We start from the raw sequence: 42,698 nt of genomic DNA, 5'->3' as shown, positions 1-42,698 counted from the left end.
CAACCGACTGTGGTCCGTGTAGGAGTTGTCGGCTTCACGCCCGCCCTAAAGTGCGGGATTCTCGCCTTGAAAAGATAGAAGAGCGAACGTTTCGACGTACGGAACTGGACGGTACAGCTACGTCCGACCCAGTATCGGGTCTTTCAGCGCGACGACTTCGTCCATAATGCTCTCGACGTCGTCGTCGCCGACACCGTTTTCGCGCAAGGCACGTTCGAGATGGACGCCGACGGCGTCGAAGTCCGCCTCGGTGATGTCGAGGTGGGCGTGTGCTTCACGCATGTTCTCACCGCTGTACTCGACTGGGCCACCGGCGACGGAACTGACGAACTGGACTTGGTGGGCACGGAGCTGTTCCATCTCCATTCCCTCGAAGTACCCGACGAGTCGCTCGTCCGCAAGAACGCGGTCGTAGAAGTCGTTTACGACGGTTTCGACAGCATCTCTCCCACCGATTCTTCGATAGATGGTTTCGGACATCGAACGGTCGTCTTTTCGAGTACTGAGCCGATATCTGTTCTCGCTAAGACACTCGGGTTTTTATCACTGCTAGTCAGAAAATCACACGCTCCAGAGTGGTTGTCACTTTTTTGTCAGTACTTGGTCGAGAAGCTTCTCCTGCGCGACAGCGAGATGCTCGCTGAACGTCGCCACCGAGATACCCAACTCCGCTGCGACCGCCGCCGAGTCGGCTCGTTTCGGGCGGGCGAAGTACCCCATCTCGTGGGCCGTCTGCAGGACCTCGTACTGTCGGTCGGTGAACGCCTCGCGGTTTACGAACAGGAGGCGTTGGGACTCTGGCGTCGACTGCGTCAAGCGCTGTACACGGACTGCTCCACAGCAGGACCGAAGGTCGGTGACGATAGACCGAAGCGTCTGGACGTCAGAGGCGATAAACGACAGCAAGAGCGACCCGGAATCGGCGCGAACCGTACGAACGGGACAGCCGTGGTCGGGAACGCGACCACAGGGGCAGTCACCGGTTCGGTTCACGAACCGATACACGGAGCGGGTGTCGTCGTCGAACACCCGTTGGACGCCCTCGGGAGCCTCCATCTCGGTGTCAGCGTGGTCGACGGTGACTTCACCGACGACGGTACCGTCCCGGGACCCCGTTTGGCGGTCGAGGACGACAGATTCGATTTCGACATCCTCGCTCAGGGATGCAGCAGGACAGCCTTCGACGCCGCTCACCTGTATCTGTGCGTGGATTCCGGCGTCCATACCTCGATAGCAGACCTGCTCGGTATAAATCGGGCGTGAAACGTCTCTCTCATCTTCCGGTAGGGGACGTACCGACCGGATTCGGACTTCTTCGTTAAGTGTCCCACCGTTGTTGAGACGGTATACCGGTCGCGACGAGTCCGGCGACGTCGACACGCTCTTCGACAGGTGAGAGACGATGGACTGGCACACCACGTCCCTGAACGAACTGTTCGGCCGCGTCGAGAGCGACCGCGACGGACTCACAGACGCACAGGTCGCCCGCCGTCTCGACGACCACGGTCCGAACGAACTCACAACCGAGACGAGACGGAGTGCCGTCTCGCTGTTCGTCTCGCAGTTCACGAGTCCGCTCATCGTCGTACTCGTCGCGGCGGCAGTGCTATCGGTCGCCGTCGGCCACGCCGTCGACGCGGTGCTCATCTCGGGTATCGTCCTCGTCAACGGCGTGTTCGGCTTTCTACAGGAGTACCGAGCCGAGGCGAGTCTCGACGCGCTGCGTGAACTGGCTACGCCATCCGTCGTCGTCCGACGCTCCGGACGGGAGACTACAGTTCCTGCGACGGAACTCGTTCCCGGCGATGTCGTCCTCGTCGAACAGGGAACCGTCGTCCCGGCCGACGCTCGTCTTCTCGATGCACACGCGCTGGAAGTCGACGAAGCGCCCCTCACGGGCGAAAGCGTACCGGTGGCGAAACACGCAGGGACGCTTCCAGCCGAGACACCGCTGGCCGAGCGCTCGAACGTGGTGTTCAGCGGAACCAGCGTCACTCGTGGGCGAGGCGAAGCCCTCGTCGTCGCAACAGGGATGGGGACGCAGATGGGTGAGATTGCGACCGAACTGGTCGAATCGGTCGACCCCGAGACGCCGCTACAGCGAGACCTCGCCCGCCTCGGTCGACGACTCGGAGTGGCCGTCGTCGTGCTGGCCGCCGTCGTCGCGCCACTGCTGATACTCCGGGGAACCGACGCCGTTCAGGCGGCGCTTGCGGCTATCTCGCTCGGCGTCGCCGCGATACCGGAGGGACTTCCCGCGGTAGTGACACTGACTCTCGCGCTCGGGGTCAGACGGATGACCCGCGAGAATGCGCTCGTTCGGGCGCTTCCAGCCGTCGAAGCGCTCGGCGCTATCGACGTCATCTGTACGGACAAAACAGGCACCCTGACCGAGGGACGGATGCGCGTCCAAACGGCGTGGGTGTACGACGAGGAACACGGATTCGGCGCGGGCTCCGAAGAAGAGACTGCAGAGAAGGTCGGAGTGGTCGACGCTCGCCTCCGGACGGTACTCGAAATCGGAGCCGTCTGCAACGATGCGCCCGTCGATGCCGAGCGTGGCGACCCCACGGAGCGCGCCCTCGTCGATGTCGCGGTCGAACAGGGTCTCGATGTGGCGAGCCTTCGAGCGAACAAGCCCCGACAGGACGAGATACCGTTCACCGCCGACCGACGCCGGATGGCGACGATACACGACGGCGTTGTCTACGTCAAAGGCGCACCGAACGTCGTTCTGGAACGCTCGACACACGTTCTCACCTCCGACGGCGTCGAACCGCTGACCGGCGAGATGCGTGCCAGCATCGACGCGAAGACCGACGCGTTCGCTGACCGCGCACTTCGCGTACTCGGGTTCGCCTACGGCGACCGAACGGGGCCGGACCCCGAGGAGAATCTGGTGTTCGTCGGCCTTCAGGGACTCCTCGACCCGCCACGCGAGGAGGTCAGAGCGGCCATCGAAGACACCAGACGCGCCGGCATCGACGTGAAGATGATTACCGGCGACAACCGGACGACGGCGGCCGCGGTCGGACGACGAGTCGGTATCGACTCCGCCGTCGTGACGGGGGCGGAACTCGATGCGATGGACGACGAAGAACTCGCAGCGAGAGTCGAACACACCGACGTGTTTGCGCGGACCGTTCCACGACAGAAAGTCCGACTGCTCCGCGCGCTACAGTCGAACGGCCATCGGGTGGCGATGACCGGCGATGGGGTCAACGACGCGCCGGCGCTGAAGAGCGCGGACGTCGGCATCGCCATGGGAATCCGGGGGACCGATGTCGCCAAAGAGGCGAGCGATATCGTTCTGCTGGACGACAACTACGCGACGGTCAGAAGCGCCGTCCGTCGTGGCCGGACGGTGTACGACAACATCTGGAAGTTCGTCGCGTACCTACTCAGCGCGAACGTCGCGGAGGTACTGCTGGTGTTCATCGCCTCGCTGTTCGGCTATCTCGTTCTCCCAGCGGTCCAGTTGCTCTGGATAAATCTGCTGACCGACGGTCTTCCGGCACTCGCGTTGGGCATCGACCCCACCGGAGACGACGTGATGGACCGCCCCCCGCGACGAACCCGCGGCATCGTCGACAGAGAGATGCTGGCTCTCATCGGCGGTCTGGGCCTCGTCACGACGGGAGCGATGCTCACGCTCACGTACGTGACCCTCGACGGCGCACCGTCGGTGACGCCGTACGCGATGACGATGGTGTTCACTGGATTCGTCGTCTTCGAGTTCGCCAAACTCTACGTCGTCAGGTCGGTGAAAGCAACGGGCATCTGGACGAATCGATGGCTCGGCGTCGCCGTTGCGGTGTCGCTGCTTCTCCAGTTGGCCGTGTTGTACACGCCAGTCCGTCGGTACTTCGGCACAGTCGCACTCTCACTCACAGACTGGGCGACGCTCGGTCTCGCGTTGGTGGTCTGTCTTCCGTTATTCTTCCTTCTTGCGTGGTTCAGCAGACGACACACGTTCGCGGACGAGCGTGCTGTAGAGACGCGACACAAAAGCAATCCGCCGAGTGAGTCGGAAGCCTGATTCGCTCAGGCGAACCCGCTCAAGAGCGTCCCGACGACGTACGCAACCGTGGCCGCAGCCATCCCAACGAGGAACATCTCCGCTCCGTTGATGTACCAGCGACGGTCGGTGACGAAACTCCGACTCGCACCGACGACGAAAAACGCGATACCGGTGACGGCTATCGAGAACGGGAACAGTGGGTCGATGCCGAACAGATACGGCAACAGTGGCGTCCATCCGGCGACGACGAACGCGAGAAACGTGACGAACGCCGTACTCGCAGGGGATTTACCGCCGTCCGAGTCGATGCGTGCGCCGTCGTTCACGGCTGCCTGATAATCCATCTCCGAGCGCCGACTCAGATAGTTGCTCATCCCCATCGAGAATCCGTCAGCGAGGAGGTTGGCGACGCCGAGAATGACCACGATAGAAGGGTTCAGTGCTGCGCCTGCGACGCCGGCGACGACGGCGAACGTCGTGACGATGCCGTCGTTCGCGCCGTAGATTATCTCGGCGAGATACCGACCGGAACTCCGCACGTCGTCACCGAGGAGTTTCTCTATCATTCCCAGCGGAGTGTTCGGGCCGTAACGATACAAAGCTAGCACCGAGATAGGTTCGCACATACCCAGCGTTCGTGCGGAAACGGACGGGTTGCCGTCTATCGAACGCGGTCTCTTGGTTACTCGTCGAACAACTCCTCGTGTCTGTCGACCAAATCGCCGTACTCCCCGGAGGAGTACTTCGAGAAAATCTCCTCGGCGCTGAGGCGTTCGTCCGACAGCGGCGTGACGCGCGCTGGAACACCTCGGATGAACGATTCGGCGGGAATGTCGTACTGTTCCGGTATCACGGCTCCCGCGGCGACGACGCTTCCCGCGCCGACGGTGACGCCGGTGTTCACCGTCGAGTTGAACCCGACGAGTGAGCCATCTTCGACCGTCGCCTCGTTGATAACCGCGCCGTGACCGACCATCACTCGGTCGCCGATTGTCGACGCGTGGACGACGGCGTTGTCGCCCACGTGTGACTGCTGGCCGATACTGACCGGGCCGATGTCGCCGCGCAGAACGACGCCGGGCCAAACGCTGGCGTCGGCGCCCACGGTTACGTCGCCGACGAGTGTGGACTCACGGCTCACGTCGGCGTCCGGGTGAATCTCCGGTTCGACTCCCTCGAAACGGTACTGTCGTCTGTCGGGCATAGGCAGTGAACAGCACCGACGAGCAAAACCGTTCAGTTGCCCGGGTCGGCGGCGATAGCCTCACAGCGACGAGAAAGGGTAGACGCCGGCAACGGCGACGCAAGAGAGCAGAGAGAGCACGAACAAGAACGCGAACTGGTTGTCGTCGGTCCACGAGCGGAAGACGGGCGAGACGAATCGAGCGATGCCAATCGCGCCGAAGGTAAAAAGTGCGACGGCACTCACAAACTCGGCGCTGAAAAGCAACCACAGTCCGACCAGAACCGCCCCGACAGCGATGGCGGTATCCGAGCGTCGCTGCCACTGTCCGTAGTTCGTGTCGACGTTCACACAGAATCGGCGGCGGCCGGTGTAATCAGTCTGTTCGTTCGACCGAAACGAGAGACGAGTCGGTCGGCGAACGATTCAAGCAAAGTGGCTCTCGCCATCCGCGACTGCTATCTTCACACTCGGCAGAGAGGTAAAGACACATAGGGGGAACACAACTCACACACGAATCTGAATGTCGAAGCAACAGCGCGAGCAGACGGCCACGGCGCGAACTAGTGTGCTCGAACATCGACCACAAACGAGGCGTGCGCGCCATCCGAGGGGAGCAAGCCGATGACGATGTTCGACCGTAGCGACTCCAACGGATACCGGGTCGTCGACCGCTGGGACGGCGGTGTCGGCTGGCTCGCATACCCCGACGAAGCCGGCCAGCGAGCGAGTCACCTCGTCGTCGGCGACGACGGTGTTTGGCTGTTCGACCCGCTCGACGCGCCGGGCGTCAACGACCTAATCTCCGAGTTCGGGTCCGTCGCAGGCGTCGCCGTCTTCTCGGATTACCACGCCCGCGACGCGGACGTATTCGCCGAGCGATACGGCGTTCCGGTGTCGATGCCGCCGTGGATGAAACGACTCGAAAGTCGTCTCGACGCGCCGGTCGACCGCTACACGGGACCGCTCGGTGAGTCAGGGTTTTCGGTCCGCCGGTACACGCCGTTTCCGGGGTGGGCGGAGACGCTGGCGTACCGCGAGTCCGACCGAACGCTCTACATCCCGGAGGTGCTGGGAACCGCGCCGATATTCACCGTCGCCGACGAGCGAATCGGCGTCTACCTCCTCCAGCGACCGCGTCCCCCGAGCGGACTGTTCGAGGGCTACGACCCGGACCGACTCATCGTCGGACACGGAACGGGAGTCTTCGACGACGCGTCGGCAGCGCTCGACGACGCTCTCGCCGGTGCGCGACGTCGCCTGCCGACAGCGCTCGTACAGAACGGACTGCCACAGGTCAGAGCGCTCGTCGAAGCGCTCGGTCCGTAGCAGATGTCGGTCGACAACTACGCCGGCGGCAACAGCAAGTTCCAGTAGCCGAGCCACCAGCAGAACGCGAGCGTCGCGGCGACGACCACAGCGTCGTGAACGCGGCCCAGCGTCACACCGTCCTGCGTCAGTGCTTGGACAGCCAGTATCGCACCGCCGACTACAGCGACGACTGCGAGCACCGGCAACGCGAACAGCAGACTGAACGTCAACGGTGGCGCGGAGAGCACCGTGAGCGGTTGCACGAGGAAGTGGCCGATAGCGAGGACGACGAACGTAAAGAACACGACTGCGGCCCCGCCGACGAGCAGACGAGCGGCGAGCGTAGGGTTGTCGCGCCACCGACGCAGTCTCCGGAGCGAGTACGCGTCGCCGCTGTCTCGAAACCGTTCGATGCCGGCCGCGAGCGGCCAGCCGACGACTCCCGAGAGCATACCGAGAACGGAGATGCCCAAAATCGCAGCGTGGAGATTCAGTTGGTCAAATCGGTCGACGCGGGCGAGCGCCGTCGCCGGATTCGAATCCAGAAAGAGGTACTCGATGTCGCCGTCGTCGTCGGATTCGCTACCGCTGCCGAAGGCGAGTCGCCGTCCGCCGTCTTCGTGCTCGAACACCAGCGGTTCTCGCTCAATCCATCTGTTCGACTGCCCACCCGCCTCGGTGACGAGTGCGCCGTCGTCGGCGATACTTACGTCGATAGTCGGCGCTTGGACTGTCGTCGGAAGTCGGTCGTGACCGGTTTTCGAGAGGCGGAGCGAACGGTACGTCCCTTCGAGCGCCGCGGCGTTCGTCGGTTGTCCGTCCGGCGTGAGCGATTCGGAACTCGACTCCGGGGTCGGGAGCGTCGCGTCGAGAAAGCCGCTCACGACGTCGCTTCGGGCGGCGGCCCCGCCGCTGCCGTTGAACGAGACGAAGATGCCGAGGCCGCGTTCGGGGACGAGGACCATGTCGCTGTGAAACGAGGGCGTCGACCCGTTGTGCCACAGCATCCGTACGTCGCCGTAGAAGCGTTCGAGGAGGCCGAACGCCATCCCCGGCAGTGCCTCGTGGTGCGTCGCCCACTGTCGGTGAAGGTCGCTCACGGCCTCGGAACCGAGCACTCGTTGCCCGTCGACGACGCCGTCGTTGAGGTGCAGTTGCATGAAGCGTGCCATGTCGGCGGCCGTCGCGGACATCGACCCCGCCGGGCGAAGGCCGAGGAACGGGAACTCGCCGTCGGCGTAGCGGAGGCCCGAGAGGTGCCCTGTCGCGTGTCGTTCCGCGAGCGACGAGGGCAGCGGTTGCTCGAAACTGCTCGACTCCATCCCGGCAGGAGCGAGCAGTTGTGATTGTATGGCGTCGACGAAGGAACTCTCGGCGACGGAGGCGAGAACGCCGCCGGCGAGCGCCGCACCGTAGTTCGAGTACGACCCGGCTTCACCGGGCGCGCGAACTCGTGCTGGTCGCGCCGTCCGAAGATACGACTCCAGCGAGTCCACGTCGTTGGGGTTCCGTATCCACAGCCCGCGATTCGACTCCTCGAATCCGGCTCTGTGAGTAGCGAGATGCGCCATCGTTATCGGGTCGTCGGAGCCGTCTCCGACCGGAACGCCGTCGAGATACTCCGTCACGTCCGTGTTTGGGTCGACGTCGCCGCGCGAGACGAGTTGCATCACCGCGGTCCAGGTGACCGCTTTCGAGATAGAGCCGACGCGGAACAGCGTCTCGTCGGGGTCGACCGGGTCTTCGGTACTTTGGTCGGCGACGCCGTACCCGTTGGTGAACGTCACATCGCCGTCGGAGACGACGGCGACAGTTGCACCGGGAATGTTGTGTTCTTGTAAACTCGTCTCGACGAGCGAATCGACCGTCGATTCGAGGTCCGTCTGAGCGAGTGTGTCGGAGTCGGGAGTTCGCGTCGTCGCCGACGCGGACCCGACCATCGCCATCGTGGAGGCAGCACCGACGCCGGCGAGAAATCGCCGACGGGAGGGGGACCGTGTCATCAGTTCAACGTATGAGGCGGATATGAAATAGTTGTGGAGTAGCGAATTACTCCTCGAACAGTTATACGTCGGCCCCGAGAGAAGAAACCGATACGATGACGACGGACCGAAGTGGGACCAACGAGGCGGACGAAGCCGCCACGTCCGACTCGCGACTCGAACCGGAACTCGATACCGACCCGTTCGCCGTTCTCGGTAACGAGACACGCCTTCGAATCGTCGACGCATTGTACGAAGAGACGGAAGCGACGAGTCCTGACGCCGGTGTCACGTACTCCGAACTCCGCGATGCGGCCAACGTCGACGACAAGGGGAACTTCAACTACCACCTCGGCATACTCTCCGAGCAGTTCGTGGACAAAATCGACGGCGACTACCGATTGGCCTTCGCCGGATTCGAGGTCGCAAAGACGATTCGTGTAGGTGCGTGGACGGACCACGAACCGCGCGGTCCTGTCGAAGTCGAATCAGCGTCGCCGCTCGTCGACGGTGCGCCGCTGTACGCGAGTTACCGTGACAGTCTCCTCAGCGTCCACGCGGAAGACGAGACCCCCATATTCCAGATGGCCGTGCGTCCGGTCGGCGCGGCGACCCGCGAGATGGACGAACTGGTCGAGACGATGGCGGGACTCCTCGAAAACGCGGTTTCGCAGACGCGACGAGGCATCTGTCCGTACTGTCACTGTCGGCCGGAGCAGTCGGCGAGCGTCGTCGAGTCGGGTCGGTGGCGCTACTGCTTCGAGGCGGTCTGTCCCGAGTGTGGCCCGCTGTTTCGCGTGCCGGTTGGCGCGGCTATCGTTCGGCATCCGGCGGTCGTTTCGTGGTACTGGAATCGCGGCGTCGACGTCCGAAGCGAACGACTCTGGCGTCTCTCGGTGTTCGGCGACGATGCGGTGAGCGACCACGAAACGGAGCCGTTCGGACTCCGCGTGACGCTCGGCGACGACGACGATTCATTGGCAGTCGTTCTCGACGAAACAGCCTCCGTGGTCTCCGTTTCGACGCCGACGGACGAGTAGCGGCTATTGGGCGACGACAGCACAGCGCTACTGACGACGGGACCCCCTCTCAGACGTGGCGACGGCAGCGTTGGAACGAGTCGACCACTGTTCCCGGATTCTCGGACTCGGAGAGGTCACACCGGTACGTCGGAAGCCACGGCACTCTGGTGTGAATCAACAATCGGTCGCCGTCGCGTTCGAGACGCCGAATCCGACGCCACGGAACGATAGAGCCCGGTCCGTTCGAGTCGACAGCGACCAAACCGTCGTCGTACGCGACCAACTCCACTCGAGTTCTCGAACTGAACAGCGCGATGACGACTCCGGCGAGCGCCGAACCGAGAACAGTCGTGAGACCGGCTTCTCCGCCGAGTACCGCCGCAGCGAAGGCGACACCAACTGTCGAGGAGACGACGATTTGACCGAACTCCCGCCGCCGGGACGTCGTCGCCGAGAGCGACGCTTCCGCCGTACGCGCTGCTCGAAACAGCGTCGTGCGACGGGCCGAGCCGTAGCCAGCCACGAGCGCACCCGCGATTAGCAGACCGAACAGTTCGAACAGACCGAGTTCGGAAAACCCGAACGTCGTCGAGAACAGTGTCTCTGCGGCCCGACCGACTGCGGGAATCGCGGCGGCGACGGCGGCCACGAGATAGTACCGACGCTGTGCAAATCCGTCCTGCTGCTCGGGCCACTGCTCGACGAGAAGCCAGACGACGAGGCCGAGAAATCCGGCGGCGACCAACGAGGATTGGGCGCTGTTGAACGTGGGGTACGATGCCCCGAGCGTGTAGAACACCATCGCTGCGAGAGCGGCGAGCGAGATGCTCAGCCCGTGGAGGGAGGGAATCCGGAGACGCATTCACTTCGTTGGTATCAACCACCCGATAAATGCCTTCCCGTCGACTGCGACAGAAGACGTTCGTTGGCACGGTAGGTGAGCCTCTCCGGAGGAGTGTACGTCGTGGGTGGTGGGAGGGGAGAAAGCGAACGGGGTGGTGCTCCTGATGGGTGCCCAGGGGGAATGGTCCGCTCGCCCGTGATGGGTCGACCAGTGGTCACCGGTGAAGGACCAACTATCGATAGTCGCCGTACTGTCATAATACTGCGTCTACTCACGAATACTGAGAGGTTCCAGCGCAACGTGTCGACGATAGCTGCGAAAACCCCCGCCGAAGAAGCCGAACAGAGCGACGGTCCTGTCGAGCACATATATCAGTCGGGTTATGATTCGAACTACAGGGCACTGTCTAGATAAGGAACGAGCAGGTCGAAGAGTTAGTGATCCATGCTACTCTCAAACCTGCTCAAGCAGAGTTTAGACACCGCTACGCTTGAATGTTGGCAGCGGGAGCGGACGGCGACCGCCCTGACGGGCGTCGCCGTCCGACTCCATGCTGCCGGTTTGTCGCTTAGAGAGACAGAAGCGATTCTTCGGCTTCTCGGCGTAGAACGCTCGTTTCAGGCAATCTTTCAGTGGGTTACATCGGCTGGCTGACAGCGTCTCAGACCCGCCGAAGGCGACGCGGAGGCGGGTCGCGGTTGACGAGACCGCTGTCAAGATCAACGGTGAGTGGTCTTGGTTATACACCGCAATAGACCTCGACACAAAAATAATTCTTGACCTCGCACTGTTCAAGAATCATGGGACTGGTCCGGCAGCTGCGTTTCTCCACGGCGTTTGCGAGAAACACGACTGTTCAGACGCGGTATTTCTTGCCGATTCCTTCGGTTATCGGACTGCCGTCTCTCGATTAGGATTGAACGGTCGGGTCGACTACACAGAGCGAAACCTGATCGAAAAGTAGTTTCACACGTTCAAAATGAGGGTCAACCGTTTCCACAACTCATGGGTGGGCAGTCGGCTGAGCGTCCGCCAGTGGCTTGCAGTATTCGTTCATTACTAGAATTTTCAGCGACCGCATCAATCGCTCGGTGGTCGAACGCCAACTCAGGAGGTTAACTAGACAGTGCCGCCCAAACGATTATGTGAATATACTGAGTATTCTCGTTCGTGAAACAGTCCTGTTCGCGACGTTCTGCACTTCGAGCATTGGGCGTCGGAGGGATCGCCGTATCGACAGGCTGTCTCGGTCTATCGTCCAGAATTGCCGGTTTATCTGGTCCGTCGGTAGGAATGTACGGCGGTTCTTTCACCCCAGACAGAATCGTCATTGAGGCTGGGGAGACTCTGACGTGGATCAACGACGGGTACAACCGTCATTCGGTAACTGCCTATGAAGAGCGGATACCCGATGGTGCTGAATATTTCAGTAGCGGAGGATTCGACTCGGAATATCGTGCGCGAATAGACGGCTACGATTATCAGAAACTGATCAAAGAGAACGAGACGTTCCAACACACGTTTGAGACACCAGGATATTACGACTACTTCTGTATTCCACACGAGGACTTCTCCACGATGGCAGGTACCGTCGTGGTCAAGGAACCCAATGGAGACATTCCACCGACGCCAGAGATTGTAGAACCAGACACCGACCACGTCGTATATATGGGGCCGATGTCGTTCACGCCCGAATCGCTCACAATCCAACCGGGGGAGAGTGTTGGCTGGGTGAACGGCACCAACATCGCACACTCTGTCACCGCTTCAAGTGTCCCGGACGACGCAACGTACTTTGCTAGTGGTGAGTTCGACACAGAAGAAGAGGCGATACAGGACTGGGGCTACGTCCGAAGTGGAGACGTATTGGCTCACGATCCGTACACCCACACCTTCGATGTCCCTGGTAGATACGAATACTACTGCATTCTCCACAGCCTCAATATGGAGGGAGTTGTGGAGGTAGCCCCCGAAACCGATGTTGTGTAGATCTCACACGAGGGGCACTGTCTAGTTAAGCCAATTTGAGAAGCGAGCAGTTCGTGGTTTGAGTTGTTGATGCTATCCCCAGAACTGCTCAGAGAGTCGTTAGACACAGCAAATTTGAATGTTGGGAGCGAGAGCGGACGGCGACGCGCATCAGGGCGTTGTCTGTCCGGCTCCACGCGACCGATTGTTCGCTTAGAGACACACAAACAATTCTGCGATTATTCGGCGTACAACGCTCTCATCAGTCGATCTTTCAGTGGGTACATCGAGTATCTGACAGTGTTCCCGACCCGCCTGAGGCGCAGCCGAAGCGGGTCGCGGTAGACGAGACCGGTGTCAAAATCGATGACGAATGGTATTGGTTGTATGCTGCAATAGACCTCGACACCAAGTTGATTTTGGGTGTCGATCTGTTCGGACGACATGGTACCGATCCAGCTGCTGCGTTTCTACATGGACTCTCCGAGAAACACGACCTCTCCGAGGCCGTGTTTCTCGTCGATGGCTTTGGATACCAGACTGCCCCTGCTCGATTAGGATTGAGCGGGCGGCGTGATTATACGGACCGAAACCTGATTGAAAAGTGATTTCAGACACTCAAAGTGCGGATCGACCGCTTCCATAATTCGTGGGTGGGCAGTCGGTGGAGCGTTCGTCACTGGTGTTCGCAGTCCGCACATTATTATAACTTTCAGCGACCGCATCAATCGCTAGATGATCGAACGCCAGCTGAGGAGGTCGCTAACTAGACAGTGCCAACTACAGAGTCACTACAGGTCGTCGTTTCTAAACTCCCGGTAGCCGGCGACCACCGGAAGGATCGCCCACGCAGTGAGGGCGAGTATCGCAACGGCGGACGAGACGAACTCGGCCGACGCGTCGACAGCGACGGGAGGAATGGCACCCGCATCGAGGTCACTGCCGAGTAAGTAGTTGAACGAGGTACGCGGCCCGACAAAGGTGGCAAACGTCGCCCACGCCTCCGGTTCGCCTGAGGGTCCGGGACGGAATCGGAAGAGAACCGTTTCGACGATATCTATCAGGAGATTCCAGAACAGCGTCAGCCCGATGTACGCGCCGAACGCAGCGACGATGACGCGGCGTCCCGTCGACAACGCCATCGAGAGCGCCGTAGAGAGCCACAGGAACACAGTCCCGTACAGCGACGAAAGCAGCATGAAGCCGACGTAGCGAGGGAGTTCGAACGCCGGGAACGCGACGGCCATCCCCACACCGGTGACGAACGCGGCGCCGGCGACGACCGAGACGAGCAGCGTCGTTCTCCCGACGAGTTTTCCGAGTACCATGCTCGCCCGCGAGTGCGGCATCGACAGCGAGAGAACGACGGTCCCGGATTCACGCTCTCCGACGACGGTTTCGTAGCCCAGTACGATTCCTGCGAGCGGAACGAGCAAGCCGACGCCCGGAGCGAGGATATCGAGATACACCTCGAACTCCGGGTCGCCGAGTTGTACGAGCAGCGCTGCGAGTCCACCGAAACCCAGAAGAAAGCCGACGAATAGCGCCCAACTGCCGCGTTCGCGGCTCGCCCCACGGAGGTCGTTTCGAGCGATGGCCTGCCAACTCATAGGTCGGTCCCCCGAAACCGGAGATAGCCGGCGAGCGTTGGAACAACGACCCACGCGCCGAGGAGGACGACGGCCGGACCCCCTTGCAGAAACCACGGTCCGGCAGTGCCGAGATACGCGCCGCTTCGTATCTTGTTGGTCGAGACGTACGAGTCGAGCACTCGCTGGTACAGCAGACTCGGCTCCGCGCCGTGGACGAACCGTGCCCAGTCGGGTAACGTCTCGTCTGCGAGATTCAGGTACTCCAGTCCCATGTAGAGGTAACCGTCGAGTTGCGGCCACGCGACCACGAACAGAAAGAACACGGCGAACGTGAGCACCGTCGCTCGACGCAACGACGTCGTCAACGTCGAGAGGCCGATTCCGATGGCGAGAAACGCGGCCCCCAAAAGCGCCGTCGCACCCAGATATATCGCCACGGCGTCGAGAGCTACGGTTCCGAACGGATACTCGACCAGCGCGGCACCGGCGAGGACGCCGACGGTGAGCGTTCCGAGGAGGACGAATCCACGCCCGGCGACCTTTCCGAGAACGACGTCCGCTCGTGAGTGCGGAAACGAGAGCAGGAGCACCAAGCGCCCGGCCGCCCGTTCGGCGACGACGGCCCGATAGCCGAGGAGAAGTCCGAAAAGCGGAACGAGGAACAACACGATTCCCCGGAGGAAGCCGTCGTAGTCGACCATCGTCGGGTTCGAGACGCTCGTCGGGACGATGTAGCCGCCGAACACGAAAACCAGCGCGACCAGCGCGACGCCGGCTTTCGCCGACCGGTTCCCGAGGAGGCCGCGGACTTCCTTTCGCGCAATCGTCAGCCAGTGGCTCATTCGCTGCCTCTGGTGTACTCGACGAACAGGTCTTCGAGCGACGGTTCCTCGGTCGTTACGTCGAGTACCTCGGAGTTCTGTCCGTTCAACGCGAGCAGCACGTCCATCTTGACGTGTTTCGCACAGGTGACCTCGACCTGCTGTTCGTCGTTGATGCGCGCGCTCTCGACACCGTCGATTCCTTCGACCGTCTCCGGAAGCGATTCGTCGGGGTCGCTGACGCTGACGATGAGTTTCGTCTCTCCACCCGCTTTCTCTCGTAGACCATCGATTGTGTCGACCGCTGCGAGTTGTCCGTGATGCATGATGCCCACACGGTCGGCGACCGCTTCGATCTGTTCGAGAATGTGACTGGAGAAGAACACCGTCGCTCCCCGTTCGTTCTCCTCCAGAATGGTCTCGCGCATCGCTTTCGCGCCCGCAGGGTCCAGCCCCGACGTCGGTTCGTCGAGGACCAACAACTCCGGTTCGCCGACCAGCGCCATCGCAAACACCATGCGCTGGGCCATCCCCTTCGAGTATCCGTCCGCATCACGGTCGGCAGCGTCGGTGATACCGACTCGGTCCAACACGTCGAGCGGGTCGCCCTCGACGCCTTTCGAGTCCATCGCAAACTGGACGTGCTGACGCCCCGTCAGACCCGCGTACACGCCGTATCCTTCGGGGAGGACACCCATCCGCTCGCGTGCGCTCACGCCGTCGGTGCGGCAGTCGGCGCCGAACACTTCGATGCTGCCTGACGTCGGGCGGATGAAATCCAACAGCATGTTAATCATCGTCGATTTCCCGGCCCCGTTGTGACCGAGAAAGCCGAACACTTCGCCCTGTTCGACGGCCAAATCCACCCGGTCGACCGCCGTGAACGAACCGTACCGTTTCGTGACGTCGGAGATGCGTATCGCTAGAACCATGGATAAACGATTACCGCGACGACCCCGCGGCCGCGTGTCTGTGATTTCGATGCGAGACGGGTCTCGTCCGTATCGACCGACGCGAGATGGCGCTCGCTTGTGACGCCCGACGCGAGGGAGTTTTCGTCTTCATCGGTTCCACCACCGATACACGCCACCGACGGCCACTGCGACGACGAGCAAGAAGACGCCGACGCCGAGAAACGACGACCCGTCGTCTCGACTTGCGTTCGCCTGCACGTCCGCGTTGCCGACGTCGACGGGGACGATAGTGGAGATTCGCTGACCGGCGACGGTGTACTGGACTCGAACCGGCAGTTCTTCGACACCCGCCGACGCGTTGGCGGTAGCCTCGAAGCGCTCGAACTCGCTCGGGTTGATACGCTCGATGAAGAACTCCCGCTGCGGGTCGACCGGTTTCACCGTATTCGTCTCGACGACGCTGACGACGACGGAGTTTACCTGCGAGGTGCCGACGTTCGCCGCATCCCCGTCGAGTGTGAGGGTGTCGCCTTGACGGGTGATTTCGATACCCGTGAGCGTTATCGCCGAGGTCGGAGCAGGGGCGTACTTTGCGTATCGCAAACTCGACGTGGCCGTCTGTCGCTCCGACTGCGCGGTGAACGCGGCGACGATGGTGACGTTGCCCGCCGGAATCGCGTCGTCTCTGAGTGTGACGACTCTCGACGATTCGCCGAACACGTTCTCAACGGGAACTCGTGCGACGGTCCTTCCCTCGCTCAGCGCCCGGATTTCTACGTCTTTCAGTTCGACGTTACCGAACTGGTGAATCTCCGTACGGATGACCGACGACCCGTTTCGAATCTGGTTCGAGGCGTCCAGTTCGACGTCGTTTACCGCTTCGTCGACGGACACGTCGACGGTTCGCTGTACTGTTCGGGTGTTCCCCGAACTAGTCTGATACGAGAGCGTCGCGTTGAGCGTCTGTCGTCCTGCTTCCGGGAAACTCGCTTGGAACGTGTACGTCGACTGCGTCCCCGGTGCGAGTGATGCGGAGACACGTTCGGGGTTGTCGACGGTCGCCGCGCCATCGAGGTACAACTGCGCGTTGGAGAGCGGTTCCGTGTCGCCGTTGGAGATAGTTACGTTGACGGGCGTCTTCTGTCCCGCGACGAGGTTCAGATTGGACATCGATATCAGCGCCTCGTCGGGTTGTTCAACGTCAAGATACAGCGGGTAGCTGATTTGGCGATACTCACCGTTGGACTGTTCGACGGTGGCGTGGACGGTGAGTCGTTTGAATCCCGTCTCGTCGAACTTCAGATTGAGCGGGACAGTGAGGCTCCCGCCGACCGCAATCGAACCGGGGTTTCCAATTCGGGAGAACTCACGGGCACCTCTCCGGACGTAAACGTCCGTCACCTCGACCGGTCCGGCGCTCGATTCGAAGTTTGCGATAGTCGTGGTGAGCGTGACGCGTTCGCCGGGTGCCGGGTTGTCTTCGGAGACGTTGACCGACTGTATCTGGATGTGCGTCTGCGCAGCAGTCACAGGCGCGACAGAGGTGAGAGCGACGAGAACCATCGCGACTGCGACGAGAGCAGTGGTGCTGCGCCGTCTCATCTTCTCGACCGAATCGTCGGCATGCCGACCGAGTAAACGGACAGAACCGAGTCTGCGTAGAAGAGTGGAGGGCAGGAACTCGTCTCGGAGCCAGCACCGGCGCCGGCGACGACGGGAACCTCGTGTCTGCAGTGGCCCCGACTCACTGCGGGAGTTGATACGGCGTGTTGTGCCATTCTGTCTCATCAGAGGGACTAACCCCGTATAATCATTTGCAGAAGTATGTTCGAGATTCGAACGTGAGTACACTCCGCGTTCGCCGAGCGTGCCCTGTAAGCGCAGAAACATCGGTCGCGGTTAATCTACCGGCCGCGGTTCCGAGAGATACTGTTTCGGGAAGCGACTACGCACCCGTAGGCTGATGCCGAGAAATCGACGACTCCGGTGTTAGAGTCCGAACGGCGGCCGCAGGTGGGTGTGCCCACCGACAGCCACTCACTCTACAGACGTAGTGGGGGTGGTCCAGTCGCACGCGTGTCAGCCGATGCGTTTCGGACTGCAATAGAGAAATTATACGGTAGCATAGTACATGGCGCTGCGACCGTATCGATATGGATCGCACTCGGAGTGCCGGCGAGACGGTGATGGAGAGAGGATGAGGGGAACGATGAAGCGAGAGAGACGACAGAAACGGGAGTTGGGTATGTACCAATGGCCAACCCGTTCGCGCCCCGGTCGGGGACGGGCGCGTTCGAAGCGCGGGACGTGGACGTTGTAAGCTTGTTGGTCAACTGTGACGTTTGGGACGACCGCCCGTGATTCGAGTCACTTGGCCTTGAGGTTGTGGACCACGTCGAGTCGCTCGACGATTTCGGCGGTCGGTTCGAGGGCATTCGCAATGGCGTCGGCGGATTTGTACGCCATCGGCGCTTCGTCCAGCACCGACTCGACGACGGATTCGGAGTAGATGCCGTCCATCGCTTCGTCGAACTCGTCGAGCGAGAGCGTCTCGAACGCCGCAGTCCGACTCATCACTCGGCCCGCACCGTGCGGGGCCGTCGAGTGGTACGCTTCGTTACCTTTGCCACGGGCGAGAATCGACCCGTCGGCCATGTTGAACGGGACGACCAGTCGCTGGCCGTCGCGGGCCGGCGTCGCCCCCTTTCGGATGGTCAAATCACGGAAGTCGATGAAGTTGTGCGTCGACTGGAACCGGTCGGTGGGGTCGACACCGAGCGTCTCGCAGATGGCGTCGCTCATCAGGTCGCGGTTCCAGCGGGCGTACTGCTGTGCGAACAGCATGTCGACGAAGTAGCCGTGTGCCTCACGACCTTCCAACCAGTCGAGGTCGGACCCCGAGTTCTCCTCGGAGTCCGGCCGGATGGCTGCGAGTCGGTCGAAAGCGTCCTCGATATCTTTGCCGTCGAACGCCTCGCGGACCCGGTCCTTCCGGATGAACGACTCGCCTTTCCCGCCGGTGACCCACTCGAACAGGTCGGCGTCGCCAACCGTCTCGGGGTCGAACTTCAGGAACCGCTCGTCGCCGTCTCGTATCGACGCTCGAATCTCGTCGGCGGCGCGGTACTCGGAGGCACGATTCTGCCAGAACTGCGCAACGGCGAGGCCGAGATACCGCGACCCGCTGTGGATGACGAGCCAGAACTCCTCGGAGTCACGTGCGCGGGCGAACTCGACGAAGTGGTTGCCGCCGCCGAGTGTCCCCGCGCTCTTGATGATGTGGCCCATCGATGGCCCGCGGCCGGCGAGCACCCGACGACAGAGCGACTTGAAGTACTCACCGTCGTAGCCGTCGAACTCGAACTCGATCGGGTCGATTGGGTTGCCGAACTGCTCGCGGTAGGCGGCGTCGAACTGCTCGAAGCGTTCGTTGGTTCGCTCGAACGGGAACTCGTCGACGAGATGCACCGAGTCGTCGTAGTCGTGGACGTTCTGGCCCATCGGAACGGCGTCGCGGACGCGTCGCTCGCGTTCGGCGTCCGACAGCGGCAGGTCGCCGCCGAGGTTCGTCGCGCACATTCCGCAGCCGATGTCGACACCGACGATGTTCGGGACGACGCGTTCGGCCAGCGGCATCGTGAAACCGATAGGTGCGCCGGCACCCCAGTGGGTGTCCGGCATAACGCGCACGGGTTCGGTGAACGCGGGGTGGTCGACCAGCGTCTGTATCTGCTGGAGACAGCCGTCTTCGACCAAGCTCTCGTCGTCGACCATCACGCGGGCGGTGGTGTGTTCGCCCGTCAACTCTAGCGGCATGTTCCTATCGGTGCGTCGTGACCGTCGGTTATGAAGTTGGCCCGTGTGAGACAGTCTGCTGCACGGTACGACTCGCCGCCAACTACTCGATGAGATGCAATCGACGTGTCGACCGGGTCGTGATTATATCTCTGCTGAATTACAGGAAATCGAGACGATAACGTACCACCTTTATGCTCGTATCATCTTACCCTCCGCGTATGTCCAGAGTCGAACTCACGTTGGCGGATGACCTCTCCGACCGTATCGACATGCTCGTCGAGCAAGGCGAGTTCCTGACGCGCCAGAAGGCGATGGAGGAACTGCTGACGATGGGAATTTCAACCTACGACACCGTCGACGACGACGACCCACAGATGGATGAAGGCCTGTTCAATCAAGCCGTCTCCGACCAGCAGGACCCGGCGATGCGCGAAGACGACGACGATTACACGTTCTAATCAGGACGACGGCGTTCTTTTTACCGATACTCGGAGGCGTTAGCACGTCTCGCGTGATAGCTGCCCATGTTACGTGTTAGCAAAGATTTAGATAGTCGGAGCACTAACTAGTTACTGTAACAGAACGTAACGATGCCCTCAATTACCAACGACGCGCCAACGGTCGAACTCGAACTGAGCCTCGAAGAGCAGTGGGTGGTCCACCACGTTCTCACCGAGTATATCGACATTGCAAGCGGTGAGGACGCCGACCTGCCGAAACCGGTCGTCGAAATCGCACTCGCCGAAAAAATCGAAGCGGGAACGTTTGCGTTCACCGCCTTCGAGTTGGAGAAACTGCGATTCAGATGTCGGTTCCACGCGCGAAACGACGCGTCGCCGGACGCCGACAGGTCGGTCGCGCGTTCGCTGGCCGACCGAATCGACGACGTCTACGGTCAGACAGTTCTCCGATAGCGAATCGAACTTTTCGACGCGACGACCTCGACCAGCGAGACGCTTCTCACCGGTCGCAGTTCGGAGAAACATAGATTACCGTCGGACTGACAGTATCGTCAGGAATGGAGTTCGACGAGGACCGGGTGTCGCGTGCGCTCGAACGGGCGTGGTCGGCGGAGTCGAGTCCGACGTGGTCGATGCAGAATCCCGCCCACGGACACGCCGCCGTAACCACCCTCGTCGTGCAAGACCGGTTCGGCGGCGAGATAGAGAAGACGGTTCTCTCGGACGGACCCCACTACTACAACGTCATCGACGGTCAGCGATACGACTTCACCGTCAGTCAGTTCGACACGATTCCGATGTACGAGGGTCGACCCGCTACGAGAGAGGAACTGCGCATCAGTGTGACTGATTCGGAGTACGTAGCGCTCTCGGAACGGTTCGAGGAAGCGCTCGAAGATGTCGACACCGAGTCTGAGCGGAGCGAAAAAGAGTCCAGCAGAATGGGGACGCTCGAACTTCTGGACACCATCACCGAGTTACTCACGAGCGACAAGCCGAGGGAGCGACGCATGGGTATCGGCTTCCTCCTGTTTGCGGTCGCAGGGAGTATCAGTCAGGTACTCGAAGAGAGCGCCGATGGTAGTTGGTTCATTCTCGACAGCACACCCGGCATCGTCGCCGCGGTGCTGGGATTCGTGGGCGTCGTCCTCATCATGGACGCCAGACGAGGGGAGACCGGAGAGTAGACCGGTACACCGAGGGATGTGTGTCTAACCGAGATTACGACTCGTCGACGACGATGGCACCCTTCATGCCGAGACCCCGATGCGGCGTGCAGTAGTACAGGTACGTCCCCGGTTCCTCGGCAGTGTACTCGAAGGTGGCGTCGCCGCTGGAGTACAGTTCGCTCTCGAACGCGCCATCTTGTTCGACGACGTTGTGCGCACCGCTGGCAGCGACCCACTCCCAGACGACGGTCGTTCCCGGAGAGACCCGAACGGCCGCCGGGTCGTAGGCGTACGGACCACTCGGGGAATCGGCGCCGACTCTGACGCTGACGCGGTCGGTGCCGGTTTCGTCGACGATACCGTCGTAGTTGACCGCAGTGCGCATCCACTCGTCGACTGCGGCGTTTGCGTCGCCGGTGTCGTTGTCACCGGACGAGTTGGAACTGTCGGAACCGTTGGAACCACCGGATCCATCTGACTCACTGTCCGAGTCGTCCGACGTTCCAGCACACCCGGCGAGCGATGCTCCGCCAACGGCCGCCGCGAGTGCGAGTAGTCGGCGACGCGTCGGTGACTCGCTGGAGTCGGCAGCGGGGTTCGAGACCATACGCGAGTGTCGACGAACGGCAGCCATAATCCTTCCTAACCGCGGACGCGACGCGTCGTACCGGGCGTCATGTCGACGAACTGGTTCGGTCGTCGAAAACAGTTTGTAAACGGATATGTTTGCAGAGTCGAAACCGCCATCGATGTCAGTTATCGATACGGCGATGCGAGTCGTACACGTGTTGTTCGCGGGTGCGTGGGCCGGCGGAACGCTCCTGTTCGTCGGAGCGGTGTTGCCGGCGGCACGAAACGGTCTACTCGACGCATCAGCACTCCGAGCGGTCACGAAACGCTTCGGCTATCTCACCACCGCGGCGGTCGTTCTTCTGCTGCTTACGGGTGGACATCTCGCAGGAACGCTGTACACGTTCGGGAGTCTCCAGTCGACCGGTCGTGGTCATCTCGTCCTCTCGATGGTCGTGCTCTGGTTCCTCTTGGCGGGCGTCGCACAGTTCGCTACCAAACGGTTGACCGATGCGCTGGCGACGACGGACGCGAAATCCGCGGTCGACAGCACGTGGACTCTGTTCGTGCTCGCAGCCGTTTTAGCGACTGGACTGCTCGTCGTCGCCGGACTCCTCTGAGTCGCCGTCTACTGGACTCTGGTCGCATCGATGCGCGAGATGAACGGATTCGCCCCGTCGACAGTCGTCCCCTGAACGAACATCGTCACCGCCGTCCCGTCGGTGATACCCTGCAGTACAGCACCCTCGGCGATGGCTTTCGGGAACGGAAGCGGCGGAATCCCGGGTGCGATGACCGTGGGAGCGTTGATGAGATTCGGGGCAACGGCTTTGTCGCGGTGGGAGTTGACGAGCGTCCCGGAGAACTCGGTCAGTTGCTGGTTTCCCTGAATGTTCCAGTACTGCAGTAACAGCGGACCGGGGTTCGGATTGGGAATCGACGGGTCGGACGGCACCTCCGCGACGGCCGCAGACCAGACGTCGACGGCTCCCGGCGCGCCCTTGTCGTCGGCACCGGCGACGAGGTTGAACGGGTTCGTCTCGACCGAGACGCCGTCGGAGACGGGTGCGGAGGCGATGAACGTCGCCGGTTGCTGGAACGACTGGATACCGAGCGACTGCCCCGAGAGGGGGTCGATAGTGTCGATATCGGTTACCTGTGTGCCGACGAACACCTGATTACCACTCTGTGCGACGGCGGAGTCCGACGAGACGCCGCCGAGCACACCGAGTGCGACGAGTGCCGTCGAAGCGCGAAGGAACGCCCGCCGTGAGACGCAGGTGTTCGTCGAACGAATCGACTCTGAAGTGTTGGTAGTAGGTACCATGCTAGACACACGTCAGATACAACAATCAATATTATTACATTACTGTGTACCGGATGCTTCTGTTTTCTCTAGCATCCGTATTATCGGTGATTTGTGGCGTTTTCTACCCTCGACGCCGCTCGTCTCGGACGTCCTGATTTTTGATAGTAAGCTGTCGGGAGTGGTCTGTAAACTGTCGAGCGGGGGTTTTTTCACCACGTGAACGACGGAACACCGTTTTTACCTCGGACGACGAACGGAGAGCGTGAACGAGAACGGTCATCGGTCGACCCGGTCGCAGAACGAGGACGAGGACGGCTCACGCCTCGTCGGCGCGAACGGGCATCGACGAGTGGTGATGAACCCGACGAGTGGGAGCGGTGACCACACGGACCGTATCCACGCGCTGGCCGACGAGTACGGGTACGACGTCGTCGAAACCTCGGGCCCGGGGGACGGGACGGCACTCGCGCAAGCGGCCGTCGACGACGATATACGGCGTCTGGCCGTCGCCGGTGGAGACGGAACGCTGCACGAGGTTGTCACCGGTCTACTCGAAGCGGACGCACTCGGCGACGTGACAGTGGGTATCCTCCCCGTCGGCACCGCCAACATCTTCGCGCGAAACGTCGGCGTCGACGACGCGGAGGCTGGGTTCAATCTGCTCGAAAACGGAGAGAGACGCCGTATCGACCTCGGAATGGCGGGCGAGGAGCCGTTCGTGGTCTCGACTGTCGCCGGCCTGACCGCCGAGACGAGTGCGGCGACGAGTGCGTCGCTGAAAGAGCGCATCGGGTCCCTCGCGTTCCTCTACACGGGCATCAAGAAGACGATGGAGTTCGAGAGCCTCCATCTGGACGTCGAAGCGATTTCACAGGGCGAGGAGACGACGTGGACCGGCGAAGCGCTCTGTGCGCTCGTCGGCAACGTCCGACAGTTCGCCAAAGAAGGCGGACAATCGAACGCCGAGGACGGACTGTTCGACGTCGTCATCGTCGAGGAGATGCCGCCGCAGAACGTCGTCGCCGAGGCCGCCGCCCATCGCGTTCTCGGGAAAGGAACCGAACACGTCGTCCACCTCCGTGCGAGCCAACTGACCGTCGAAGGACTGACCAACGAGACGGTTGCGTACAGCCTTGACGGTGAGGTCAGCGAACACGAGCAACTCGTCTTGCACTCGAAACCGCAAGCGCTCTCCGTTGCCGTCGGCCCGTCGTACGAGGCGAATCCGGATTCGGCGTAAACTGACCGTTTCGTGTTCGATGTGAGGTTATTTGATCCAAGAGCGTCGGCCCACCGATGTCTTCGAGACAGCCGTTCCGCAGAACCATCCGTTCTCCCGCCGGCCGGTCGTCCGCTGGTCGTGTAGCCGATTCCGACTACGACCGCTCGCAGTCACCGGAGGTCGGCGTCGAGTCACTCCATCGAGACGTACTGGTTCTCCCAGTCTCGTCGGTTCCGGAGGCTTTCACGCCCCTTGTCGGTTATCGCGTAGTAGTTGGTCCGGCGGTCTATCGGCCCTTTCTCGACGTACGATTTGTTGACGAGCGTGTCGAGGTTCGGGTAGAGCCGACCGTGGTTTATTTCGCCGTCGACGTACCCCTCTAATTCGGATTTGACTTGCTGCCCCGAGGGTTGGTCTTGGCCTGCAATTACCCACAGCAGGTCGCGTTGAAAGCCGCTGAGGTCGTTCATACGCTACCGAACCAGACTCCTACGTAAAGTTGCTCGTAAAGTCTGATTCCGGTGAAAGTCGTCGCTCGAAATAGGATTTCGGCCTCTCGTGACTCCGCTACTGACGTCGAAACCACCGACGCTCGGTGACCACAGACCGCCAGTACTCACCACCCGGTATTGACAAGCAGCGCTATCAATTCAATTGAAATGTAATCAATAGTTGACTGTTGGAGTGTACCTGGTCTCGCCCGGCCTGGGTGTCAGGGGGAAGTGGACACACGTCCGCTCGCTTCGACGGTCAACTTTCACGAGTGGTGCTCAGCCGAGTACGACATGCGGGGGGCTACGTCGTACCGGTCACTCTCGAATCGATACAGAGCCGTGCTCTCGCTCGTAGACTCGACCGCCGGCGACGACGCCGTCTCCGATTCTTTGTCCGTCTCGAACGAGATACCGGTAAGCGACCGATACCGGGTTAACGTACTCCATTCGTCGTCAGTACGACCGTCGTAACAATACGTGGAACAGTCCAACTAACTGTACGGATTCGCGGAACGGCGACGTTCGGCGAGTTCGTGTCAGAGGCGCTCGCACCGTCCTGGTTGGTTCCGGACACCGCGAGCGCGCTCCGGCATTCCCCCTCAGGTCCACTAATCGCCCGTAGCCGGGGCGTCGCCGAGACTGTACCCCTCACCCCACCGAGTGACGATACCGACAGTGAGCGCAGCGACGCCGAGGGCGACGACGGCGATAGAAGCGAACGCGATACGGAAATCGAACGTCTCGATGATGACGCCGAACAGTGGTGGGGCAATAGTGCTACCGACCATGATACCGATAGTGACGACGGCGAAGTTCCGCCCGAGGTCCGCGCGTGCGGAGAGAACGTCCGCCAGTTTGTCACGGGCGGGCGTGCTCAGACTCCCGACGCTACCGGCGAGTACCGCAGCGACGACGGCGGCCGACGGCGGGAGTACGAACGACGCGAGAAGCAGAACGAACGCGGCGACCAGCACGTAGCTGACGAGGATGAGTGGCGCAGGCGCGTAGCGGTCCGAGAGGTCGCCGCCGACGAGCATGAACACCGCGCCGACCCCGAACATCACCGAGAGGGTGAGACTCGCCGTCGACGACCCGACGCCGTATCCCTGGTCGAGCAGCGTGACGACGAACGAGGTGATGCCCCACATCGCCGTCGACGCGACGAGCGCCAACATGCCGAGTGCGAGAATCCGCGGCGATTCGACGAGCGCTCTCGTGCCGGCGCGGAGGCGACGCCACAGCGATGGCGTGGGGCGTCCGTCGTTGGGTCGAGCGGGTCCGTTCGGTTGGCGCACCGAGGTCGGAACGTGCCGGAGTAAGACGAACACCGCGACGACAGCGTACAGAAGGCCGACTACTCCGACGAGGCCGAACGCGTGCCGCCAGTTCAGGCCGTCGAGCGAGGAGATGGCGACAATAACGACCGGCGGGGCGGCGAACCCGATGTTGCCGGCGAAGCCATGAATGCTAAACAGTCGTCCGCGGTTCGTCTCAGTCGTTGCGTCCGACAACAGCGGGTAGTGCGCCGGGTGGTGGCCGGCGACGCCGATACCGAGGACGATTTGCCCGACGAGAAGCCACTCGAACGTCGGCGCGGCCGCGAGAACTAACGCACCGACGCTCCCGAGGACGAGACAGAGTCCGAACGTGAGTGTGCGGTCGTACGTATCCGAGAGATAGCCGAACGGGAGTTGAAAGACGGTGTTGACGAACGCCTGTGCGCCCATCGCAAAGCCGAGCGTCGCCAGCGACACGTCGAACTCCATCGCCAACACGCCGAGAATCGGCGGAAACAGCACGAGATACATGTGGTTGACGACGTGCGACCCGCTCACTAAGCTCAGAACGACGAGCGCCTCGCGGGGGAGCGTCCGCAGTGAACCGAACGACACGCGCAACCGGTCGTGTTCTTGGTAGTTAATGCTGCGCAAACCGGAAGGAACCTCGAATCGGTCGAAATCGAACTCGAATCATCTCGAAACATCCGTTCAACTCCGACAGTTCGGAAGTGTCGTTCTGTCTTTTGAGTAACATTCTTCAACCGTTCGACCGTACCATTTCGTATGCATTGGTCCCACGATTGGAAACTTCGCGTCCGCATGGTCGCCGTCCTCTCGGCGATGGCCCTCCTCTACGCGGCGTTCGCCGTCGCACTCACGACGTACTTCGGGACGACGGCGCTCGTCGTCGGCGTGCTAGGCGTCGTGGTGCTCGGCCAACTCCTCTGGGGGCACCGCGTCGCGCTCAAAAGCGTCGGCGCTGACGTGGTGAGCGAGCAGTCACACCCCGACCTGCACGCTCGCGTCGGCCGACTCGCCCAGCAGGCGGGTGTCCCGAAACCCAAAGTCGCCGTCGCGGAGACGGCGATGCCGAACGCGTTCGCTATCGGACGTTCGCAGCGCTCGGCGGTCGTCTGCGTCACGACCGGCTTACTGGAGAGTCTCGACGACGACGAACTCGACGGCGTACTCGCACACGAACTCGCGCACGTCGAACACCACGATATGGTCGTCATGACCGTCGCGGCGACGCTGTCAGCGATGTCGTTTTACGTCGTCCGCTGGGGGTTCATCTACGACAGCGACAAGACCGAGCAGTACACCCTGATGGCCGTTCTCGCCTCGCTCGGCGTGTGGATAGCGTCGATGTTCGTCGGCCGCCTGCTCTCGCGGTACCGCGAGTTCGCCGCCGACCGCGGCGCGGTGTCGATTACAGGCAATCCCGCGGCGTTGGCCTCGGCGCTCCGCGTCGTCGACGGGCGGATGAGCGAGGTACCCGACGACGACCTGCGCGAACACGCCGGAATGAACGCGTTGTTCTTCCGGGACGTGCCGCAGACGTTCGGCGTCTGGTCGTGGGAGTTCGACCTCACGAACTGGCTTCGGACCCATCCGGCGGTCGACCGCCGTATCGAACGTCTACAGGCGCTGGAAGTCGAGATGGCGACGAACTGAACGGTGAACCACCTCGGGGTCAAGCCCCCGAAGCACTCGCCTTGTGTTCTCTGTAGACTGCCGCCTGCGCTGAATTTATACGACCGGCCCTCGCCGAGCGAACGTGAGCCGAATCCATCGCGTCGAGGTGAGCAACGGGAGTCCCGAAGGGACGAACAGCGCCTACGTTCTCCGGGACCGCGGCGTCGTCGTCGACCCCGGGCCGCCAATTGAAGGTGCGTGGGACCGACTCGTCGCCGGAATTTCGGACGCTGGTCTCGAACTCGACGACGTCTCGTCGGTGCTCGTTACCCACTGGCACGCCGACCACGCCGGACTCGCTCCTCGACTGTGTGAGGCGAGCGACGCGACGCTGTACATGCACGAAGCCGACGCGCCGTTCGTCGCCGACTACGCGGCGGAAAGAGAACGGCGAGTGAACCGGGACGCACGACGACTCGCCGAATGGGGCGTTCCGGAGGAGACGGTCGAACCAGTCGTGAAAGGAGATACACCGTCGCCGATGCCGGAGACGTATCCGGTCGAAACGCTCGCCGACGGCGACATCGTCGCGGGCGTCGAAACGCTCCACACGCCCGGCCATACGCTCGGCCACGCCGCGTTCGTCGACGAGGAGAGCGAGTCGCTGTTCGTCGGCGACGCGGTGCTGCCCACCTACACCCCGAACGTCGGCGGCAGTGACACGCGTGTCGCAGACGCGTTGGCGACGTATCGGGAGACACTGACTCGGCTCCGAGAGCAGGCAGAGAGAGTGGTAATATCGGAGATAGCGCATCCGGGCCACGGCACGGAACTCCCACTCGTCTCGCGCGTCGACGAGATTCTGTCACACCACGAGACGCGGACCGAGCGGGTGTACGACTGCGTCGATGCCCACGACCCGCTCACGCCGTGGCAGGTCGCCACCCGTCTGTTCGGGGAGATGCGCGGTATCCACGTGAAGATGGGTGCCGGCGAGGCGGCGGCGCACCTCTCTGCGTTAGCATCCGCGGGGCGTGTCGCGCAAGTCGAGTCGGAGCCTCTCGTCTACGCGGTGAAGTAGTCTGAAATTCGGCTTCCCGGGCTACCGACCCGGACTGTACCGTCCCGCTCGCCACTCCCAGACCGCCTCGAAGAACACCCACAGAAGAACCCACACCGAGAGGATGACGAACACGACGAGCGTCGAAGAGAGTAACTCGAACGACTCCGCGACGGCGAGCAACTGCGCGTAAAACAGGAAACTGAGGAGCACCGTCAGTACGAGTCCGCCCAACCCGCAGACCGAGTACTCGACGAATCCGGAGTGCGCCTGCTCCGGTAGTTCAGTCCCTAGTCGACCGTACGTCGCGTCCGCCCCCGATTGTGGTGTGGTCACACATACCAGCTCCATCTGAGTGTCCGTGAACAACGATTATAAATCCTCTCCCGAGTCGTCGGAACCGGAACGGGTGTCCGAACTATCCGAAGAAATCTCCGCTCGCTCGTCGGGTCGAGACGGCTCAGGGTGTCGGGACGAACTTCGTTCCGTACCGCGGGAGTCCCTCCTGTTCGTACAGTTTTCGGACGACTGCGCGCACCCCGTCGCCGACGTCGACGGTCTCGGTGTCGGTGTCGGTCAATTGTGCTGGGAGCGTCACCGACTCTCCTTCGTGTTCCAGTTCGACGAGGGCGACGCCGTAGGCACCGTCGCGTCGCTGTTGTTCGACAAACTCCGGCGGTGCGCCGCCGTGGCCGATAGAGGTGACCGCGCGGACGACACCGGTCCGAGGGAGTTCGACATGCTCGAATTCGACGCGGCGGTGGCAACTTCCGCACGCGCCCTCCGGCGGGAACGTGAGCGCCTCGCATTCGGGACACCGTCCGGCCGCGAGTCGGTAGCGTTGGTCGAGCGAGCGCTGCCACGTGGGGAGACTAACGTGGGCGCCGCCGCCGGCGACGTCGACGGTGCCGACGTAGCCGCGCTGACGGAGATACTCGGGGTAGGTAATCGAGCGTCCGCCGTCGAGTGCAGCGTCGAACCCGCTTTCGACACTACCCTCGAACAGCATCGCCGTCGCGCCGCCGCCGCTGCCGAAACAGACAGCGAGCGTCCGAGCGTCGTCGCCGCGCCCGTCGCTGCCGTTGGTTCCACCGTCACCGACGTGTGCTGCGGCGTCGAGAGCGGCAGCCAGCCCGAGCGGAACGCCCGCCGCGCCCGCATCACCGATTCGGTCGACGACCGTTCCGCGAGCAAGGGCTTCCTTGGGTATCTGAAGGTCACTTGTCGCGCGCGAGGGCATCCGCGCGTCGGGTTGGTACACCGCCGCGCCGTCGACTGTCGAAGCGTCGAACTCGTCGACGGACCCATCGGAACTGTCGGTGTCAGAACCGTCGATAACCGAACCGAGACGTTCGACGGCGTTCGTCACGCTCTCTCGAATCGCGGTTCGCTCGTACGACGTGCTGTCGAGTCCGCGCAGTTCGTCGTCCCCGCGCTCTCGATAGCTGATACCCGCGAGTTCGTCGACGTGGCTCGCCGAGCCGAGGAGTTCGACCGACCCGGATTCGGCGAGGAGAAACGCCGCGGCTCCTGCGCCGAACGGGTGGTCCTCGCTCGCCGGGTCGCCACGCGGTGCGTCGGCGGCGACGGCGAGCGCGGGTCCGTCAGCGTCGACTCCCGAATCGAGCGCTTGCAGGCCCGCGAGTGTGCTCTGCGTGAACGTCCGCGTCGAGACCGAAGACGGGAGTCCGAGCGCACGGACGAGTCGCGGCGCTATCGCTTCTGTGTCCAGTGGCGGCGTCGTCGTTGCGAGGCAGACGGTCGAAACGTCCGCCTTCGGGACTGACCCGCGAGCGAGCGCCGACTCGGCCGCATCGATAGCGAGCGTCAGCGTGTCTTCGTCGGCTGCCGGGACTCGCTTCTCGTCGATGCCGGCACCGGAGAACTGCCCCCACGCCTCGGCGAGTTCATCGGTCGAGATACAAAGGTGCGGGAGCGAAACGCCGACGGCCTCGATTCGGTTCATCTGGCTCATCTGTCACCTCCGTCGGTCCGCTCGAAGAGGTGGACCGTCGCGCCGCCGCCGCTGCCGCCGACGTTGTGCGCGAGGCCGTATCTGGGGTCATCGACCTGCGTATGTGCGTCGCCGCGAAGTTGCTCGAAAATCTCCGTGATTTGGCCCGTACCCGTCGCCCCGATGGGGTGACCTTTCGATTTGAGGCCGCCCGACGTGTTGACCGGAAGGTCGCCGTCGGGGTCGGTGACACCCTCGCGGAGCAGCCTCCCGCTCTCGCCGGGGTCACAGAAGCCGAGGTCCTCGTAGGCGACGAGTTCGGCGATGGCGAAGCAGTCGTGGACCTCCGCGACGTCGACGTCGCCCGCGTCGATGCTGGCTTCGTCGTAGGCGGCGTCTGCGGCACGGCGAGTCGCCGGGATGCTCGTGAACGTATCGCGCTGGAAGAGACCGACGTGACCGCTGGACGCTCCCATCCCGGCGACGCGAACGGGGTCGTCGCTGAGGTCGAACGCCACGTCCTCGCTGGCGACGATGACGGCGCTCGCGCCGTCGGTTGTCGGGCAGCAGTGATACAGGTTGAGCGGGTCCGCCACCGTCGGCGCGGCCATCGCTTGGTCGAGCGAACACTCGAAGCCGAGGTGGGCGTTCGGGTTCCGCGCGCCGTTGCCGTGGTTCTTCACGGCCACCCGAGAGAGGTCCTCGGTGGTCGTTCCGTACTCGTTCATATGTGCGCTCGCCATCTGGGCGTAGACGCCGGAAAACGTCGTCCCCGAGAGTCGCTCCCACTCGGTTTCGCCGCTGACGCCGAGCCACCACTTCGTGTGGTCCGAACTCGTGTCGGTCATCACCTCGTAGCCGCCGGCGAGTGCGACGTCGGCCAACCCCGCCCGAACTGCGGCGACGGCGCTACGGAACGCGTAGCCGCTGGCCGCACAGGCGTTTTCGACGCGCGTCGTCGGGATACCGTGCAGTCCGACGTGTTCGGTCACCGCTGGTCCGCTCAAGCCGAGTTGTCGGCCGCCGACGCCGAGCGTGCCGAGAAACGCCTCGTCGATTCGTTCCGGGTCGAACTCGGCGTCGACGCTCGCCGTCGCGCGGTCGAACGCCGTCGCAAACAGCGACCGATAGCTCTCGTCCGGGAACGACCCGAACGGCGACTGGCCGGCCCCGACGACGTACGCCTCTGTCATGCCCCGAAAAGGGACCGAAACCGAGAAAAAACCATAGGACGCGACGAAGAGCGAGTTCTCGGTCGGGTCGTAGAAAGGGGAGCCACGTTTAACACCGCCCGCTGGGAGCGTAGCGCATGGTACGCACCGAAGTCGACGGGCGCGTGTGGACGCTCACGTTCGACCGGCCGGACGCCCGAAACGCGTTCACCGAAGCGACAGCGCGGGAACTGGTCGCGGGGTTAGACGACGCCGCGGACGACGACGCGCGGGCCGTCGTGCTCACCGGCGAGGGGAAAGCGTTCAGCGCCGGCGGCGACCTCGAAGCGATGCGCGACCGCGAGGAGACGCCCGCGGAGGCGTACACTCGGGTGAGCGAGACGCTTAACGCCGTCGTCAAAGCGATTCTCACCGCTCCGTTCCCGGTCGTTGCCAAAGTGAACGGCGACGCCGTCGGCGCCGGGACGAACGTCGCCGCCGCCTGCGATTTCGTCGTCGCCGACGACCGAGCTAGATTCGGTGAAGTGTTCGTCAACGTCGGCCTCATCCCCGACAGCGGCGGAACCGTGCTGCTGCCCAGACTGGTCGGCCTCCGCCGGGCGAAGGAGTTGACGATGACCGGTCGCCTGTTCGACGCCGAAGAAGCGCTGGAGATGGGTCTCATCAACGACGTCGTCTCGGGCGAGGAACTCGACGGGACCGTCTCGGAGCTACTGGAGACGCTCGCGTCGAAACCGACCGAGACGCTGGCGCTGATAAAGCGAGGCCTCCACGAGAACGTCGGGAGACCGTTCCGCGACGGGTTGGACCGGGAAGCGAATCTACAGGTGCAGGCGTACGGGACCGACTCACACGCCGAGGGCGTCGATGCGTTCTTGGAAGGTCGTTCGCCGGAGTTCGAGTAGCGGCGGGTATGTTTTCGCTCGGTCGGAGCGGCGACGCTCACCCGACACTGTTCGAGTGTTACGACGTTCTTCCGACCGAGCAGGTACGTGAAATTTGATTGTCGAAACGCTCGTACACTTCCTGATGAGTTCAGCCAACCCACAAGGGCTGCAGGCGTTCCCCGACGAACTCGCCGACCGTGAGTCGTGGCTCAATCCCTTCGAGTGGTATCGACAGATGCGCGACGATGCGCCCGTCCGCTACGACGCGTCCCGCGGGTCGTGGGACGTGTTCCGCTACGACGACGTCAAGCGGATTCTCGACGACGACGAGACGTTCTCGGTCGACCCCGAGAGAGCGAACGACTTCGTCGAACCCGAAAACGAGGGCGAAGGCCTCATTCTGCAGACGATGCTGTTCGAGGACCCGCCGCGACACGACGAACTGCGCGGCGTCGTCGAAGAGCCGTTTCGACCGCGCGCGATTCGACAGCTCGAACCACGGATACGGGAGTTGACGACCGAAATTTTAGACGACGTTCTCGACGATGCGGACGGAAAGATGGACATCGTCGGCGACCTCGCCTACCCGCTTCCGGTGATGGTCATCGCCGAACTGCTCGGCGTACCGGCGGAGAAACGCGACCAGTTCAAGACGTGGTCGGATACGCTGATCGAATCCGCCGCCGACGACGTCGACACACAGGCGTACATGGAGGAGCAACGGCAGGTCCAGATGGAGATGGCGTGGTACTTCCTCGAACTCATCGAAGAGCGCCGCGAGAACCCGCGCGACGACCTCATCTCGACTATCGTCACCACCGAACTCGGCGACGGTTCACACCTCTCCAGAGAGGAGGCACTCGGCACGTGCATCCTGCTTCTCGTCGCCGGCAACATCACGACGACGAACCTCGTCACGAACGCGGTTCGCTGCTTCGACGAGGCCGACCAGTTCGACGCCGTCCGCGGGGACGACCGAGCGCTCACGACGGCTATCGAGGAAGTGCTTCGCTACCGCTCGCCGGTGCAGGCGATGACCCGCGTTGCGACGCGAGATGTCGACGTGCAGGATGCAACGATAGGGGAAGGCGACCGAATCGTCGTCTGGCTCGGTTCGGGCAACCGCGACGAGCGCAAGTTCGACGACGCAGACCGGTTCGTCCCCGACAGAGCGCCGAACCAACATCTCGGCTTCGGGCACGGAACCCACTACTGTCTCGGCGCACCGCTGGCCCGCCTCGAAGCGAAAGTGGTCTTCTCGGAGCTACTGGACCGAGTGAAGAACGTCCGAGTCGCCGACACCGAACTGTCGCCGCTTCGGAGTTCGTTCATCTACGGCGTGGAGTCGTTGCCGGTGACGTTCGATAAGCGGTAGCTCTCCGCTTGGAGAGCGACTCGCTGTTGTCGGGTCCTCGTTACTGGAACGACTGCTTGTGCTCGCGGTAGAGCACGAGCGTGAACAGCGCGAAGGGCAGCAGTCCGACCACCGCGAGCGCCAATCCGACTTGGAGCAACAGAGGTAACGACGCGCTCGATACGAGATACAGCACCACGACGGCCCCGGTAGCGATGAAGGAGACGACGCTCCCGATAGCCAGTCCGAAGCTCAGTTTGCGAGTTCGCCAGTTCAGATTCTCCGACCGCCGGAGCATCTTGATGAGCACCGCAATTGGCGGAATCGTCAGCGCGACCAACTGCAGGAGGCCGAGCGCGACGTCCTGACTCAGCGTCATCTGTCACCTCCGGCCCGCTCGACGATGGTTCCGCTGTTCCCGACGGCGACGTCGACGTCGCCGAGTGCGACCGACCGGAGTTTCGATTCGACCGGCGACGAGAGCTGCGTCCAGCCGTCGTCGCGTCGGCGTTGGTGAATCACGCCGCCACCGCCGACGGCGACGGCGCGGTCGCCCTCGAAGTCGATAGCGAACAGCGCCGACTTCCCGACGGCGATGGGCGTCCAGTTGGTGCAGGGGCGGTCGTATCGGTAGACGAGTCCGCCGCCACCGCTGACGAGCAGCGTCCGCTCGGAGGCGTAGATGTCGTGAAAGTTTACCTGTGCGTTCCTGATGCCGATATCGGCCCACTCGCCGTCGGTTCGCTCGAAGACGTTGCCGCTCGTGTCGATGGCGTAGGCGGCGTCGCCGCCGAGTGCCAGCGCGGGAATCGTCGAACCGCTGCCGGGTTTGACCACCTCGCCGAACGACGGACAGCCGTCGTCGTCTATCGTCGCCGAGAGCACCTCGCCGGAGCCGTTGGCGATGAGAAGGTGTTCGCCGCCGCCGCCGCTCCCACCTTCGCTTCCGTCGCTTCCGCCGTCGCTTCCGTCTCCACCGCCACCGACGGCGATAGCTTCCCACGTACTCGTCTTGCCGCCGGGCGCGGAGTAGTCGTGTTTCTCGCCGGTCTCGGTGTTGTACATCCCGAGCGCACCGCTCGACCCGGCGAACCAGATTCGTTTCCCGTCGTCGGTCACGTCGACGTCGGTCAGTTTGTTTCGCTTCGTCGCCGGACCTTGCGGGACGACGATGGTCCACGACCCGTCGGTGCGTCGTCTCAGCACCTTCCCGCCGGTGCCGACGGCGAACGGTCCGACGCTCGTCTGGACGACGCCCGTGAGCGTCTTTTCGACCGGACTCTCGGCGATGCTCCACTCGGCGCTCGCCGTGTCGCCAGTGGTCTCCGAGTTCTCCGTCCAGCGTGCCTTGCTGGTCTGGTGGTGTGACGAAGACCCGCCGCCTCCGCCGTCTCCGCCGTCGCTGGCGGTCGTCTGTTTCTGGTTCGTCTGCTGCGTCGACTGCGTCTCGGTTTTCTGGGCTGTACTCGTCAGCTCTCGTGTTTTCGAGAGAAGTGTCTCTATAGGATTCATCGGTGTTCGAAGGTAGGTGTTCGTCGCGCGATACAGGTGAGACGGCCCGCGAGGTTTCGACCGCCCCGGCCCGGTCGGTCCGGGTCGAGGAGACGGTCACATCACGAGTCTGACCCCCGCGAAGAGGACGACGGTGAGCGCCCAACTGATGCCGCCGACCAGCACGGCGACGAGCCAATCCGACTCCGTTACTCGTTTCACTACCGCGACCCAGACGGCAGGTGAGAAAAGCGGACCGACGACCGGAATCCAGCCGAGGAGGAGGGTGACCAACCCGCCGAGCAGTACGCCGAGCACCGCGGTGAGCGCGGCGTCTTCGTAGGTCGGCTGGAGCGAACCGGGTCGGAGTTGCAACCCGACGTGGACGACGGGTGCAACGACGAGAAAGCTCGCTACGAAGCCGACGACGAGGTTGAACAGTATCACGCGTCGCGTCCTCGTTGGTGGGCGACAGTGCTGTCGTGGCTCACGAGCCGTTCGATTCTCTGCGGGCCTATCATATGGCGAACAGTGGGTGCGGTTCGCCGACGGCCTCGACACACGCCTCGGTCCAGGCGGCGTACGCACGCAGACCGTCACAAGAACTCTCGGTGACGGTGTACGCGTTCGTTCGCCCGTCTATCGGTCGTTTCTCCAAGAGGTCCGCCTCCACCAGCGTCCGCAGGTTCTGGTAGACACGCCCGGAAGTTATCTCCTCTTCGTAGATGTCGCCGAGCGTCTGCGCGATGACGACACCGGTCGGTGCGGCGTCGTCGAGCGCCGCGACGACGCAGAGGGTATCTCGCTGAAAGCCGGTCAGCGGCGTGATAGCCGTCGCCGCCTCCGGTGGTACTACACACGATTCGTTCGTCTGTCGGTTGTTCCGTCGCATCGAAGTTCACTGGCGGTCGAAGCCGCCACGGTCGCGTCCGGGCGTCGAACCCGGTTGTGGCCTCTGATTCCAAACGCGACTTCGGGAGTCGGTTTGGCCGTGGATAAAGCGTCACTCAGTTTCGGCTCCCGATGCCCACTCGGGAGTTCGCTGCCCGGTTCGGTCGAGTTCCCACGGGTCGGTCGTCTCGACTGGCTCACCCCGAACCGCCGAGGAGAGGGCGTTCCAGACGAACAGGAGTTGACCGACCCCGAGGACGTACGCGCCGAAAGTGGCGACGTAGTGCAGCAGTGCGAACTCGGGAGGATACGCGGCGACACGCCGAGGAAGGCCGGCCATCCCGACGAGCAAGAACGGAAGAAACGTCACCGGAATCCCGAACGCGGAGAGATAGAAGTGTGCGCGTGCGAGTCCGCGGTCGAACCAGCGCCCGGTCAGGAGTGGAAACCAGTAGTAGCCGCCCGCGAAGAGACCGAAGACGATGGTCCCCACGAGCAGGAAGTGGAAGTGGCCAACCACGTAGTACGTGTCGTGCAATACGAGGTCGACGGGAATCGACGCGAGAAACACGCCCGTCACGCCGCCGAGAACGAAGTTGCCGACGGCGGCGACACAGAACAGCATCGGCACGGTTAGTCGAATCGCGCCGTGCCAGAGCGTTGCAATCCAATTGAACGTCTTGACGGCGCTCGGAACGGCGATAGCGAGTGTCACCGCCATGAACGAGATTCTGAGGCGCGGGTCCATCCCCGTGGCGAACATGTGGTGCGCCCAGACGCCGAAGGCGAGCGCACCGATAGCGAGCGTCGAGTAGACTACCGAACGGAAGCCGAACAGCCGTCGGCCTGCAAAACGCGGGAGAACGTGGCTCACGATTCCCATCGCCGGCAGGACGAGAATGTAAACTTCCGGGTGGCCGAAGAACCAAAAGAGGTGTTGCCAGAGCATCGGCCCGCCGCCCTCGACGGCGAAGAACGTCGTTCCGACGAGTCGGTCCGACAGCAACATCAACATCGCACTGCCGAGCACCGGGAAGGCGAAAATCACCAACCCAGCAGTCGTCAGCATCGTCCACGAGAACATATCCAGTGACGCCCACGACACCGACTCGTCGCGTGCGATTGCGATAGTGACGACGACGTTGACGCTGCTGGCGATAGTGCTGACTCCGCTGAGATGCAGTCCGAGGAGGACGAGGTCGACGCCGTGACCCGCCTGCTGAGTCGACAGCGGCGGGTAGAACGTCCACCCGGTCGTCGGCGGTGCGAGATGTGGGATGCCGAGCAGTTGACCGACGATGCCGGCCCGAGCGAGCAGCAGTGCGGGTGGCAGCAACCAGAACGCGACGGCGTTGACGCGGGGGAACGCCATGTCGTCGGCACCGACCAGCAGCGGGACGACGTAGTTCGCCAGTCCGAACGCGACGGGCGTCGCAAAGAAGAACAGCATCGTCAGCCCGTGCGTCGTGAAGAAGGCGTTGTACGTCGCCGCGTCCCAGACGGCAAGCCCCGGCGACAGGAGTTCTGTGCGAACGGCCATCGCGTCGGTCGCTCCCCACAGACCCGCAATCGCGCCGAAAACGACGTACAACACACCGATGTCGCGGTGGTCGAGCGTCGTCAGCCAGCGGACGACTGGTGTCGACGGTTTCGTTTGCGTCACTCGCCAGCCTCCATCCACGTGGGTGCGCCGCCGAACAGCAACCGGACGTACTCGCGGAGTGCGAGGCCACCGACGGCCGTTGCGAGACTGAACGCTAACACGGGGCTGTACCAGAAGAGCATCCCGCCGACGACGGGTGCGGGAACGACGACGAGGTCACGGGCCGCCCGATACTCGTCGGGTGCAGTCTCGGAACGCGCCCCGACTGCGGCGTCGACGAGGCTCCGACGGGCGTCGGTACCGACCCGTCTGAACCCGAAGCCGAAGAACAGCATCGCCAGCACGGGCAACTTCGCCGGTGCGGTGACGAGCAACACCGGAAACAGCGCGGTCAGCGCCACCGAGAGAACGGCGAGTCGACGTCGGCCGACCGTACGTGTCACCCGGGGGGCGAGGCGGCGACCCACCACCTCGCCGGCGAGTTCGAGACACAGCAGGATGCCGAACACCGCGTTCGGCGGGAGCGTCGAACCGAACGCCGCCACTGACGGCGCGTGAAACGAGACGACGGTGACGACGACGAAGACGACGACGAGTGCGAGCGCGAACCGTCGGAGCAGGTCGCCGACGAGCACCGCCCGTCGACGACCGGTCGCCGTCTGTAGCGGAACGAGTGAGAGCGGAATCGGTGGCGATGCTTGTTCGTTCTGTGCGTTCAGTGCGTCGTGCGTGTCCTGTGTTCCGTCGCTCGAATCGGCTGCGTCGAACCCATCACTAGCCGTGAGCGCCACCGCCGCGACACCGACAACTGCCGCAAGCAGCGAGAGAATCTGCACACTCGGTCGAATCGCCGCCGCGGTCATCACCGCCGTCGTCGCCAGTACCGCGGCGAACGTTCCAGCGGTCCGACCGACGTTCGAGTCGTCGCCTCGCCGTCCCGTCGTCGTGATACCGACAGCATCGCCGAACATGGCCGGGAGCGCGTATCGAAACGCTACGAGACCGAGTCCGACGAAGACGAACGCCCACGCGGGGACTGGAGGCTGCGAGCCGACCAGCGGGACGACCGACCAGAAGCCGAGGCCAGCGGCGACGAGCGCCAACGAGCGAGTGGAGTCGTCGACGACGGACGGTCGCCCTTGGCTCCGAAAGAGGAGCGCGAGTGCGATACCGACCGTGCCGTACAGGCCAACGACGACCGGGCCGGCACCGACAGACCGGAGCAACTCGGGGACGAACCGGCCGACTACGTAGACCAACCCTTCGACGCCCGCAACGGCAGCGGCGAACGCGACTGGCGTACCCGTGCGCGCGTTGCCTCCGTCGAAGAGGCCGCTCGCGGCGTCCCGAAGCGACGTCCGGATGTCGTCGACCGCCGATTTCACACTCATTCGTCGCTCTCCGTTTGTTCTGCAGTAGCATCGGCCGTCCCGGGACTCGGCATTTCTCGACCACGAACCCGACGAAGCGCCCGAACTCGGGCGTGGCGTACCGACTCACGGGCGCGGTCGCCGGCGTCGTGCAACACGTCGCCGAACGCGTCGACGACACCCGCGACGACACCGGTCGCGGTTCCGAGAACGGCGACAGTACCGACGACCCACTCGGCGAGGCGCAGCAGTTTCGCCGCCCCCGCCGCGAGTCGGCGCTCGACGCCGTCACGGCCGAAGGTCACGTACACCTGTGCGAGAAACACCGGCGTCAGCGCGAGGTTCAGGACGGTCGTGTACTCACCCGAGAGCGTCCCGCCGACGGTTCCTTGTGTCGGAATCAAGCCGAGGCCATCGAAGAGCGTGTGGACGACGACACCCGCGACGACCGCCGAGACGAACAGCGACAGCGACAGCGCAGCGGCGAGTCGCCAGCCGTAGTATTTGCGGTAGAGGTTCACGAGCGGCGGGATGAGCAGGTCGCCGTAGATAAACGCGAGAATGCCGCCGAACGGGAGGCCATTCGTCCAGAGCACGAGCGCGAACGGGACGTTGCCCACCGAACACATGAACGTGAGAATCCCGATGACGACGCCGATAACGACGTTGACGGCGACGGCTTCGAGACTCCCATCGGCACCGAACAGCGCCGTCCACCACGTCGTGGGGACGAACGCGCCGACCACGCCGGCGATGAGGAAGCCGATGGCGATGTCGTCCCAGAGCATCTCCCAGTCTTTCGTCGTCGCGCTGGCAGCACTCTTCCAACCAGCGACCGAGAAGACGCGCTCGCGGAGCGACGTCTCGCCCGCCGCGTCAGTCCGGTTCTCGTAGGCGGTGAGACAGCCCTCACAGCAGAACACCGCGTCGGGGAACGCGTCGGCGTACACCGCTTCGTCGCCATCTGCGTCCATTCCACAGGCGGCGCACTCCTCGTCGTCGTTCTCGCGAACGCGTTCGCGCGCGTGGTCGAACCACGACTGGGGGACGACGTACCGGAAGATGGCGACCATCACGACGACAGCGACGAGGCCGCCGACGTACTCGCCGAGCACGAACTGCCAGCCCAGAAGTACCCACATTACGAGGCCGAGTTCGAAGACGAGGTCGGTACTGGCAAACATGAACGCGGCGAGGGCGGCGACGCCCGAAGCCCCTTTCTTGAACAGGGTTCGGGCAGTGCCGACCGCCGAGTACGAACAGCTAGACGACGCTGCTCCGAAAGCGGTTCCGAGAGTGGCCTCGCGCCACCCGTCGTCGCCGAGAAGGTCGGTCATTCGCTCTTCACTGACGAACGCCTCGACGGCACCCGAGAGGGTGAAGCCGAGAACGAGCGCCCACCACGTCTCCCACGTCATTCCGATGACGAGTTCCGCGGCGCTGACGAGTTGGTCTACTACGGACATGAGTTGGTTTTGAGGGATGTGTTCGCACGAGTTCGGTCGAAAACGGAGGGAGGGTTCGGATGGGCCGGCTGCGTCAGCGGGAGTCGAAACGGAGTGGTCTGCGTTCAGTAGTCAGTTGACGACGCCGTAGCCGGCGTCGGTAATCGCTTTCCGGACGTACGCTACCGAGTCGTCCGTACAGCGGACGCGAACGGTTCCGGTGGTCACGTCTGCGGTGACTTCTCGAACGCCGATTACGCTGGAGACGTTCTGAGTAAGGATTCGTTCGCAGCCGTCACAGTGCATACCGGTCACGTCGAGTGTGTATCCTGGCATCGCAGTCTATACGACGGGGTATGTCCCAGTAAATATAGTACATAGAAAATAAAATTCAAGTATTCAATCTCCTAACCGAATAATTCGAGCACGACGCCGTTCGCACCGACGGCGACGTCCGAATACGAGGCAGTACCGAGCGCACAGCCGTGAAGCGTGTTCGAGGTTGGCGATTCCTGAGACTGCCACTGGTTCGATTCCAGCGACAGTACCGTGCCGCCGACGCCGGCGGCGAGGCCGCGTCCCGACCGACGGTCGATGGCGTGGAGCGCCGAGTCGGCCGTCGTTACCAACAACCAGTTGTGGCCGTTGTAGACGTAGATGTCACCTTCTTCGGTGGTCACGTTCACGAGTGTCTTGTCGACGACCGAGAGGTCGGTGAGCGAGACGCCAGCGCCACGGATACCGACGGTCTGCCAGCCGTTTCGGGCCGTTCGGTAGACACCGCCGCCGGTGTCGGCGATGTAACCGGTGCCTCGGTGAACGTCGATGGCAGCGACGCTCTCGCCGCCGCTCGGCTTCGAGACTTGGCCCCAACTGACCGTTCCGCCGCCGTAGGTGCCGGGGAGCAGTTCGCCGGAACCGTTGACGGCGAACACCGATTCGCGTCCCGCACGGCCGTCGACTGCGAGGCCCTCCCACGAACTCGTCTTACCGTTCGGTGCGGAGTAATCAGTGACACGGCCCGAGACGACGTTCAGTCGGCCGATAGCGCCGCTGTCGCCGACGAACCAGACCGCGTTTCCGTCGTCGGTCACGTCGGCGGCGACGAGGCCGTTGGACGCGTCGCCGGGGCCGTTCTCGGTGATTGCCTGCCAGTCGCTACCGCGTCGGCCCAAGACAACGCCACCTTCACCGACGGCAATCGGTCCGTCGAGCGTCATCACCACGTCGTACAGCGCGGCGTCGGTAGGTGCGTTCACCTCGTTCCAGCCGTGGCTGAGTCGCGTTCCGCCGAGACAGCCAGCCGCAGCGACGAGTGCCGTCGCTCCCGTAGCGAGCGCAGCGCGTCGAGTCATCGGTCGTCCTGACGTGCGGGTCGGCTGGTCGAACGGCGTCTGCTTCGGACGGTCGGCCAACGCCCGACTCGGCTGGTCGTTTCTCATACGAACAGTGGAAGCCCCACGAAGAGGACGAGAATCCCCGCAGCACCGGCGGTGACTCCCGTTGCGATGGCGATATCTTCGCCCCACAGCGGGAGTCGTTCGATGGTGACGACGCCGGTGAGGACGACCATCCAGAAGAAGTTCATCGAGCCGATAGCGACCATGAGCGCGAAGATGGGCCACGTACAGCGGACACATTTCGCGCCGTGACGGAGTCCCTGCCGAACGCCGGCGCGAAGCGTCGCTGTCGGAGCCTCGACGGTCGTACAGCAGTCACGCAGCGAGCGGTGTTTGAACGTGGTGAGTTGGTAGAGCCCGACGAACCCGAGCATCGCCCCGTAGACGAGTCGGCTGTTCGCGGTTACGAGAGTGTGAACGTCGACGAGCATGTCGAGGGCCAGCGGGACCACACCGGTGGCCGTCCAGACGAGGC

42 protein-coding genes and 2 pseudogenes are annotated in these 42,698 nt (G+C 63.0%); 15 read left to right on the top strand and 29 right to left on the bottom strand.

The annotated features are described in order from the left end of the window. Positions 1 to 117: 117 nt before the first annotated feature. Positions 118 to 480 carry a group I truncated hemoglobin gene (locus tag AUR64_RS19595; RefSeq protein WP_058583658.1) on the bottom strand — a complete coding sequence of 121 codons (363 nt, stop codon included), beginning with the start codon at positions 478 to 480 and terminating at the stop codon, positions 118 to 120. A gap of 102 nt (positions 481 to 582) precedes the next feature. Further along, entirely contained in the window at positions 583 to 1,224 is a 642-nt protein-coding gene (locus tag AUR64_RS19590) for a helix-turn-helix domain-containing protein (RefSeq protein ID WP_058583657.1), read from the bottom strand. Between the two features lie 178 nt (positions 1,225 to 1,402). Here AUR64_RS19590 and AUR64_RS19585 point away from each other — a divergent pair, with 178 nt between their 5' ends. Then, positions 1,403 to 4,039, top strand: coding sequence for a cation-translocating P-type ATPase (locus tag AUR64_RS19585; RefSeq protein ID WP_071391337.1), 2,637 nt, complete (start codon positions 1,403 to 1,405; stop codon positions 4,037 to 4,039). A 5-nt stretch (positions 4,040 to 4,044) separates the two neighbouring features. Here AUR64_RS19585 and AUR64_RS19580 read toward each other — a convergent pair whose 3' ends face one another. The 3 genes from AUR64_RS19580 to AUR64_RS19570 form a co-directional block, all read right to left on the bottom strand. Then, complete coding sequence (locus AUR64_RS19580; protein WP_058583656.1) at positions 4,045 to 4,587, bottom strand: VIT1/CCC1 transporter family protein; 543 nt, start codon at positions 4,585 to 4,587, stop codon at positions 4,045 to 4,047. A 116-nt stretch (positions 4,588 to 4,703) separates the two neighbouring features. Further along, a complete protein-coding gene (locus AUR64_RS19575) occupies positions 4,704 to 5,225 on the bottom strand; it encodes a gamma carbonic anhydrase family protein (RefSeq protein ID WP_058583655.1) in 522 nt (173 codons plus the stop codon). 60 nt (positions 5,226 to 5,285) lie between these two features. Next, complete coding sequence (locus AUR64_RS19570; protein ID WP_058583654.1) at positions 5,286 to 5,555, bottom strand: hypothetical protein; 270 nt, start codon at positions 5,553 to 5,555, stop codon at positions 5,286 to 5,288. 273 nt (positions 5,556 to 5,828) lie between these two features. On the opposite strand from AUR64_RS19570, the gene AUR64_RS19565 reads away from it, so the two are divergent. Further along, complete coding sequence (locus tag AUR64_RS19565; protein WP_058583653.1) at positions 5,829 to 6,533, top strand: hypothetical protein; 705 nt, start codon at positions 5,829 to 5,831, stop codon at positions 6,531 to 6,533. A gap of 17 nt (positions 6,534 to 6,550) precedes the next feature. Here AUR64_RS19565 and AUR64_RS19560 read toward each other — a convergent pair whose 3' ends face one another. Next, complete coding sequence (locus AUR64_RS19560) at positions 6,551 to 8,518, bottom strand: serine hydrolase domain-containing protein (protein ID WP_058583652.1); 1,968 nt, start codon at positions 8,516 to 8,518, stop codon at positions 6,551 to 6,553. Positions 8,519 to 8,613: 95 nt separating this feature from the next. On the opposite strand from AUR64_RS19560, the gene AUR64_RS19555 reads away from it, so the two are divergent. Continuing rightward, positions 8,614 to 9,537 carry a winged helix-turn-helix domain-containing protein gene (locus AUR64_RS19555; RefSeq protein WP_058583651.1) on the top strand — a complete coding sequence of 308 codons (924 nt, stop codon included), beginning with the start codon at positions 8,614 to 8,616 and terminating at the stop codon, positions 9,535 to 9,537. A 49-nt stretch (positions 9,538 to 9,586) separates the two neighbouring features. Here the strand turns inward: AUR64_RS19555 and AUR64_RS19550 are convergent, their stop codons facing one another. Continuing rightward, positions 9,587 to 10,381: a hypothetical protein gene (locus tag AUR64_RS19550; protein WP_058583650.1), complete on the bottom strand. Its 795-nt coding sequence runs from the start codon at positions 10,379 to 10,381 to the stop codon at positions 9,587 to 9,589. 426 nt (positions 10,382 to 10,807) lie between these two features. Here AUR64_RS19550 and AUR64_RS20240 point away from each other — a divergent pair. The 3 genes and pseudogenes from AUR64_RS20240 (at position 10,808) to AUR64_RS20235 (ending at position 13,101) form a co-directional block, all read left to right on the top strand. Beyond that, a pseudogene (locus AUR64_RS20240) lies at positions 10,808 to 11,426 on the top strand (IS6 family transposase). Positions 11,427 to 11,533: 107 nt separating this feature from the next. After that, positions 11,534 to 12,352 (top strand): cupredoxin domain-containing protein, encoded by an 819-nt coding sequence (locus AUR64_RS19545; protein WP_082230878.1) that lies wholly within the window; start codon positions 11,534 to 11,536, stop codon positions 12,350 to 12,352. A gap of 69 nt (positions 12,353 to 12,421) precedes the next feature. Further along, positions 12,422 to 13,101: pseudogene (locus AUR64_RS20235) on the top strand (IS6 family transposase). 21 nt (positions 13,102 to 13,122) lie between these two features. Here AUR64_RS20235 and AUR64_RS19535 read toward each other — a convergent pair. From AUR64_RS19535 to AUR64_RS19515, 5 genes are all read right to left on the bottom strand, one after another. Further along, positions 13,123 to 13,941: an ABC transporter permease gene (locus AUR64_RS19535; protein ID WP_058583647.1), complete on the bottom strand. Its 819-nt coding sequence runs from the start codon at positions 13,939 to 13,941 to the stop codon at positions 13,123 to 13,125. Further along, positions 13,938 to 14,765, bottom strand: coding sequence for an ABC transporter permease (locus AUR64_RS19530; protein ID WP_058583646.1), 828 nt, complete (start codon positions 14,763 to 14,765; stop codon positions 13,938 to 13,940). The genes AUR64_RS19535 and AUR64_RS19530 overlap by 4 nt, the downstream gene beginning before the upstream one ends. Continuing rightward, positions 14,762 to 15,676 (bottom strand): ABC transporter ATP-binding protein, encoded by a 915-nt coding sequence (locus AUR64_RS19525; RefSeq protein WP_058583645.1) that lies wholly within the window; start codon positions 15,674 to 15,676, stop codon positions 14,762 to 14,764. Before AUR64_RS19525 ends, AUR64_RS19530 begins: the two co-directional genes overlap by 4 nt. Before the next feature lie 129 nt (positions 15,677 to 15,805). Further along, complete coding sequence (locus AUR64_RS19520) at positions 15,806 to 17,188, bottom strand: hypothetical protein (RefSeq protein ID WP_155120681.1); 1,383 nt, start codon at positions 17,186 to 17,188, stop codon at positions 15,806 to 15,808. Between the two features lie 837 nt (positions 17,189 to 18,025). Further along, the gene (locus tag AUR64_RS19515; protein ID WP_058583643.1) at positions 18,026 to 19,474 is read right to left on the bottom strand and encodes an RtcB family protein; all 1,449 of its coding nucleotides are present in this window, start codon (positions 19,472 to 19,474) and stop codon (positions 18,026 to 18,028) included. Positions 19,475 to 19,674: 200 nt separating this feature from the next. Between AUR64_RS19515 and AUR64_RS21200 the strand changes: the two genes are divergently transcribed. The 3 genes from AUR64_RS21200 to AUR64_RS21070 all read left to right on the top strand — a co-directional run bounded on the left by AUR64_RS21200 (position 19,675) and on the right by AUR64_RS21070 (position 21,104). After that, positions 19,675 to 19,914: a DUF7120 family protein gene (locus AUR64_RS21200; protein WP_058583642.1), complete on the top strand. Its 240-nt coding sequence runs from the start codon at positions 19,675 to 19,677 to the stop codon at positions 19,912 to 19,914. A gap of 132 nt (positions 19,915 to 20,046) precedes the next feature. After that, on the top strand, positions 20,047 to 20,370 hold the full coding sequence (locus AUR64_RS19505) for a DUF7853 family protein (RefSeq protein ID WP_058583641.1): 324 nt from the start codon (positions 20,047 to 20,049) through the stop codon (positions 20,368 to 20,370). 104 nt (positions 20,371 to 20,474) lie between these two features. Continuing rightward, a complete protein-coding gene (locus AUR64_RS21070; protein ID WP_071391336.1) occupies positions 20,475 to 21,104 on the top strand; it encodes a YunG family protein in 630 nt (209 codons plus the stop codon). A 34-nt stretch (positions 21,105 to 21,138) separates the two neighbouring features. Here the strand turns inward: AUR64_RS21070 and AUR64_RS19495 are convergent, their stop codons facing one another. Then, complete coding sequence (locus AUR64_RS19495) at positions 21,139 to 21,693, bottom strand: halocyanin domain-containing protein (protein ID WP_058583640.1); 555 nt, start codon at positions 21,691 to 21,693, stop codon at positions 21,139 to 21,141. 142 nt (positions 21,694 to 21,835) lie between these two features. Here AUR64_RS19495 and AUR64_RS19490 point away from each other — a divergent pair, with 142 nt between their 5' ends. Beyond that, complete coding sequence (locus AUR64_RS19490; RefSeq protein WP_058583639.1) at positions 21,836 to 22,276, top strand: CopD family protein; 441 nt, start codon at positions 21,836 to 21,838, stop codon at positions 22,274 to 22,276. 8 nt (positions 22,277 to 22,284) lie between these two features. Here the strand turns inward: AUR64_RS19490 and AUR64_RS19485 are convergent, their stop codons facing one another. Then, the gene (locus AUR64_RS19485; RefSeq protein WP_058583638.1) at positions 22,285 to 22,983 is read right to left on the bottom strand and encodes a twin-arginine translocation signal domain-containing protein; all 699 of its coding nucleotides are present in this window, start codon (positions 22,981 to 22,983) and stop codon (positions 22,285 to 22,287) included. A gap of 244 nt (positions 22,984 to 23,227) precedes the next feature. Between AUR64_RS19485 and AUR64_RS19480 the strand changes: the two genes are divergently transcribed. Continuing rightward, positions 23,228 to 24,205: a diacylglycerol/lipid kinase family protein gene (locus tag AUR64_RS19480; protein ID WP_058583637.1), complete on the top strand. Its 978-nt coding sequence runs from the start codon at positions 23,228 to 23,230 to the stop codon at positions 24,203 to 24,205. 173 nt (positions 24,206 to 24,378) lie between these two features. Here AUR64_RS19480 and AUR64_RS19475 read toward each other — a convergent pair whose 3' ends face one another. Both AUR64_RS19475 and AUR64_RS19465 read right to left on the bottom strand, forming a co-directional pair. Next, entirely contained in the window at positions 24,379 to 24,657 is a 279-nt protein-coding gene (locus AUR64_RS19475; RefSeq protein WP_058583636.1) for a PadR family transcriptional regulator, read from the bottom strand. A gap of 632 nt (positions 24,658 to 25,289) precedes the next feature. After that, positions 25,290 to 26,573: an MFS transporter gene (locus AUR64_RS19465; protein WP_155120680.1), complete on the bottom strand. Its 1,284-nt coding sequence runs from the start codon at positions 26,571 to 26,573 to the stop codon at positions 25,290 to 25,292. 171 nt (positions 26,574 to 26,744) lie between these two features. Here AUR64_RS19465 and AUR64_RS19460 point away from each other — a divergent pair, with 171 nt between their 5' ends. Together AUR64_RS19460 and AUR64_RS19455 are read left to right on the top strand one after the other, a co-directional pair. Next, positions 26,745 to 27,635: a M48 family metalloprotease gene (locus AUR64_RS19460; RefSeq protein ID WP_058583633.1), complete on the top strand. Its 891-nt coding sequence runs from the start codon at positions 26,745 to 26,747 to the stop codon at positions 27,633 to 27,635. Between the two features lie 103 nt (positions 27,636 to 27,738). Continuing rightward, the gene (locus tag AUR64_RS19455; RefSeq protein ID WP_058583632.1) at positions 27,739 to 28,677 is read left to right on the top strand and encodes an MBL fold metallo-hydrolase; all 939 of its coding nucleotides are present in this window, start codon (positions 27,739 to 27,741) and stop codon (positions 28,675 to 28,677) included. A gap of 21 nt (positions 28,678 to 28,698) precedes the next feature. On the opposite strand, the gene AUR64_RS20225 is transcribed toward AUR64_RS19455, so the two are convergent. From AUR64_RS20225 to AUR64_RS19440, 3 genes are all read right to left on the bottom strand, one after another. Beyond that, positions 28,699 to 28,992, bottom strand: a complete 294-nt coding sequence (locus AUR64_RS20225) for a hypothetical protein (RefSeq protein ID WP_155120679.1) — start codon at positions 28,990 to 28,992, stop codon at positions 28,699 to 28,701. A gap of 124 nt (positions 28,993 to 29,116) precedes the next feature. Then, positions 29,117 to 30,631, bottom strand: a complete 1,515-nt coding sequence (locus AUR64_RS19445; protein ID WP_205628440.1) for a zinc ribbon domain-containing protein — start codon at positions 30,629 to 30,631, stop codon at positions 29,117 to 29,119. Further along, the gene (locus tag AUR64_RS19440) at positions 30,628 to 31,803 is read right to left on the bottom strand and encodes a thiolase domain-containing protein (protein WP_058583630.1); all 1,176 of its coding nucleotides are present in this window, start codon (positions 31,801 to 31,803) and stop codon (positions 30,628 to 30,630) included. The genes AUR64_RS19445 and AUR64_RS19440 overlap by 4 nt, the downstream gene beginning before the upstream one ends. Positions 31,804 to 31,919: 116 nt before the next feature. On the opposite strand from AUR64_RS19440, the gene AUR64_RS19435 reads away from it, so the two are divergent. Both AUR64_RS19435 and AUR64_RS19430 read left to right on the top strand, forming a co-directional pair. Continuing rightward, positions 31,920 to 32,687 carry an enoyl-CoA hydratase/isomerase family protein gene (locus AUR64_RS19435; protein WP_058583629.1) on the top strand — a complete coding sequence of 256 codons (768 nt, stop codon included), beginning with the start codon at positions 31,920 to 31,922 and terminating at the stop codon, positions 32,685 to 32,687. Positions 32,688 to 32,811: 124 nt separating this feature from the next. Then, entirely contained in the window at positions 32,812 to 34,044 is a 1,233-nt protein-coding gene (locus AUR64_RS19430) for a cytochrome P450 (protein WP_058583662.1), read from the top strand. A 40-nt stretch (positions 34,045 to 34,084) separates the two neighbouring features. Here AUR64_RS19430 and AUR64_RS19425 read toward each other — a convergent pair whose 3' ends face one another. The 10 genes from AUR64_RS19425 to AUR64_RS19380 form a co-directional block, all read right to left on the bottom strand. Beyond that, positions 34,085 to 34,402 (bottom strand): hypothetical protein, encoded by a 318-nt coding sequence (locus AUR64_RS19425; RefSeq protein ID WP_205628439.1) that lies wholly within the window; start codon positions 34,400 to 34,402, stop codon positions 34,085 to 34,087. Then, entirely contained in the window at positions 34,399 to 35,535 is a 1,137-nt protein-coding gene (locus AUR64_RS19420; protein ID WP_205628438.1) for a hypothetical protein, read from the bottom strand. The genes AUR64_RS19425 and AUR64_RS19420 overlap by 4 nt, the downstream gene beginning before the upstream one ends. Positions 35,536 to 35,631: 96 nt before the next feature. After that, positions 35,632 to 35,961, bottom strand: coding sequence for a hypothetical protein (locus tag AUR64_RS19415; protein WP_058583628.1), 330 nt, complete (start codon positions 35,959 to 35,961; stop codon positions 35,632 to 35,634). A 70-nt stretch (positions 35,962 to 36,031) separates the two neighbouring features. Further along, on the bottom strand, positions 36,032 to 36,406 hold the full coding sequence (locus AUR64_RS19410) for a helix-turn-helix transcriptional regulator (protein ID WP_058583627.1): 375 nt from the start codon (positions 36,404 to 36,406) through the stop codon (positions 36,032 to 36,034). Between the two features lie 111 nt (positions 36,407 to 36,517). Then, a complete protein-coding gene (locus AUR64_RS19405; protein WP_394326105.1) occupies positions 36,518 to 38,086 on the bottom strand; it encodes a cbb3-type cytochrome c oxidase subunit I in 1,569 nt (522 codons plus the stop codon). Further along, complete coding sequence (locus AUR64_RS19400; RefSeq protein ID WP_058583626.1) at positions 38,065 to 39,399, bottom strand: hypothetical protein; 1,335 nt, start codon at positions 39,397 to 39,399, stop codon at positions 38,065 to 38,067. Before AUR64_RS19400 ends, AUR64_RS19405 begins: the two co-directional genes overlap by 22 nt. Next, positions 39,396 to 40,844 carry a permease gene (locus AUR64_RS19395; RefSeq protein WP_071391335.1) on the bottom strand — a complete coding sequence of 483 codons (1,449 nt, stop codon included), beginning with the start codon at positions 40,842 to 40,844 and terminating at the stop codon, positions 39,396 to 39,398. The genes AUR64_RS19400 and AUR64_RS19395 overlap by 4 nt, the downstream gene beginning before the upstream one ends. A gap of 111 nt (positions 40,845 to 40,955) precedes the next feature. Next, the gene (locus tag AUR64_RS19390) at positions 40,956 to 41,159 is read right to left on the bottom strand and encodes a heavy-metal-associated domain-containing protein (protein WP_058583625.1); all 204 of its coding nucleotides are present in this window, start codon (positions 41,157 to 41,159) and stop codon (positions 40,956 to 40,958) included. Between the two features lie 71 nt (positions 41,160 to 41,230). Then, positions 41,231 to 42,178 (bottom strand): hypothetical protein, encoded by a 948-nt coding sequence (locus AUR64_RS19385; RefSeq protein WP_058583659.1) that lies wholly within the window; start codon positions 42,176 to 42,178, stop codon positions 41,231 to 41,233. Between the two features lie 83 nt (positions 42,179 to 42,261). Next, the coding region (locus AUR64_RS19380; protein WP_162265550.1) for a DUF2182 domain-containing protein at positions 42,262 to 42,698 on the bottom strand (437 nt) is incomplete at its 5' end.

Origin of the sequence: Haloprofundus marisrubri, from assembly GCF_001469955.1 — an archaeon.
GTDB classification, from domain to species: domain Archaea; phylum Halobacteriota; class Halobacteria; order Halobacteriales; family Haloferacaceae; genus Haloprofundus; species Haloprofundus marisrubri.
This window is presented reverse-complemented; position numbering and strand designations above follow the sequence as displayed.

Excerpts from the sequence above, each read along its gene's own strand:
- AUR64_RS19565 (WP_058583653.1), top strand. The coding sequence starts at position 5,829 with ATGACGATGTTCGACCGTAGCGACTCCAACGGATACCGGGTCGTCGAC.
- AUR64_RS19430 (WP_058583662.1), top strand. The coding sequence starts at position 32,812 with ATGAGTTCAGCCAACCCACAAGGGCTGCAGGCGTTCCCCGACGAACTC.
- AUR64_RS19460 (WP_058583633.1), top strand. The coding sequence starts at position 26,745 with ATGCATTGGTCCCACGATTGGAAACTTCGCGTCCGCATGGTCGCCGTC.
- AUR64_RS19505 (WP_058583641.1), top strand. The coding sequence starts at position 20,047 with ATGCCCTCAATTACCAACGACGCGCCAACGGTCGAACTCGAACTGAGC.
- AUR64_RS19575 (WP_058583655.1), bottom strand. The coding sequence starts at position 5,225 with ATGCCCGACAGACGACAGTACCGTTTCGAGGGAGTCGAACCGGAGATT.
- AUR64_RS19595 (WP_058583658.1), bottom strand. The coding sequence starts at position 480 with ATGTCCGAAACCATCTATCGAAGAATCGGTGGGAGAGATGCTGTCGAA.
- AUR64_RS19440 (WP_058583630.1), bottom strand. The coding sequence starts at position 31,803 with ATGACAGAGGCGTACGTCGTCGGGGCCGGCCAGTCGCCGTTCGGGTCG.
- AUR64_RS19580 (WP_058583656.1), bottom strand. The coding sequence starts at position 4,587 with ATGATAGAGAAACTCCTCGGTGACGACGTGCGGAGTTCCGGTCGGTAT.
- AUR64_RS19525 (WP_058583645.1), bottom strand. The coding sequence starts at position 15,676 with ATGGTTCTAGCGATACGCATCTCCGACGTCACGAAACGGTACGGTTCG.
- AUR64_RS19390 (WP_058583625.1), bottom strand. The coding sequence starts at position 41,159 with ATGCCAGGATACACACTCGACGTGACCGGTATGCACTGTGACGGCTGC.
- AUR64_RS19385 (WP_058583659.1), bottom strand. The coding sequence starts at position 42,178 with ATGACTCGACGCGCTGCGCTCGCTACGGGAGCGACGGCACTCGTCGCT.
- AUR64_RS21070 (WP_071391336.1), top strand. The coding sequence starts at position 20,475 with ATGGAGTTCGACGAGGACCGGGTGTCGCGTGCGCTCGAACGGGCGTGG.
- AUR64_RS19435 (WP_058583629.1), top strand. The coding sequence starts at position 31,920 with ATGGTACGCACCGAAGTCGACGGGCGCGTGTGGACGCTCACGTTCGAC.
- AUR64_RS19515 (WP_058583643.1), bottom strand. The coding sequence starts at position 19,474 with ATGCCGCTAGAGTTGACGGGCGAACACACCACCGCCCGCGTGATGGTC.
- AUR64_RS19425 (WP_205628439.1), bottom strand. The coding sequence starts at position 34,402 with ATGACGCTGAGTCAGGACGTCGCGCTCGGCCTCCTGCAGTTGGTCGCG.
- AUR64_RS19560 (WP_058583652.1), bottom strand. The coding sequence starts at position 8,518 with ATGACACGGTCCCCCTCCCGTCGGCGATTTCTCGCCGGCGTCGGTGCT.
- AUR64_RS19530 (WP_058583646.1), bottom strand. The coding sequence starts at position 14,765 with ATGAGCCACTGGCTGACGATTGCGCGAAAGGAAGTCCGCGGCCTCCTC.
- AUR64_RS19485 (WP_058583638.1), bottom strand. The coding sequence starts at position 22,983 with ATGGTACCTACTACCAACACTTCAGAGTCGATTCGTTCGACGAACACC.
- AUR64_RS19585 (WP_071391337.1), top strand. The coding sequence starts at position 1,403 with ATGGACTGGCACACCACGTCCCTGAACGAACTGTTCGGCCGCGTCGAG.
- AUR64_RS19590 (WP_058583657.1), bottom strand. The coding sequence starts at position 1,224 with ATGGACGCCGGAATCCACGCACAGATACAGGTGAGCGGCGTCGAAGGC.
- AUR64_RS19535 (WP_058583647.1), bottom strand. The coding sequence starts at position 13,941 with ATGAGTTGGCAGGCCATCGCTCGAAACGACCTCCGTGGGGCGAGCCGC.
- AUR64_RS19490 (WP_058583639.1), top strand. The coding sequence starts at position 21,836 with ATGTCAGTTATCGATACGGCGATGCGAGTCGTACACGTGTTGTTCGCG.
- AUR64_RS19475 (WP_058583636.1), bottom strand. The coding sequence starts at position 24,657 with ATGAACGACCTCAGCGGCTTTCAACGCGACCTGCTGTGGGTAATTGCA.
- AUR64_RS19420 (WP_205628438.1), bottom strand. The coding sequence starts at position 35,535 with ATGAATCCTATAGAGACACTTCTCTCGAAAACACGAGAGCTGACGAGT.
- AUR64_RS21200 (WP_058583642.1), top strand. The coding sequence starts at position 19,675 with ATGTCCAGAGTCGAACTCACGTTGGCGGATGACCTCTCCGACCGTATC.
- AUR64_RS19550 (WP_058583650.1), bottom strand. The coding sequence starts at position 10,381 with ATGCGTCTCCGGATTCCCTCCCTCCACGGGCTGAGCATCTCGCTCGCC.
- AUR64_RS19410 (WP_058583627.1), bottom strand. The coding sequence starts at position 36,406 with ATGCGACGGAACAACCGACAGACGAACGAATCGTGTGTAGTACCACCG.
- AUR64_RS19555 (WP_058583651.1), top strand. The coding sequence starts at position 8,614 with ATGACGACGGACCGAAGTGGGACCAACGAGGCGGACGAAGCCGCCACG.
- AUR64_RS19395 (WP_071391335.1), bottom strand. The coding sequence starts at position 40,844 with ATGTCCGTAGTAGACCAACTCGTCAGCGCCGCGGAACTCGTCATCGGA.
- AUR64_RS19495 (WP_058583640.1), bottom strand. The coding sequence starts at position 21,693 with ATGGTCTCGAACCCCGCTGCCGACTCCAGCGAGTCACCGACGCGTCGC.
- AUR64_RS19445 (WP_205628440.1), bottom strand. The coding sequence starts at position 30,631 with ATGAGCCAGATGAACCGAATCGAGGCCGTCGGCGTTTCGCTCCCGCAC.
- AUR64_RS19400 (WP_058583626.1), bottom strand. The coding sequence starts at position 39,399 with ATGAGTGTGAAATCGGCGGTCGACGACATCCGGACGTCGCTTCGGGAC.